51 protein-coding genes and 2 pseudogenes (1 of these 53 cut by a window edge) are annotated in these 49,293 nt (G+C 49.2%); 26 read left to right on the top strand and 27 right to left on the bottom strand.

The window, feature by feature from the left end; genetic code table 11:
• Positions 1-549: 549 nt before the first annotated feature.
• The 3 genes from AACS80_RS02510 to AACS80_RS02500 form a co-directional block, all read right to left on the bottom strand.
• On the bottom strand, positions 550-996 hold the full coding sequence (locus AACS80_RS02510) for a YcgN family cysteine cluster protein (protein WP_205712811.1): 447 nt from the start codon (positions 994-996) through the stop codon (positions 550-552).
• 90 nt (positions 997-1,086) lie between these two features.
• Entirely contained in the window at positions 1,087-1,746 is a 660-nt protein-coding gene (locus tag AACS80_RS02505; protein ID WP_135404263.1) for a fumarylacetoacetate hydrolase family protein, read from the bottom strand.
• A gap of 71 nt (positions 1,747-1,817) precedes the next feature.
• A complete protein-coding gene (locus AACS80_RS02500) occupies positions 1,818-2,111 on the bottom strand; it encodes a YcgL domain-containing protein (RefSeq protein WP_130205736.1) in 294 nt (97 codons plus the stop codon).
• A 125-nt stretch (positions 2,112-2,236) separates the two neighbouring features.
• Here AACS80_RS02500 and minC point away from each other — a divergent pair, with 125 nt between their 5' ends.
• From minC to AACS80_RS02475, 6 genes and pseudogenes are all read left to right on the top strand, one after another.
• Positions 2,237-2,932, top strand: a complete 696-nt coding sequence (minC, locus tag AACS80_RS02495) for a septum site-determining protein MinC (protein ID WP_130215951.1) — start codon at positions 2,237-2,239, stop codon at positions 2,930-2,932.
• 23 nt (positions 2,933-2,955) lie between these two features.
• Positions 2,956-3,768 carry a septum site-determining protein MinD gene (gene minD, locus AACS80_RS02490; protein ID WP_064528664.1) on the top strand — a complete coding sequence of 271 codons (813 nt, stop codon included), beginning with the start codon at positions 2,956-2,958 and terminating at the stop codon, positions 3,766-3,768.
• A 3-nt stretch (positions 3,769-3,771) separates the two neighbouring features.
• Positions 3,772-4,038, top strand: coding sequence for a cell division topological specificity factor MinE (gene minE / locus AACS80_RS02485; RefSeq protein ID WP_001185664.1), 267 nt, complete (start codon positions 3,772-3,774; stop codon positions 4,036-4,038).
• Between the two features lie 320 nt (positions 4,039-4,358).
• A pseudogene (locus AACS80_RS23910) lies at positions 4,359-4,430 on the top strand (hypothetical protein); the annotation flags it as partial.
• 61 nt (positions 4,431-4,491) lie between these two features.
• Positions 4,492-4,836, top strand: coding sequence for a YMGG-like glycine zipper-containing protein (locus tag AACS80_RS02480; protein WP_130205610.1), 345 nt, complete (start codon positions 4,492-4,494; stop codon positions 4,834-4,836).
• 3 nt (positions 4,837-4,839) lie between these two features.
• The gene (locus tag AACS80_RS02475) at positions 4,840-5,175 is read left to right on the top strand and encodes a YmgD family protein (RefSeq protein ID WP_074399524.1); all 336 of its coding nucleotides are present in this window, start codon (positions 4,840-4,842) and stop codon (positions 5,173-5,175) included.
• 57 nt (positions 5,176-5,232) lie between these two features.
• Here the strand turns inward: AACS80_RS02475 and AACS80_RS02470 are convergent.
• From AACS80_RS02470 to AACS80_RS02455, 4 genes and pseudogenes are all read right to left on the bottom strand, one after another.
• A pseudogene (locus AACS80_RS02470) lies at positions 5,233-5,433 on the bottom strand (autotransporter outer membrane beta-barrel domain-containing protein); the annotation flags it as partial.
• A 404-nt stretch (positions 5,434-5,837) separates the two neighbouring features.
• On the bottom strand, positions 5,838-6,056 hold the full coding sequence (gene ymgF, locus AACS80_RS02465) for a cell division-associated protein YmgF (protein WP_130205608.1): 219 nt from the start codon (positions 6,054-6,056) through the stop codon (positions 5,838-5,840).
• 130 nt (positions 6,057-6,186) lie between these two features.
• Positions 6,187-7,710, bottom strand: a complete 1,524-nt coding sequence (locus tag AACS80_RS02460) for a cyclic diguanylate phosphodiesterase (RefSeq protein WP_130205605.1) — start codon at positions 7,708-7,710, stop codon at positions 6,187-6,189.
• Between the two features lie 253 nt (positions 7,711-7,963).
• Entirely contained in the window at positions 7,964-8,365 is a 402-nt protein-coding gene (locus tag AACS80_RS02455) for a DUF302 domain-containing protein (protein ID WP_135409846.1), read from the bottom strand.
• Positions 8,366-8,819: 454 nt separating this feature from the next.
• Here AACS80_RS02455 and AACS80_RS02450 point away from each other — a divergent pair, with 454 nt between their 5' ends.
• The gene (locus tag AACS80_RS02450; protein WP_130205601.1) at positions 8,820-9,149 is read left to right on the top strand and encodes a YkgJ family cysteine cluster protein; all 330 of its coding nucleotides are present in this window, start codon (positions 8,820-8,822) and stop codon (positions 9,147-9,149) included.
• Between the two features lie 405 nt (positions 9,150-9,554).
• Here the strand turns inward: AACS80_RS02450 and AACS80_RS02445 are convergent, their stop codons facing one another.
• A complete protein-coding gene (locus AACS80_RS02445; protein WP_130259685.1) occupies positions 9,555-10,271 on the bottom strand; it encodes a YebC/PmpR family DNA-binding transcriptional regulator in 717 nt (238 codons plus the stop codon).
• 679 nt (positions 10,272-10,950) lie between these two features.
• Here AACS80_RS02445 and AACS80_RS02440 point away from each other — a divergent pair.
• Positions 10,951-11,292 carry a DHCW motif cupin fold protein gene (locus tag AACS80_RS02440; RefSeq protein WP_131162235.1) on the top strand — a complete coding sequence of 114 codons (342 nt, stop codon included), beginning with the start codon at positions 10,951-10,953 and terminating at the stop codon, positions 11,290-11,292.
• A 188-nt stretch (positions 11,293-11,480) separates the two neighbouring features.
• Here AACS80_RS02440 and icd read toward each other — a convergent pair whose 3' ends face one another.
• The gene (icd, locus tag AACS80_RS02435; RefSeq protein WP_000444487.1) at positions 11,481-12,731 is read right to left on the bottom strand and encodes an NADP-dependent isocitrate dehydrogenase; all 1,251 of its coding nucleotides are present in this window, start codon (positions 12,729-12,731) and stop codon (positions 11,481-11,483) included.
• A gap of 171 nt (positions 12,732-12,902) precedes the next feature.
• Between icd and rluE the strand changes: the two genes are divergently transcribed.
• The 8 genes from rluE to roxA all read left to right on the top strand — a co-directional run bounded on the left by rluE (position 12,903) and on the right by roxA (position 20,729).
• Positions 12,903-13,556: a 23S rRNA pseudouridine(2457) synthase RluE gene (rluE, locus tag AACS80_RS02430; RefSeq protein WP_135491161.1), complete on the top strand. Its 654-nt coding sequence runs from the start codon at positions 12,903-12,905 to the stop codon at positions 13,554-13,556.
• A gap of 9 nt (positions 13,557-13,565) precedes the next feature.
• Positions 13,566-14,027, top strand: coding sequence for a phosphatase NudJ (gene nudJ, locus AACS80_RS02425; protein ID WP_022296361.1), 462 nt, complete (start codon positions 13,566-13,568; stop codon positions 14,025-14,027).
• Between the two features lie 53 nt (positions 14,028-14,080).
• Positions 14,081-15,187 carry a tRNA 2-thiouridine(34) synthase MnmA gene (mnmA, locus tag AACS80_RS02420; RefSeq protein ID WP_001353282.1) on the top strand — a complete coding sequence of 369 codons (1,107 nt, stop codon included), beginning with the start codon at positions 14,081-14,083 and terminating at the stop codon, positions 15,185-15,187.
• Positions 15,188-15,222: 35 nt separating this feature from the next.
• Positions 15,223-15,864 carry a high frequency lysogenization protein HflD gene (hflD, locus tag AACS80_RS02415; protein ID WP_001297479.1) on the top strand — a complete coding sequence of 214 codons (642 nt, stop codon included), beginning with the start codon at positions 15,223-15,225 and terminating at the stop codon, positions 15,862-15,864.
• A gap of 3 nt (positions 15,865-15,867) precedes the next feature.
• A complete protein-coding gene (gene purB, locus AACS80_RS02410) occupies positions 15,868-17,238 on the top strand; it encodes an adenylosuccinate lyase (protein WP_131162237.1) in 1,371 nt (456 codons plus the stop codon).
• Positions 17,239-17,400: 162 nt separating this feature from the next.
• Complete coding sequence (phoP, locus tag AACS80_RS02405; RefSeq protein ID WP_130205589.1) at positions 17,401-18,072, top strand: two-component system response regulator PhoP; 672 nt, start codon at positions 17,401-17,403, stop codon at positions 18,070-18,072.
• The gene (gene phoQ / locus AACS80_RS02400; protein WP_130259682.1) at positions 18,072-19,532 is read left to right on the top strand and encodes a two-component system sensor histidine kinase PhoQ; all 1,461 of its coding nucleotides are present in this window, start codon (positions 18,072-18,074) and stop codon (positions 19,530-19,532) included. Before phoP ends, phoQ begins: the two co-directional genes overlap by 1 nt.
• Positions 19,533-19,607: 75 nt before the next feature.
• On the top strand, positions 19,608-20,729 hold the full coding sequence (gene roxA / locus AACS80_RS02395) for a [50S ribosomal protein L16]-arginine 3-hydroxylase (protein WP_130205585.1): 1,122 nt from the start codon (positions 19,608-19,610) through the stop codon (positions 20,727-20,729).
• 48 nt (positions 20,730-20,777) lie between these two features.
• Here roxA and pepT read toward each other — a convergent pair whose 3' ends face one another.
• Positions 20,778-22,004, bottom strand: a complete 1,227-nt coding sequence (pepT, locus tag AACS80_RS02390) for a peptidase T (RefSeq protein ID WP_130205583.1) — start codon at positions 22,002-22,004, stop codon at positions 20,778-20,780.
• 249 nt (positions 22,005-22,253) lie between these two features.
• On the opposite strand from pepT, the gene potA reads away from it, so the two are divergent.
• Genes potA through AACS80_RS02360 form a run of 6 tightly spaced genes read left to right on the top strand, consistent with a single transcriptional unit; the run spans position 22,254 to position 27,369 of the window.
• Positions 22,254-23,390 carry a spermidine/putrescine ABC transporter ATP-binding protein PotA gene (potA, locus tag AACS80_RS02385; RefSeq protein WP_130205581.1) on the top strand — a complete coding sequence of 379 codons (1,137 nt, stop codon included), beginning with the start codon at positions 22,254-22,256 and terminating at the stop codon, positions 23,388-23,390.
• The gene (gene potB / locus AACS80_RS02380) at positions 23,374-24,231 is read left to right on the top strand and encodes a spermidine/putrescine ABC transporter permease PotB (RefSeq protein ID WP_060773672.1); all 858 of its coding nucleotides are present in this window, start codon (positions 23,374-23,376) and stop codon (positions 24,229-24,231) included. Before potA ends, potB begins: the two co-directional genes overlap by 17 nt.
• Positions 24,228-25,022, top strand: coding sequence for a spermidine/putrescine ABC transporter permease PotC (gene potC / locus AACS80_RS02375; protein ID WP_000580316.1), 795 nt, complete (start codon positions 24,228-24,230; stop codon positions 25,020-25,022). The genes potB and potC overlap by 4 nt, the downstream gene beginning before the upstream one ends.
• Complete coding sequence (gene potD / locus AACS80_RS02370) at positions 25,019-26,065, top strand: spermidine/putrescine ABC transporter substrate-binding protein PotD (protein WP_130205579.1); 1,047 nt, start codon at positions 25,019-25,021, stop codon at positions 26,063-26,065. The genes potC and potD overlap by 4 nt, the downstream gene beginning before the upstream one ends.
• 57 nt (positions 26,066-26,122) lie before the next feature.
• Entirely contained in the window at positions 26,123-26,584 is a 462-nt protein-coding gene (locus AACS80_RS02365) for a DUF3592 domain-containing protein (protein WP_135409844.1), read from the top strand.
• Complete coding sequence (locus AACS80_RS02360; RefSeq protein WP_135409843.1) at positions 26,581-27,369, top strand: TPM domain-containing protein; 789 nt, start codon at positions 26,581-26,583, stop codon at positions 27,367-27,369. Before AACS80_RS02365 ends, AACS80_RS02360 begins: the two co-directional genes overlap by 4 nt.
• 138 nt (positions 27,370-27,507) lie before the next feature.
• Here the strand turns inward: AACS80_RS02360 and cobB are convergent, their stop codons facing one another.
• From cobB to lolC, 5 genes are read right to left on the bottom strand one after another with little or no spacing between them, the layout of a single operon-like run.
• Positions 27,508-28,329: a Sir2 family NAD+-dependent deacetylase gene (cobB, locus tag AACS80_RS02355; protein WP_096938882.1), complete on the bottom strand. Its 822-nt coding sequence runs from the start codon at positions 28,327-28,329 to the stop codon at positions 27,508-27,510.
• A gap of 15 nt (positions 28,330-28,344) precedes the next feature.
• A complete protein-coding gene (nagK, locus tag AACS80_RS02350) occupies positions 28,345-29,256 on the bottom strand; it encodes an N-acetylglucosamine kinase (RefSeq protein WP_135409842.1) in 912 nt (303 codons plus the stop codon).
• Between the two features lie 28 nt (positions 29,257-29,284).
• Complete coding sequence (lolE, locus tag AACS80_RS02345) at positions 29,285-30,529, bottom strand: lipoprotein-releasing ABC transporter permease subunit LolE (protein ID WP_042003467.1); 1,245 nt, start codon at positions 30,527-30,529, stop codon at positions 29,285-29,287.
• Complete coding sequence (gene lolD / locus AACS80_RS02340) at positions 30,529-31,230, bottom strand: lipoprotein-releasing ABC transporter ATP-binding protein LolD (RefSeq protein WP_001033695.1); 702 nt, start codon at positions 31,228-31,230, stop codon at positions 30,529-30,531. Before lolD ends, lolE begins: the two co-directional genes overlap by 1 nt.
• Complete coding sequence (gene lolC / locus AACS80_RS02335; RefSeq protein WP_000284714.1) at positions 31,223-32,422, bottom strand: lipoprotein-releasing ABC transporter permease subunit LolC; 1,200 nt, start codon at positions 32,420-32,422, stop codon at positions 31,223-31,225. Before lolC ends, lolD begins: the two co-directional genes overlap by 8 nt.
• Before the next feature lie 261 nt (positions 32,423-32,683).
• On the opposite strand from lolC, the gene AACS80_RS02330 reads away from it, so the two are divergent.
• From AACS80_RS02330 to ldtC, 3 genes are all read left to right on the top strand, one after another.
• Positions 32,684-33,754: an acyltransferase family protein gene (locus tag AACS80_RS02330; protein WP_138183645.1), complete on the top strand. Its 1,071-nt coding sequence runs from the start codon at positions 32,684-32,686 to the stop codon at positions 33,752-33,754.
• Positions 33,755-33,881: 127 nt separating this feature from the next.
• The gene (gene mfd, locus AACS80_RS02325; protein ID WP_135409841.1) at positions 33,882-37,328 is read left to right on the top strand and encodes a transcription-repair coupling factor; all 3,447 of its coding nucleotides are present in this window, start codon (positions 33,882-33,884) and stop codon (positions 37,326-37,328) included.
• Positions 37,329-37,472: 144 nt separating this feature from the next.
• On the top strand, positions 37,473-38,435 hold the full coding sequence (gene ldtC / locus AACS80_RS02320; RefSeq protein WP_165383267.1) for a L,D-transpeptidase LdtC: 963 nt from the start codon (positions 37,473-37,475) through the stop codon (positions 38,433-38,435).
• An 81-nt stretch (positions 38,436-38,516) separates the two neighbouring features.
• Here the strand turns inward: ldtC and bhsA are convergent, their stop codons facing one another.
• Complete coding sequence (bhsA, locus tag AACS80_RS02315; protein WP_000800147.1) at positions 38,517-38,774, bottom strand: multiple stress resistance protein BhsA; 258 nt, start codon at positions 38,772-38,774, stop codon at positions 38,517-38,519.
• Positions 38,775-39,014: 240 nt separating this feature from the next.
• On the opposite strand from bhsA, the gene comR reads away from it, so the two are divergent.
• Positions 39,015-39,647, top strand: coding sequence for a TetR family copper-responsive transcriptional repressor ComR (comR, locus tag AACS80_RS02310; protein ID WP_130205569.1), 633 nt, complete (start codon positions 39,015-39,017; stop codon positions 39,645-39,647).
• A 62-nt stretch (positions 39,648-39,709) separates the two neighbouring features.
• On the opposite strand, the gene AACS80_RS02305 is transcribed toward comR, so the two are convergent.
• From AACS80_RS02305 to holB, 11 genes are all read right to left on the bottom strand, one after another.
• Positions 39,710-40,249 carry a glycine zipper 2TM domain-containing protein gene (locus tag AACS80_RS02305; protein ID WP_064528599.1) on the bottom strand — a complete coding sequence of 180 codons (540 nt, stop codon included), beginning with the start codon at positions 40,247-40,249 and terminating at the stop codon, positions 39,710-39,712.
• 209 nt (positions 40,250-40,458) lie between these two features.
• Entirely contained in the window at positions 40,459-41,763 is a 1,305-nt protein-coding gene (gene ndh, locus AACS80_RS02300; RefSeq protein WP_064528597.1) for an NADH-quinone dehydrogenase, read from the bottom strand.
• A 397-nt stretch (positions 41,764-42,160) separates the two neighbouring features.
• Positions 42,161-42,703, bottom strand: a complete 543-nt coding sequence (ycfP, locus tag AACS80_RS02295) for an alpha/beta hydrolase YcfP (protein WP_075331716.1) — start codon at positions 42,701-42,703, stop codon at positions 42,161-42,163.
• Between the two features lie 22 nt (positions 42,704-42,725).
• Complete coding sequence (gene nagZ / locus AACS80_RS02290; protein ID WP_130205563.1) at positions 42,726-43,751, bottom strand: beta-N-acetylhexosaminidase; 1,026 nt, start codon at positions 43,749-43,751, stop codon at positions 42,726-42,728.
• Positions 43,752-43,761: 10 nt separating this feature from the next.
• A complete protein-coding gene (thiK, locus tag AACS80_RS02285; RefSeq protein ID WP_135409840.1) occupies positions 43,762-44,586 on the bottom strand; it encodes a thiamine kinase in 825 nt (274 codons plus the stop codon).
• A complete protein-coding gene (lpoB, locus tag AACS80_RS02280; RefSeq protein ID WP_130205559.1) occupies positions 44,567-45,208 on the bottom strand; it encodes a penicillin-binding protein activator LpoB in 642 nt (213 codons plus the stop codon). Before lpoB ends, thiK begins: the two co-directional genes overlap by 20 nt.
• 13 nt (positions 45,209-45,221) lie before the next feature.
• A complete protein-coding gene (locus AACS80_RS02275; RefSeq protein ID WP_130205557.1) occupies positions 45,222-45,599 on the bottom strand; it encodes a YcfL family protein in 378 nt (125 codons plus the stop codon).
• A gap of 2 nt (positions 45,600-45,601) precedes the next feature.
• Positions 45,602-45,961 carry a purine nucleoside phosphoramidase gene (hinT, locus tag AACS80_RS02270; RefSeq protein WP_054445830.1) on the bottom strand — a complete coding sequence of 120 codons (360 nt, stop codon included), beginning with the start codon at positions 45,959-45,961 and terminating at the stop codon, positions 45,602-45,604.
• Between the two features lie 499 nt (positions 45,962-46,460).
• A complete protein-coding gene (ptsG, locus tag AACS80_RS02265; protein WP_000475698.1) occupies positions 46,461-47,894 on the bottom strand; it encodes a PTS glucose transporter subunit IIBC in 1,434 nt (477 codons plus the stop codon).
• A 294-nt stretch (positions 47,895-48,188) separates the two neighbouring features.
• Positions 48,189-48,986, bottom strand: a complete 798-nt coding sequence (locus AACS80_RS02260) for a metal-dependent hydrolase (protein WP_130205555.1) — start codon at positions 48,984-48,986, stop codon at positions 48,189-48,191.
• Positions 48,987-48,996: 10 nt separating this feature from the next.
• A protein-coding gene (gene holB / locus AACS80_RS02255) for a DNA polymerase III subunit delta' (protein WP_130259677.1) crosses the window boundary here: on the bottom strand, positions 48,997-49,293 show its end. 708 nt of this gene lie beyond the right edge of the window; the window shows 297 of its 1,005 coding nt (coding positions 709-1,005); its start codon lies off the right edge, out of view — the gene reads right to left on this strand; the stop codon is at positions 48,997-48,999.

Here is a 49,293-nt window from a genome sequence, read left to right as displayed (position 1 = left end):
GTTTAGGGATAACAATAAAACTAACAACATAAAAGGACTTTATGAACTTTTTCGCATATTCTACAAGCATATTCACGAGTATTTTTATATCAACTACCTGTAGCTCGGATATATAACGACGTCGTTTGATGTCCGAATTTACCGTCTTTCATTTTATACCCACCAGAACACCTGAGTAGAATAAGCATGCATGTTCAGGCAGTCTAATAAATGTGTCCATTGGTTACGGCATTTAAATTATTGTCATACCGTAGATTATCTTTTTTCGCGTGCTGCAATTTACTTAGAAACAGCGATGACGCTCTCACTTTTTAGCTCGAAAATTTTTTGCAGGATTCAGGATTAATACGTCAGCCCACCAGTACAAAATATTTCATACTTCCAATATACCGCCAGCCCAAACTTCATCGTGGCACTCTGGCGACACGTCTGGGAAATCGGTTCATTTCGTCCCGGGTAGCAAATCGCTAATACACTGTGCGCCAGACCTTGTTATTGATGACCAGAAAACCGCAAGGACCATTTTCGCGGCGGTTTGACTGATGCGGATTATTGCGCCCAGTCAGGTTTATTTAAGATATGGTCCTGCCAGTCAATCACTTCCGACTCTTTCACCGCGATATGGCGCACTGAAATGCGTTCGCCATGCATGGCTGCTTTTGAACCGGTAAGTAGCGGATGCCACGCAGGTAAATCTTTACCCTCCGCCAACAAGCGATAAGCACAAGTCATCGGTAGCCATTCGAACGTAGGCAGATTTTCACGAGTTAATTTAATGCAGTCGGGTTCAAACTCGAAGCGGCGTTCGTAGTTCCGACATTGACAGGTTTTAATATTGAGCTGACGGCAGGCAACGTTAGTGAAGTAGATTTCGTCGGTGTCTTCATCCATCAGTTTATGCAGGCAGCACTGACCACAACCATCACACAACGACTCCCATTCTGCATCGCTCATTTCGTCCAGGGTTTTACTTTGCCAGAAAGGTATATCGCTCATCAGGTGTTCCACCATTACGTTAAAACGCACCTTATAACCAGTCTGGCACGGCGATGCAAGCTTTGCCGCCCCTTTCAGGCGGCAAAAGTATTACAAAACGCGAGTTGTCAAAGAATGACCGCCGAAAGTAACCGTCAATTCATCGCCACTGTGCAGCGGACCAACACCATCAGGCGTGCCTGTCAGCACAACGTCACCGGCCTTAAGGGTAAAAAACTTGCTCATATAAGCAATCAGTGGAACGATTTTGTGGATCATGTCCGCAGTCGTACCTTGTTGGCGTTGTTCGCCGTTTACACTTAGACCCAGCGACGTATTTTGTGGATCACCGCTGAACTCTGCTGCAGGAATAAACCCGGAAAGTGGACACGAGTTATCAAACCCTTTGGCCTTTTCCCACGGCTGTCCGGCTTTCTTCATTTTTCCCTGAACATCACGTAATGTCAGATCGAGCGCCACACCGTAACCTGCAATAGCTTTGCGCACATGCTCTTCCGTGGCCTGACGTAGCGTCGCGCCAATCAACACCGCCAGTTCAACTTCATGATGAACCGAGCCGAAATCAGAGGGGATAGCCAGGGGCTGGCGCAGATCACACAGTGCCGTTTCAGGTTTAATAAACAACACGGGCTCTTCGGGCACTTCACTCCCCATCTCTTTAATATGTTTGGCATAGTTACTGCCAACACAGACGACCTTACTCACCGGATAATCCAGCAGCGCACCTTGCCAGTTGTGATGTTGATACATAACGTTCCTCTCACTTCATCGTGGTTCTTAAAGTCCGCTCCAACGAATATGATGCCACCGCCGGATATCGGTTATTTGTCAGTACTGTCTGTATTTTTCGCCATCACAGAAAGATGTTGTTTAAGCAAATCCTCAGGTGGTGGTGGTAACTGGAGATAATAACCTTGCTCGGCTAATGCCTGTTTAACTTTCTCAATATCGGCATTTACCAGTTTTTTCCGCCCATCCAATGGCAGAATCATCGCGAGTTGAGGTTGGCCAAACCCTTTCATCAGCTCCTCTGGAACACGCGAAAAATCGTCTTTTTTTTCGACATATAAATAGGTCTGGTCACGTTTGCTACTTCGATAGATCACACAAAACATAATTTTACTCTGAATAAATGTGGGGGTGACTTGCCTCAATATAATCCAGACTATAACATGCCTGATAGTCTTCGTAATATCATCGCTCGCTGATGATGATAATTAGCTAATTGAGTAAGGCCAGGATGTCAAACACGCCAATCGAGCTTAAAGGTAGCAACTTCACCTTATCCGTGGTTCATCTGCATGAGGCAGAGCCTAAGATTATTCATCAAGCGCTGGAAGACAAAATCGCTCAGGCCCCGGCATTTTTAAAACATGCACCCGTCGTACTCAATGTCAGTGGCCTCGAAGAACGGGTCAACTGGTCAGCAATGCACAAAGCTATCTCAGCAACTGGCTTGCGGATAATTGGCGTCAGCGGTTGCAAAAATGCGAAACTGAAAGCTGAAATAGAAAAGATGGGGCTACCAATCCTGACTGAAGGAAAGGAAAAAGCGCCACGTTCAGCTCCCGTTCCCCAGGCTCCAGCGCAAAATACGATCCCGGACACAAAAACACGTTTAATAGACACTCCTGTACGTTCCGGTCAGCGCATTTATGCTCCACAATGTGATTTGATTGTTACAAGTAATGTAAGTGCAGGAGCAGAATTGATCGCGGATGGTAACATTCATGTCTATGGCATGATGCGCGGTCGTGCGCTGGCCGGGGCAAGTGGTGACCGGGAAGCGCAAATATTTTGTACTAACCTGATGGCCGAACTAGTATCTATTGCTGGTGAATACTGGCTGAGTGATAAAATCCCAGTAGAATTTTATGGCAAAGCGGCACGGCTGCAATTAGTCGAAAACGCTTTGACCGTTCAATCGTTAAATTGATCCCTTTTTAACAAGGAATTTTTATGGCACGCATTATTGTTGTTACTTCGGGGAAAGGGGGCGTTGGAAAGACCACCTCCAGCGCGGCCATCGCCACTGGTTTGGCCCAGAAGGGAAAGAAAACTGTCGTGATCGATTTTGATATCGGCTTGCGTAACCTCGACCTGATTATGGGTTGTGAGCGTCGGGTCGTGTACGATTTCGTCAACGTCATTCAGGGCGATGCAACGCTAAATCAGGCGCTAATTAAGGATAAGCGTACTGATAACCTCTACATTCTCCCGGCATCGCAAACTCGCGATAAAGATGCCCTCACCCGCGAAGGGGTGGCCAAAGTTCTTGATGACCTAAAAGCGATGGACTTTGAGTTTATCGTTTGTGACTCACCGGCGGGTATTGAAACCGGTGCATTAATGGCTCTTTATTTCGCTGATGAAGCCATTATTACCACGAACCCGGAAGTCTCATCAGTTCGTGACTCTGACCGTATTTTAGGTATTCTGGCGTCGAAATCACGTCGCGCAGAAAACGGCGAAGAACCCATTAAAGAGCACCTGTTGTTAACGCGCTATAACCCTGGTCGCGTGCACAGAGGAGACATGCTGAGTATGGAAGACGTGCTGGAAATCCTGCGCATCAAACTCGTCGGTGTGATCCCAGAGGATCAATCCGTATTGCGCGCCTCTAACCAGGGTGAACCGGTCATTCTCGACATCAATGCCGATGCGGGTAAAGCCTACGCAGATACCGTAGAACGCCTGTTGGGTGAAGAACGCCCTTTCCGCTTCATTGAAGAAGAGAAGAAAGGCTTCCTCAAACGCTTGTTCGGAGGATAAGTTATGGCATTACTCGATTTCTTTCTCTCACGGAAGAAAAACACGGCCAACATTGCAAAAGAACGACTGCAGATTATTGTTGCTGAACGTCGTCGCAGCGATGCAGAACCACACTATCTGCCGCAGTTGCGTAAAGATATTCTTGATGTCATTTGTAAATACGTACAAATTGATCCCGAGATGGTAACCGTACAACTCGAGCAAAAGGATGGCGATATTTCCATTCTTGAGCTTAACGTGACCTTACCAGAAGCAGAAGAGCTGAAATAAGCTGTATTAGCTCAAACCTGATCTGACAGTTACCGGTTGTTTATACTGGTATCTGTCAGATTGCATTTGGTCTAAATTTTGTTCTCCCCTTCTATTGTCAGCTCAAATCGCCGCTGATTCACACTATTGCCACCAGAGCGAAATTACTTACCCTGCCTTTTTTGAAAAATATTTTTTACATTTAAATCACACAACAATATTGATATTTCAGATCGCATAACCTTTACAATACCATGTTAACACTTGATGACATTTCTTGAAGAAAATATTTCAAATCAATGAGTTAATCCTTATTTAAGATTATTCCCATTCAAGCATAAAACACAATTACTATTATACCATTCGCGCTCATTTTGAATTATCTGAATAATAGCGAGCGTTCTTTAGTTAAGTGAATATTAATTAAAGACGAAATTATTGTGTGTGCAACTTACTTAATACCGGACATCTAAGTTGAAGAAAAAAATACTCGCCTTCGGGCTTATCTCAGCATTGTTCTGCTCCGCACCAGCAATGGCGGATATGAATCGCACCACGAAAGGTGCGCTGTTAGGTGCAGGCGTAGGTTTACTGACTGGCAATGGCGTTAATGGTGTGCTGAAAGGCGCTGCTGTGGGCGCTGGTGTTGGTGCAGTAACTGAAAAAGGTCGTGACGGTAAAAATGCCCGCAAAGGTGCGAAAGTGGGTGCTGCCGTTGGTGCAGTCACTGGCGTGTTGACCGGCAATGGTCTGGAAGGCGCGATTAAAGGTGCTGTAGTTGGCGGCACAGGTGGTGCCATTCTGGGTAAAATGAAATAAGGAATGATGATGAAAAAATTTGCATTACTGGCTGGTCTGTTTGTTTTCGCACCAATGAGCTGGGCGCAGGACTACAATATTAAGAACGGTTTGCCAGCAGAAACCTATATTACTTGTGCTGAAGCCAACGAAATGGCAAAAACTGACAGCGCACAGGTTGCAGAAATTGTGGCTGTAATGGGTAATGCCAGCGTTACGAGCCGTGATTTAAAAATCGAGCAATCTCCGGAACTCAGTGCCAAAGTGGTAGAAAAACTGAACCAGGTTTGTGCTAAAGATCCGCAAATGCTGTTAATTACCGCCATTGATGACACCATGCGTGCCATTGGCAAAAAATAATCATTAATGCAGTACCGCGCCGATTGATTCGGCGCGTTTTTTTAGCAGGCGAAGGAATCAGAACTTATATTTAAATCCCACCATAACTGCGGTGTCATTGTAGCCATTATCACCGAGTTGAACGCCAACATTTCCCCAGACGCTGGCCGCTGAATTCAGATTGCCATTTACGCCAAGTTTAATTTCCCCCAGATTACGCGCACGGTCTTGTTCAACTTTCACGCCGTTCATTGAAACAGCGAAATCTTTACTGTTATGACAAGAAAATTAAATATATAAACAGAGACAAAGCGTAAAAGATAAATAAGCCGACATTATCATTATCTTACTTATTTTTATGATATTGCTCACTTAACAGAGGAAAAACTGATTAACAAATAACTTATCAACTGCAAAATGATTAATAGTTACCAGTGAAATTAGTATGCATATATATAAAATCCATTATGATTACACCACTCTTGATAACTGTTTGTGCAATATTCCCGCCTGTGGTCTGTCTTCCGAAATCATCAAGCTGCAACTCAAACCAGGTGAAAGCAGAATCCTGATACGCGAGATATAGCCCAATAAATGGTGGCTTAATCGCCAGGTCATGTCAGGATAAGGCGTTCACTGCCAGCAACTCATTTAGCCGTTTTCTGACAGTGATAACAGAAGGATTAATGCTGATCCCTATGGCTAACGAGTTTTTCCCTTAACCGATTAACCACATTGATCGCCAACCAAACCAACGCATTTAGCAAATTTATAGTAACAAGCACTTCTCCCAGCCAGGTGCTGGGTTTGGCAAAAAGGATAACCAGGAAAGTGATTAGCATAAATGCAATGGAGAAAATGATATATAAAGTAAAATAATCCAGATTATTACTCTTGTTCATGCTACTGATGGTAATCCTGTCAAAAATTTCAGACAATTATAGCAAACAAAATAATGAACAATAGTAACAAGACGAAACGAGCTAATTAGCTGTCTATAATTACGTCACCTCACGCTCAGGCGATCATTTTTCACTCAACCACCACTTTCACCTTCGGTTTTGAGAGAATAATTTTGACCAGCTCAATATATGTCACCGGTTTATAGAAATAGTATCCCTGTTGGAACGTGATGTTGTTTTGGTTCAGGTAATCGAGCTGCTCCTTCGTCTCAACACCTTCAGCGACAATACTGATAGAAAGTTTGCGCGCCAGATCCAGCACGCAGTCCAGGATCCGGGTGGAATCTGGATCTGCGTTGACCCGCCCGACGAAGCTGTGATCAATCTTAATATAATCAATATGTAGATCATGGAGATAAGAAAGCCCCGAGTATCCAGTACCAAAATCATCCAGTGCGATGACAAAACCATTTTCATGCAAAATGTTTAGTCGCTGGACCAGACTTTCATCAACATGCAAAGGCTCACGCTCAGTGACTTCAAGCACGAGATTCAAATCACGGCGCGTGAAGCTGTCCTTGTATTTCAGGCATTCTTCAACAAATGTCGGCGAAATAATATGCGAGGCGCTGAAATTTATCCCAACGTGAAAACCTTCTGGCAGTTTACTTTCGATCGCATTCATTTGTTTGGCGACCTGGCTCATCAAACTTTGGGTGAGCGGAACTATCAACCCTGATTTTTCAGCAAGAGGAATGAAAGCCGCAGGAGAGATATATCCTCCCCGAGGGTGTTTCCAGCGGGCAAGGACTTCCACGCCGCGTAACGTCCCTTCCAGCCCATTTACCACTGGTTGATAAAAAGGCACAATTTCACCGTTATGTATTGCCCGCCGCAGGATCTCTTCCGGTGTTGCGCTTTTGTTGAAATATTTATCAAGCAGGAAGACAACGGCGCAGGAAATCAACAAAATGAATATCAAAATCCCCAGACCTTTATCGATAAGTCTGCTAAAGCTAAATAGAGGCGGCTGGTTATAAATAATACTGAAATGATATTTTGTGGAACTGACTCGCCCAGAAAAATGATTTTTACCATTGAGAGCTGTCACATCTCCCGACGGGCCAATAATGCTACCGCCAACGAGTAAAGTATATTTCGCCCCCTTCAACGGCACATTGAGCGCGCCACGAATATGTTGATCGCTAATAGTCACCAAAACTCGGGTATCTGCGAACTGATTCTGATAAAGCAAAATGGGCATTTTATTAACAGTATCGATTGCCGGAGCTAGCAGTAAATTGCTTTCAGGAATCACGGGTATACGTGATAGCAGTACGCGGTTCCCCGGCAGTGAAGTACACCAGACCGCATCTTGTTTGAGAATGATGATCGTACGCAGATGTGGCTTGAGCGCTGCTTCTGTACCTAGTTGATATTGTTCATCCAGATCACACCCTTTTCTGGCTATTTCCCGTACCGTTTGAATCGCCTGTGACGCTTCCTCAAGTATATAATTGATATTGTTTGCGGCATATCTCGCCCCTGCCAGGCTCTCCGCTTTTGCGGAATACCAGAGCTGGATGTTCAAAATAGAGACGCCGGTAATAAACAGGCAAACCGCAGCGAGGATAGGGATAAGTGTATTGCGCATCTGCGTGTCCCTGACAACAGGTTAATAGAGGGGGTTGACATTCATTCGCTCAATCTGGCGTCTACAGAGAGCATGGTCGAGAGAATCAGAAATATCCACGCATCAGATGAAATTTTGCCCAACATGCCGCAAGTCTTTCAATGACTGATGAAAAACTAATGTTCGCGCTGATCAATGGGTCTTTAAGCAGACAAGAGGCATGGGGTAATAATTCGGGAACAAAAATATAGGTTGAGCACGTTTCTGTTTAGCTTTAACCTTCGCCTTTATACATATGTGAATCAATAGGTTGAATGCATTTCTGTACCAGCAATTCCAGCTTTTTCAGCGTTTGTATCGCCGTTGAGTCAAGTCCATAACATTTCAATTCTTCTGCCGAATGAAATCTAACGTTGACCTGACCTCCGGGCAACTGGCGAAGGAGTACCCTGAAAGGTAAATCCAGAGCGAGGTCTGGATGTTCCAACATCAAAGGCGTTCCCTTTTCAGGATTACCAAATACCAGAACAGTCGTTGGCGGCATTACAAGACCTGCATTACGGGCAGCTTTCGCGTGGTCAAACTCGCCAAATAAAACCAGACCATTATTTGATACCGCCTTAAGAAGACGTGTTCTGGTATGCTCGAAGTCAAATGCACTATTGAATTGAATCATAACGTTTTTACCATTAACACAATAATCAATGTGAACGATGAGACCACCGTAATATAAATACAAAATATTATAACCTGAGCTTGTTCATATTTTTGAACATCATAGAAATAACATTTTCTGATGAGTCCCTTTAATCAACCAGAATTAAAACAATCACAATATCCACTATGCTTATAAAATCATCTTATAGTAACAAGATAATGTAGACTCTGATTCCATAAAGCACTCCCTTCCTAAACCCTGTAGTTACAAATTGTAAAGATTAATTTACTCTGTTTATATTTTGACTATCTGGTTATATCTCAGTGGATATGTAAAATTAATAACAGCTGGTGATCATTCAGTATTTGACTATAGAAAATTCACCAGCCGGTCACAGACACGCATCTTTACAGGGCGTGTCTGCATTTTTTGTTATGATGTATTGTGATGTATATAGTAGTACTGGTGAATTATGAGCAATCTGAATCCATGCCTGGCGTGTGGTGCCTGTTGTGCATTTTTCCGCGTCTCTTTTTACTGGGCCGAAGCAGATGATGCAGGCGGCACTATCCCGGCTCATCTTACTGAGCAAATATCCCCTTACCACCGATGTATGAGCGGTACTAACCAGAAGGATCCACGTTGTGTCGCCCTGGCAGGAACGCCTGGAAAAAACGCATGTTGCACCATATACAAGAATCGCTCATCGACATGTCGAGAATTCGCCATGTCTGGCGAGGATGGGAAGATTAATGAGGCATGTAATCGCGCCCGCGCAAAATATGGGCTGCCTCCAATTTAAAAAGCACTTTTCATTTTTAATGGGCGCTATAAAACTGCGTATCCATGATTATATTCTGATGTAACATGCCCATTGCCCGAGTATCAAGAATACCATGCCATATGTTCCTGGTACCGGGCAACGTTTTGGTGAAAACTGCCATTTTAAAAATTCAGTTCTTGATGATCATTCTTGATATTTTACGTAACAATCAACAGGCATTACATTCTGATATTTCGACTGTAAACCATTATGTTTTTCGCGCAATTCCCACCCATCGGATGATCCTTTGCCGTTAATCATGAGATAGTTAAAATCAGTAATTTCGATTAGTCTTATTTTTTAGATGAGAGTCTTTTTATATGCTTTTAAACATTCTTTAAGAATAAGAAATCTGCCATAAAGACAGATTTCTTTAATTTATAATTAGAGATTTGCAACGTTATGATATACTTTTTGAACATCGTCGTCATCTTCGAGGGCATCAATAAGTCCTTCAAAGATTTCTAAATCTTCTGGTGAAAGCTCAACTTCTGATTGAGCAATCATTTCTAATTCTGTTGTTGAGAACTCAGTAATTCCAGCTGCTTTTAGAGCTGCAATTCCTTTGTGAAGGTCTGTAGGCTCAGTATAAATAACGATGTTTCCTTCTTCTTCGGTCACATCACGGACATCCACTTCAGCTTCAAGCAAAATTTCAAAAATACGGTCAGGGTCAGTTCCTTCAAATACAATCACGCCAGTATTGTCAAACATATAGCTGACAGAACCAGCTGCTCCGATATTCCCGCCTTTTTTATTGAAAATTGTACGAACGTTAGCAATCGTACGGTTAACGTTTGAAGTCAACGTTTCAGCGATAATCATTGAACCACTGGGTCCAAAGCCTTCATAACGTCCTTGTACGAACGTTTCGTCTCCGCCACCTTTGGCTTTATCAATAGCTTTATCAATAACGTGTTTTGGAACTTGCGCCTGCTTCGCGCGTTCAATAACGAACTTTAAAGAAGTGTTTAATTCTGGGTCTGGTTCACCTTGTTTAGCCGCAGCATAGATTTCCACACCGAATTTTGCATATACTTTAGACGTTGCCCCGTCTTTAGCCGTTTTTTTAGCTACGATATTGGCCCATTTACGTCCCACTGGAATAATCTCCTCGAAATTTATTTACATCAATAACAGGTTGATAACCTGCGATTTTCGTCATATTATATCATAACATGAAAAATTTCGTCTATGAGAATTAGAAATAAGATAAACATATAGCGGCACTTTAATTTTCCATTATTTAAAAATGTTACCAGATTATTTTTCTGATTTAGTTTTAGATTTTTGTTCTTAATAATTGAAACGCTATAATAATACATAAGGCAAAAACAATGTGATAATCCCGACTAATCATCTGGAAACCGTTTTTAAAACAAATCCATTCTTAATCGACTGATATTTAATGATAAATTTCATTTAATTGTTCTTTTATCAATTGAAATCAGCCCTTTCCCAACCATTTGATATAATTGATATTATCCTTCATTTTAGGAAGTGTTTTTACTATCACTTATATCAAAATAACGTTTCTTTTCACCAACAATTAAGAGGAACTTTTAATGATTACGGTTGAGCTATGAGCGAAAAGCGGACGTTACCGACACCCGCCGATTTTCACTAATGTAGCACTCCAAATGAATATATACCTTAAATCAGGTTCAACTTCGTTACTACATATGAAAAATAATGTGTTGATATATAAATTATTTTTTCTTATGTTAATTCATTCCAACCTGTGCTCAAGCACTCTTTCTTAACAACGAAAGGCCATAAAATGAATATCGAAGCATTTGCTTTTGGCACCACCAACTGGGGTGAAGTCGAAAAAACAGAACATCCCGGGGAAACAGGCATGGCCTACTGGCGCACACAATTTTTTGGTCACAAGCCGAACCAAATCCGTGTGCGAATGGTTGAATATACCCCAGGTTACCTGGCGGATCATTGGTGCAGTAAAGGTCATATCCTTTTATGCATGGAGGGAGAACTCGAAACACTGCTCGCAGATGGCCGCAAATTCACTTTAACTGCGGGGATGAGTTATCAGGTTGGTGATAACGCAGAGCCACATCAGTCCAGAACGGAGACAGGAGCAAAACTCTTTATTGTGGACTAAAGGATTCGTCGTTGTTGCGATTGCGACATCCGATTCTGGCACAGAATTGGAACCTGGCAGTAGAACAACCATCTGACCATCCCCCAACTACCTGGGGGTTTTGATAACTTATTTTGATAACCGTTAGCATCCTGACAAAAATAACGGGAGCGTTACGCTCCCGTTAATGGATTTAATAAATTACCAAATTACATATTCTTGATGATCGCATCACCAAACTCTGAACATTTCAGCAACTTAGCGCCTTCCATCAGACGTTCAAAGTCATAGGTTACGGTCTTCGCGTTGATTGCGCCTTCCATACCTTTAACAATCAGGTCTGCGGCTTCAGTCCAGCCCATATGGCGTAACATCATCTCAGCGGAAAGGATGATAGAGCCTGGGTTAACTTTGTCCTGACCGGCATATTTCGGCGCAGTACCGTGGGTAGCTTCAAACAGGGCGCATTCGTCACCGATGTTTGCGCCAGGGGCGATACCGATACCACCAACCTGCGCTGCCAGGGCGTCAGAAATGTAGTCACCGTTCAGGTTCATACAGGCGATAACATCATATTCAGCCGGACGCAGCAGGATCTGTTGCAGGAATGCGTCAGCAATCACGTCTTTAATGACGATCTCTTTGCCGGTATTCGGGTTTTTAACTTTCAGCCACGGGCCACCGTCAATCAGTTCACCGCCAAACTCTTCACGCGCCAGCTGGTAGCCCCAGTCTTTAAACGCGCCTTCGGTGAACTTCATGATGTTGCCTTTGTGCACCAGGGTCACAGAGTCACGATCGTTAGCAATTGCGTATTCGATCGCTGCACGAACCAGACGTTTGGTGCCTTCTTCAGAACACGGCTTAATACCGATACCGCAATGTTCCGGGAAGCGAATTTTCTTCACGCCCATCTCTTCACGCAGGAATTTAATTACTTTCTCAGCGTCGGCAGAGTCTGCTTTCCATTCGATACCTGCATAAATGTCTTCCGAGTTTTCACGGAAGATAACCATATCGGTCAGTTCAGGGTGTTTAACCGGGCTTGGGGTGCCCTGATAGTAACGTACCGGACGCAGGCAGATGTAGAGATCCAGTTCCTGGCGCAGGGCAACGTTCAGAGAACGAATACCGCCACCAACCGGAGTGGTCAGCGGGCCTTTAATAGCAACGCGATATTCACGAATCAGATCAAGGGTTTCAGCAGGCAGCCAGACATCCTGACCATAAACCTGTGTGGATTTTTCACCGGTGTAAATTTCCATCCAGGAGATTTTACGCTCGCCTTTATAGGCTTTCTCGACTGCAGCGTCGACCACTTTCAGCATGGCTGGGGTTACATCTACACCGATTCCATCACCTTCAATGTAAGGGATAATCGGATTTTCAGGAACGTTGAGTTTGCCGTTTTGCAGGGTGATCTTCTTGCCTTGTGCCGGAACAACTACTTTACTTTCCATTCACCTCTCCTTCGAGCGCTACTGGTTTGCTCGTCTGCCACCACGTTGCATATGCGTTTGCGTCCTGCGATACGGATGCTTTAGAGCAATTTTTTGTTAATGATTTGTAATTGGCTTGTCAATACTACCCTATTGTTTGCCGTCATGAAAGATGCGCGTTATTAGGCTATAATGCGGCAATTCATAATCTCTGAAAATACCATGCAAAAAACTTCTTTTAGAAATCACCAGGTTAAGCGATTCAGCTCGCAACACACTAACAAACGCAAACCAGAAAACCAGCCCACGCGTGTGATCCTGTTTAATAAACCTTACGATGTCCTGCCACAGTTCACCGATGAAGCTGGGCGCAAAACATTAAAAGAATTCATCCCGGTTCAGGGTGTTTATGCGGCGGGTCGTCTCGACCGCGATAGCGAAGGGTTATTGGTGCTGACCAATAATGGTGCACTACAGGCTCGTTTAACTCAGCCGGGCAAACGCACCGGGAAAATCTATTATGTGCAGGTGGAAGGCATTCCCACACAAGACGCTCTTGAAGCCTTACGCAATGGCGTAACCTTAAATGATGGTCCTACCCTGCCCGCAGGCGTGGAGCTGGTTGAAGAACCAGAGTGGTTATGGCCACGTAATCCGCCAATTCGTGAACGTAAAAGTATTCCCACCAGCTGGCTGAAGATTACTTTATATGAAGGACGTAATCGCCAGGTGCGCCGCATGACCGCCCATGTCGGTTTCCCTACGCTGCGACTGATTCGTTATGCCATGGGCAATTACACACTGGATAATCTCGCTAACGGCGAATGGCGAGAAGCAACAGAATAAGGATGCACAATGTTTAAACCGCACGTTACCGTCGCCTGCGTGGTACATGCAGAGGGCAAATTTTTAGTTGTTGAAGAGACGATTAACGGTAAAGCGTTATGGAACCAACCGGCGGGACATCTGGAGGCGGATGAGACGCTAGTAGAAGCGGCTGCGCGTGAGCTGTGGGAAGAAACCGGCATCAGCGCGCGACCGCAACACTTCATCCGCATGCATCAGTGGATTGCGCCAGATAAAACGCCGTTTTTGCGTTTCCTGTTTGCCATTGAACTTGAGCAAATATGCCCGACCCAGCCTCATGACAGCGATATCGACTGCTGCCGTTGGGTCAGCGCCGAAGAAATTTTACAGGCGTCAAATCTACGTTCGCCACTGGTGGCGGAAAGTATTCGTTGTTATCAAAGCGGGCAACGCTATCCGCTGGAGATGATTGGCGATTTTAACTGGCCTTTTACAAAGGGTGTCATCTAAAAGGCTGCGTGATAGAATACGCCGCCTTGAAGTTCAATGTCGTGAGTAATCCAATGTCTGAAACCGCAAAAAAAGTGATCGTCGGCATGTCCGGCGGTGTCGATTCCTCCGTTTCTGCCTGGCTGTTGCAACAACAGGGATATCAGGTCGAAGGCCTGTTTATGAAGAACTGGGAAGAAGACGACGGTGAGGAATATTGCACAGCGGCAGCGGATCTGGCTGATGCCCAGGCGGTCTGTGATAAGCTCGGCATTGAACTGCACACCGTCAACTTTGCTGCCGAATACTGGGACAACGTCTTCGAACTGTTCCTTGCCGAATATAAAGCCGGTCGCACGCCGAATCCGGATATTCTGTGCAACAAAGAGATCAAATTTAAAGCCTTCCTCGAATTTGCCGCCGAAGATTTAGGTGCCGATTATATCGCTACCGGTCATTACGTTCGTCGTGCAGATGTCGATGGCAAGAGCCGCCTGCTGCGTGGTCTGGACAGCAATAAAGACCAGAGCTACTTCCTTTATACGCTCAGCCATGAGCAAATTGCGCAAAGCCTGTTCCCGGTCGGCGAACTGGAAAAACCGCAGGTGCGTAAGATTGCTGAAGATCTTGGTCTGGTCACCGCGAAGAAAAAAGACTCTACCGGCATTTGCTTCATTGGCGAACGTAAATTCCGCGAGTTCCTGGGCCGTTATCTCCCGGCGCAACCGGGCAAAATCATTACCGTCGATGGCGATGAAATTGGTGAGCACCAGGGGCTGATGTATCACACCCTCGGTCAGCGTAAAGGTCTGGGTATCGGTGGCACTAAAGAAGGCACCGAAGAACCGTGGTATGTGGTCGATAAAGACGTCGAAAACAACATTCTGATTGTTGCGCAGGGCCATGAACACCCGCGTCTGATGTCTGTCGGTCTGATTGCCCAGCAGCTACACTGGGTCGATCGCGAACCGTTCACCGGCACTATGCGTTGCACGGTAAAAACCCGCTATCGCCAGACCGACATTCCGTGCACCGTCAAGGCGCTGGACGACGATCGCATTGAAGTGATTTTCGATGAGCCAGTTGCCGCCGTGACGCCGGGCCAGTCTGCCGTCTTCTATAACGGTGAAGTGTGCCTCGGTGGCGGTATCATTGAGCAGCGTCTACCGCTGCCGGTCTGATTATTGTCTTTAATTACAACAAGGAAGCAGTGAACGTGGCAAAGAATTACTATGACATCACCCTCGCCCTGGCCGGTATTTGTCAGTCGGCACGCCTGGTGCAACAACTCGCTCACCAGGGGCATTGTGATGCCGATGCGCTACACGTCTCACTCAACAGTATTATTGATATGAACCCCAGCTCGACGCTGGCGGTTTTTGGCGGTAGCGAAGCCAACCTGCGCGTCGGGCTGGAAACCCTGCTCGGCGTGCTCAATGCCAGCAGTCGTCAGGGCTTAAACGCTGAGCTAACCCGCTACACGCTAAGCCTGATGGTGCTTGAGCGCAAACTTTCCTCAGCGAAAGGTGCGCTCGACACTCTGGGCAACCGGATCAACGGCCTGCAACGCCAACTCGAACACTTCGATTTACAGTCCGAAACGCTGATGAGCGCGATGGCCGCCATCTATGTTGATGTGATAAGCCCGCTTGGCCCGCGCATTCAGGTCACCGGCTCCCCTGCCGTACTGCAAAGCCCACAGGTGCAGGCGAAAGTTCGCGCAACCCTGCTGGCAGGCATTCGCGCCGCCGTGCTCTGGCACCAGGTTGGCGGCGGACGTCTGCAACTGATGTTTTCTCGTAATCGCCTGACCACTCAGGCAAAACAAATTCTTGCTCATTTAACCCCGGAGTTGTGATCTATGGAATTATCCTCACTGACCGCCGTTTCCCCTGTCGATGGACGCTACGGCGATAAAGTCAGCGCGCTGCGCGGGATTTTCAGCGAATACGGTTTGCTGAAATTCCGTGTACAAGTTGAAGTACGTTGGCTGCAAAAACTGGCCGCGCACGCAGCGATCAAGGAAGTTCCTGCTTTTGCTGCCGACGCAATCGGTTACCTTGATGCAATCGTCGCTAATTTCAGTGAAGAAGATGCATCGCGAATCAAAACCATCGAGCGTACCACTAACCACGACGTTAAAGCGGTTGAGTATTTCCTGAAAGAAAAAGTGGCGGAGATCCCGGAACTGCACGCGGTTTCTGAATTCATTCACTTTGCCTGTACTTCGGAAGATATCAATAACCTCTCCCACGCGTTGATGCTGAAAACTGCGCGTGATGAAGTGATCCTGCCATACTGGCGTCAACTGATTGACGGCATTAAAGATCTCGCCGTTCAGTATCGCGATATCCCGCTGCTGTCCCGTACCCACGGTCAGCCAGCCACGCCGTCAACCATCGGTAAAGAGATGGCTAACGTCGCCTACCGTATGGAGCGCCAGTACCGCCAGCTTAACCAGGTGGAGATCCTCGGCAAAATCAACGGCGCGGTCGGTAACTATAACGCCCACATCGCCGCTTACCCGGAAGTTGACTGGCATCAGTTCAGCGAAGAGTTCGTCACCTCGCTGGGTATTCAGTGGAACCCGTACACTACCCAAATCGAACCGCACGACTACATCGCCGAGCTGTTTGATTGCGTTGCGCGCTTTAACACCATTCTGATCGACTTCGACCGTGACGTCTGGGGTTATATCGCCCTTAACCACTTCAAACAAAAAACCATTGCTGGTGAGATTGGTTCTTCCACCATGCCGCATAAAGTTAACCCGATCGACTTCGAAAACTCCGAAGGCAATCTGGGGCTTTCCAACGCGGTATTGCAGCACCTGGCAAGCAAACTGCCGGTTTCCCGCTGGCAGCGTGACCTGACCGACTCCACCGTGCTGCGTAACCTCGGCGTGGGTATCGGTTATGCGCTGATTGCTTACCAGTCCACCCTGAAAGGTGTGAGCAAACTGGAAGTGAACCGTGATCATCTACTGGATGAACTGGATCACAACTGGGAAGTGTTGGCAGAACCGATCCAGACGGTAATGCGCCGTTACGGGATTGAGAAGCCATACGAGAAGCTGAAAGAGCTGACTCGCGGTAAACGCGTTGACGCCGAAGGCATGAAGCAATTTATCGATGGTCTGGCGTTGCCGGAAGAAGAAAAAGCACGCCTGAAAGCGATGACGCCGGCTAACTATATTGGCCGTGCCATCACTATGGTTGATGAGCTGAAATAAGCCTCGTATCAGTGCCGGATGGTGATGCCGTCCGGCCTGTTTATTAAGATAATCCGCTTTTCTATTTACACCTCCCTTCCCCACTGGTTTATTTAATGTTTACCCCCACAACCACATAATCGCGTTACACTATTTTTATAATTAAGACAGGGAGAAATAAAAATGCGCGTACTGGTTGTCGAAGACAATGCGTTGTTACGTCACCATCTTAAAGTTCAGATTCAGGACGCGGGTCATCAGGTCGATGACGCAGAAGATGCCAAAGAAGCCGATTATTATCTCAACGAACATTTACCGGATATTGCGATTGTCGATCTCGGTTTGCCTGACGAAGATGGTTTGTCGCTGATCCGTCGCTGGCGTAGTAATGATGTTTCACTGCCAATTCTGGTTTTAACCGCCCGTGAAAGCTGGCAGGACAAAGTTGAAGTATTAAGCGCCGGTGCTGATGATTACGTGACTAAACCCTTTCATATTGAAGAGGTGATGGCACGAATGCAGGCATTAATGCGGCGTAATAGCGGCCTGGCTTCACAGGTTATTTCGCTGCCGCCGTTTCAGGTTGATCTCTCCCGTCGCGAATTATCCATTAGTGACGAAGTCATCAAACTGACCGCATTTGAATACACCATTATGGAAACCTTGATCCGTAACAACGGCAAAGTGGTCAGTAAAGATTCATTGATGCTACAGCTCTACCCGGATGCCGAACTGCGGGAAAGTCATACCATTGATGTTCTGATGGGCAGACTGCGCAAAAAAATTCAGGCGCAATACCCGCACGAGGTGATTACCACCGTTCGCGGCCAGGGTTATCTTTTCGAATTGCGCTGATGAAAAAATTACTGCGTGTTTTTTTCCCGCTCTCGCTGCGGGTACGTTTTCTGTTGGCGACGGCCGCGGTAGTACTAGTGCTTTCACTTTCCTACGGTATGGTTGCCCTGATCGGTTATAGCGTTAGTTTCGATAAAACGACGTTTCGTCTGTTACGCGGCGAGAGCAATTTATTCTATACACTGGCGAAATGGGAAAACAATAAGCTACACGTTGAACTGCCGGAAAATATCGACAAGCAAAGTCCCACGATGTCTCTGATTTATGACGAGAACGGCAAACTATTGTGGGCGCAGCGTGACGTTCCCTGGCTGATGAAAATGATCCAGCCTGACTGGCTGAAATCCAATGGTTTTCACGAAATAGAGGCTGACGTGAACGATACCAGCCTGCTACTGAGTAACGATCTCTCTATTCAGCAGCAGTTGCAGGAAGTTCGGGAAGACGACGACGATGCAGAAATGACCCACTCGGTAGCCGTTAATGTCTATCCGGCAACGGCGCGAATGCCAAAACTCACCATTGTGGTGGTCGATACCATTCCCGTAGAGCTTAAAAGTTCCTATACGGTATGGAGCTGGTTTCTCTATGTACTCCTGGCCAACCTGTTGTTAGTGATCCCGTTACTGTGGATCGCCGCCTGGTGGAGCTTACGCCCTATTGAAGCCCTGGCGCGAGAAGTCCGCGAACTGGAAGAACACCACCGTGAACTGCTCAACCCTACAACAACGAGAGAACTGACCAGCCTGGTGGGTAACCTGAACCGACTTTTAAAAAGCGAGCGTGAGCGTTACGACAAATACCGCACTACGCTCACTGACCTGACTCACAGCCTGAAAACGCCTCTGGCGGTGCTACAAAGTACGCTACGTTCTTTGCGAAGTGAAAAGATGAACGTCAGTGAGGCGGAACCGGTGATGCTGGAACAAATTAGCCGTATCTCGCAACAAATTGGTTACTACCTACACCGAGCCAGTATGCGTGGAGGGACATTACTTAGCCGCGAACTACATCCAGTGGCCCCGTTGTTGGACAATCTCACATCGGCACTGAATAAAGTTTATCAGCGTAAAGGCGTCAATATTTCCCTCGATATCTCGCCAGAAATTAGCTTTGTCGGTGAGCAGAACGATTTTGTTGAGGTAATGGGCAATGTACTGGATAACGCCTGTAAGTATTGTCTCGAGTTTGTCGAAATCTCCGCAAGGCAAACTGACAAACATCTCTACATCGTGGTCGAAGATGATGGACCGGGGATCCCGCAAAGCAAGCGTGAGGTGATTTTCGACCGTGGTCAGCGTGTTGATACCTTACGCCCCGGGCAAGGCGTGGGGCTGGCGGTCGCTCGTGAAATTACTGAACAGTACGACGGAAGAATCATCGCCGGAGAGAGCATGCTCGGCGGTGCGCGAATGGAGGTGATTTTTGGTCGCCAGCATTCCTTGTCGAAAGATGAATAAATATGTCCTTTGTTCGCGCATTACAGTATGCATCCGTTATAATCGGTTGCAGATACCCGCCTATGGACGCTTAACATGGAATACCAACTCACCCTTAATTGGCCCGATTTTCTTGAACGCCACTGGCAGAAACGTCCCGTGGTGTTAAAACGCGGCTTTAATAATTTTATTGACCCTATTTCTCCCGACGAGCTGGCGGGCCTGGCGATGGAAAGTGAAGTCGACAGTCGGCTGGTCAGTCATCAGGATGGCAAATGGCAGGTCAGTCACGGGCCATTCGAAAGCTACGACCATCTGGGCGAAACCAACTGGTCATTGCTGGTCCAGGCGGTTGATCACTGGCATGAACCGGCCGCCGCGCTGATGCGTCCGTTCCGTGAATTACCGGACTGGCGCATTGACGATCTGATGATCTCGTTTTCCGTGCCTGGCGGCGGCGTCGGTCCGCATCTCGATCAGTACGATGTATTTATTATTCAGGGTACAGGTCGCCGTCGCTGGCGGGTAGGTGAAAAACTGCACATGAGGCAGCACTGCCCTCACCCGGATCTGTTACAGGTTGATCCGTTTGAAGCGATTATTGATGAAGAGCTGGAGCCAGGCGATATTCTTTATATTCCGCCAGGGTTCCCGCACGAAGGCTACGCGCTGGAAAATGCGATGAACTATTCCGTTGGTTTTCGTGCGCCGAATACGCGGGAACTGATCAGCGGATTTGCCGATTACGTGCTGCAACGTGAGCTGGGCGGTAATTACTACAGCGATCCGGATGTCCCTCCTCGCGATCATCCGGCAGACGTTCTGCCGCAGGAGATGGATAAACTGCGTGAGATGATGCTTGAGTTGATCAACCAGCCAGAACACTTTAAGCAGTGGTTTGGCGAGTTTATTTCGCAGTCGCGTCATGAACTGGATATCGCTCCGCCAGAGCCACCGTATCAACCGGATGAAATCTACGACGCGCTGAAACAAGGTGATGTACTGGTGCGTCTGGGTGGTCTGCGCGTCTTGCGCATTGGCGACGATGTTTATGCTAATGGTGAGAAAATTGATTCCCCGCACCGTCCGGCGCTGGAGGCACTCGCCAGCAATATTGCACTGACCGCCGAGAATTTTGGCGACGCACTGGAAGATCCGTCATTCCTCGCGATGCTCGCGGCGCTGGTCAATAGCGGGTATTGGTTCTTCGAAGGGTAAATTTGAATTGAAGCCGGATGCGGCATCATATGCCGCATCCAATTTCGCTTACTTCCGTTTCGCCGTTAACTCGGCAATACGCACAATCACTTGCACCGCTTTTTCCATTCCTTCCAGAGTGACAAACTCATGTTTACCATGATAGTTATAACCGCCGGTAAACAGATTTGGACACGGTAATCCCATAAACGACAACTGCGCACCGTCAGTACCACCACGGATCGGTTTCAGGTCTGGTTCAATATCGCAATCGCGCATCGCCTGCTGGGCAATATCAAGAATATGCGGATGCTCAACGACTTTCTCGCGCATGTTGTAGTAACTGTCTTCAATCACCAGTTCAATGTAGCAATCCGGGTGTAACCCTTTGCCCACTTTCTTGGCAATTTCCATCATTTTACGTTTACGCGCTTCAAACTGTTTACGGTCGAAATCACGGATGATGTAGTGCATATCGGCGCGCTCAACAGTGCCTTTCATGCTTGTCAGGTGATAGAAGCCTTCATAACCTTCCGTGGCTTCCGGGCTTTCATCTGCCGGTACTTCCGCATGAATGCGTGCCGCCAGCGACAGCGCATTCACCATCACACCTTTTGCCGTACCTGGGTGAACATTGTTGCCGACGATTTTGATATTCACCGAAGCAGCGTTGAAGTTTTCAAACTCCAGTTCACCTACGCCACCACCATCTACGGTGTAAGCCCAGCGGGCATCAAAGGCTTCAACATCAAAATGTTTCGCCCCTTTGCCCACTTCTTCATCTGGCGTAAAGGCAACACGAATATCGCCATGCGGAATATTTTTCTGCTGCAATACCGCCAGCGCGGTCATGATTTCTGCAATACCTGCTTTGTCGTCAGCACCCAACAATGTTTTACCGTCAGTGGTGATCAGCGTCTGTCCCAGCAGTTGATGCAGTACCGGGAACATGACCGGTGACAGGACTTCGTCGCCGACGCCCAACGCAATGTCGCCGCCACGATAGTTTTCAACAATCTGCGGATTCACATTTTTACCGCTGCAATCCGGTGAGGTATCCACATGAGAAATAAAGCCAATCGCCGGAATATCGCCAGGAACGTTAGCCGGTAGCGTCGCCATCAACGTTCCTTTCTCACTTAAGGTCACATTGATAAGACCCATTTCTTCCAGCTGATCTTTCAGCAGATGCAATAATTTCCACTGGCCTTCCGTGCTGGGAACTTGTCTCACCCCCGCTTTTGATTGGGTATCGAGAGACACGTAGTTCAAAAAACGCTCAAGTAGTTTATCCATGTAGTCACCCTCACTTTTCGTGACAACATTATTAAGAAGCAGGAAAAGACAAATATTGCGTCAGGTCACTTTTACCCCTGCAATCGGGAATATTTATCAACATTACCTTAATGAATATAAAGCTAAGCCAGTAATTCACAACAAGGATTGGCGATCCAAGTAGTTTGCCGTAGAATTACGGCCCTCTTTAAGAGTCACCAAGGTGGTTAACCACAAACCCCGCTTCGGTAAGCCATCCGTTGCGTTTACATGGGACAGAGTAAAAAATTGAATAAACAACCGAGTTCGCTTTCACCGCTGGTGCAATTGGCGGGAATTCGCAAATGCTTTGATGGTAAAGAGGTCATTCCCCAGCTGGATCTGACTATCAACAATGGCGAGTTCCTCACGCTGCTTGGCCCTTCTGGCTGCGGTAAAACAACCGTTCTTCGCCTGATTGCGGGTCTGGAAACTGTTGATTCTGGACGCATCATGCTGGATAACGAGGACATCACCCACGTTCCGGCGGAAAACCGCTATGTGAACACCGTTTTCCAAAGCTACGCGCTATTCCCCCACATGACCGTATTCGAAAATGTGGCCTTTGGTTTGCGTATGCAAAAAACCCCTGCTGCTGAAATTACGCCTCGCGTGATGGAAGCTTTGCGGATGGTGCAACTGGAAAGCTTCGCTCAACGCAAACCGCATCAACTCTCAGGCGGTCAACAGCAACGCGTCGCCATTGCCCGCGCGGTGGTTAACAAGCCTCGCCTGCTGCTGCTTGATGAGTCGCTCTCGGCGCTGGATTACAAACTGCGCAAGCAAATGCAGAACGAGCTGAAAGCGTTACAGCGTAAGCTTGGCATTACCTTCGTCTTTGTCACTCACGATCAGGAAGAAGCACTCACCATGTCAGACAGGATTGTGGTGATGCGCGAGGGTCGTATTGAGCAAGATGGTACGCCGCGCGAAATTTACGAAGAGCCGAAGAATTTATTTGTTGCCGGATTCATTGGCGAAATCAATATGTTCAACGCCACTGTCATCGAACGTCTCGACGAGCAGCGCGTGCGGGCTAACGTTGAAGGTCGCGAGTGTAATATCTACGTTAACTTCGCCGTTGAACCGGGGCAAAAACTGCATGTTCTGCTGCGCCCGGAAGACTTACGTGTTGAAGAGATTAACGACGACAACCATGCTGAAGGTCTGATTGGTTACGTTCGTGAGCGTAACTACAAAGGCATGACGCTGGAGTCGGTTGTTGAACTGGAAAATGGCAAGATGGTGATGGTCAGCGAATTCTTCAATGAAGACGATCCTGACTTTGACCACTCCCTCGACCAAAAAATGGCCATTAATTGGGTAGAAAGCTGGGAGGTCGTACTGGCTGATGAAGAACACAAGTAAGTTCCAGAATGTAGTGATTGTCACTATTGTCGGTTGGCTTGTGTTGTTTGTCTTTCTGCCCAACCTGATGATCATTGGCACCAGCTTTTTGACCCGCGACGACGCCAGTTTCGTCAAAATGGTCTTTACGCTGGAAAACTACGCACGTCTGCTCGATCCGCTCTATTTTGAAGTGCTATTGCACTCGCTGAATATGGCGCTGATCGCCACCCTCGCCTGCCTGGTTCTGGGCTATCCGTTTGCCTGGTTTCTGGCGAAGCTGCCGCACAAGGTGCGTCCGCTGCTACTTTTTCTGCTGATTGTTCCCTTCTGGACCAACTCATTGATTCGCATCTACGGGCTGAAAATTTTCCTCAGCACCAAAGGCTATCTCAACGAGTTTTTGCTCTGGCTGGGCGTTATCGACACACCAATTCGTATCATGTTCACGCCCAGTGCGGTGATTATCGGTCTGGTTTACATTCTGCTGCCGTTTATGGTGATGCCGCTGTACTCCAGTATCGAAAAACTGGATAAGCCGTTGCTGGAGGCGGCGCGCGATCTCGGTGCCAGCAAGTTGCAGACTTTTATCCGCATCATTATTCCACTGACGATGCCGGGGATTATTGCCGGATGTCTGCTGGTGATGCTGCCAGCGATGGGCCTGTTCTATGTGTCCGACCTGATGGGCGGTGCGAAAAACCTGCTGATCGGTAACGTCATCAAGGTCCAGTTCCTTAATATTCGTGACTGGCCGTTTGGTGCAGCCACCAGCATTACGCTGACTATCGTAATGGGCCTGATGTTGCTGGTTTACTGGCGCGCTTCTCGTTTGCTGAATAAGAAGGTGGAACTCGAATGATCGGTCGACTGCTTCGCGGCGGTTTTATGACCGCTATCTACGCGTACCTGTATATCCCAATCATTATTTTGATTGTGAACTCCTTCAACAGCTCACGCTTTGGCATCAACTGGCAGGGTTTTACCACCAAATGGTATAGCCTGCTGATGAACAACGACAGCCTGTTACAGGCAGCGCAGCATTCACTGACAATGGCGGTGTTTTCGGCGACGTTTGCCACGCTTATCGGTTCACTGACGGCCGTTGCGCTGTACCGCTATCGCTTTCGCGGTAAGCCGTTCGTTAGCGGAATGCTGTTTGTGGTGATGATGTCGCCAGATATCGTGATGGCGATTTCTCTGCTGGTGCTGTTTATGCTGCTGGGTATTCAGCTTGGCTTCTGGTCGCTGCTGTTCTCGCATATCACCTTCTGCCTGCCGTTTGTGGTGGTGACGGTGTATTCGCGCCTGAAAGGTTTTGACGTGCGAATGCTGGAAGCGGCGAAAGATCTCGGTGCCAGTGAATTTACCATTCTGCGAAAAATCATCCTGCCACTGGCAATGCCAGCGGTGGCGGCGGGCTGGGTGTTAAGCTTTACCCTGTCGATGGACGATGTGGTGGTTTCTTCGTTCGTCACCGGACCAAGCTATGAAATTCTGCCGTTAAAAATTTATTCGATGGTCAAAGTCGGCGTATCGCCGGAAGTTAACGCGCTGGCAACCATATTACTGGTGCTGTCGCTGGTGATGGTTATTGCCAGCCAGCTTATTGCTCGTGATAAAACGAAAGGTAACACAGGGGACGTTAAATGAAAAAATGGTCACGCCACCTGCTCGCGGCGGGTGCTCTGGCACTGGGCATGAGCGCCGCTCACGCTGATGACAACAACACACTGTATTTCTACAACTGGACCGAGTACGTGCCGCCTGGACTGCTCGAACAGTTCACCAAAGAAACCGGTATTAAGGTTATCTATTCGACTTACGAGTCGAACGAAACCATGTACGCCAAGCTGAAAACGTACAAAGACGGTGCCTATGACCTGGTGGTTCCTTCAACCTATTACGTTGATAAAATGCGTAAAGAAGGGATGATCCAGAAGATCGACAAGTCGAAGTTAACAAACTTTGGCAACCTCGATCCAGAAATGCTCAACAAGCCGTTTGATCCGAATAACGACTACTCCATTCCGTATATCTGGGGTGCGACGGCGATTGGCGTTAACGGTGATGCGGTGGATCCGAAATCTGTCACCAGCTGGGCCGATCTGTGGAAGCCTGAGTACAAAGGCAGCCTGCTGCTGACCGACGATGCCCGTGAAGTGTTCCAGATGGCGCTGCGTAAGCTGGGCTACTCCGGTAACACCACCGATCCGAAAGAGATTGAAGCTGCGTATAACGAGCTGAAAAAACTGATGCCAAACGTCGCGGCGTTTAACTCCGATAACCCGGCAAACCCGTACATGGAAGGCGAAGTTAACCTCGGCATGATCTGGAACGGCTCTGCTTTCGTTGCTCGCCAGGCGGGTACGCCAATTGACGTGGTGTGGCCGAAAGAAGGCGGCATTTTCTGGATGGACAGCCTGGCGATTCCGGCAAATGCCAAAAACAAAGAAGGCGCGCTGAAACTGATCAACTTCCTGCTGCGCCCGGATGTGGCAAAACAGGTTGCCGAAACTATCGGTTATCCAACACCAAACCTCGCCGCGCGCAAACTGTTAAGCCCGGAAATAGCAAACGACAAGACGCTCTACCCGGATGCTGAAACCATTAAAAATGGCGAATGGCAGAGTGACGTTGGCCCAGCCAGTAGCATTTATGAAGAGTATTATCAGAAGCTGAAAGCAGGACGTTAATTCAGCAAGCGGGCGGTGGTATTACCGCCCGTTTTTTATTTAGCAAGGATGTGGCTAATGAGTCAGGACAGTAAAGTTTTATCCCGCGCTTTTCTCGGTATCGGTCTGATATTGCTCGTTATTTCTGCAATTATCTTTTATTACCATTTTACTTTTACCAAAAGCGCGGTTCATACAGAAGGAATCATTGTTGATGCCGTTTGGTACAACAATCACTCAAACGACGTTGGTGATAATGGTTCCTGGTATCCAGTGGTTGCCTTTCGCCCTACGCCAGATTACACGCTAATTTTCAATTCGAGTATTGGTAGTGATTTTTATGAAGATAGCGAAGGTGACAGAGTCAATATCTATTATCCGCCAGGGCATCCAGAACAAGCCGAAATAAACAATCCCTGGGTTAATTTTTTTAAATGGGGCTTTGTTGGCATAGCAGGCATTATTTTCGGTAGTGTCGGTCTGATAATCACTCTCCCCTCCACCAAAAAATCTCGCAGGAAACGGAAGTCCCGCCCATGAAAAAATTCATTATACTGCTCAGTTTACTGATACTCCTGCCTCTGACAGCAGCCAGTAAGCCATTGATTCCAATAATGAAGACACTTTTTACGGATGTTACCGGTACTGTACCAGATGCTGAAGAGATCGCGCGTAAAGCCGAGATTTTTCGTCAACAAACCGGGATTGCGCCATTTATTGTGGTTTTACCCGACATTAATAATGAAGCCAGTCTCAGGCAAAATGGCAAAGCGATGCTGGCGCATGCGTCATCTTCATTGACTGATGTAAAAGGAAGTGTTCTGTTACTCTTTACCACCCGGGAGCCACGGTTAATTGTGATAACCAACGGCCAGGTTGGAAGCGGTCTGGACGATAAACATCTCGGCCTCCTGGTAGAAAATCACACGCTGGCTTATTTACATGCGGACCTCTGGTATCAGGGAATCAATAATGCATTGGCTGTTTTACAAGCACAGATATTAAAACAACCGACGCCGCCATTGACATATTATCCGCATCCCGAACAAAAGCATGAGAATGATCCTCCCGGCAGCACCTCGACATTAGGTTTTATCTCCTGGGCTGTGGCGTTTGTCTTGTTTTCCAGGATCTTTTACTACACGACTCGTTTTATTTATGCATTAAAGTTTGCAGTGGCGATGACTATTGCCAATATGGGTTATCAGGCTTTATGTTTGTATATCGATGACAGCTTTGCGATTACCAGAATATCGCCGCTCTGGGCGGGACTGATTGGAGTCTGTACGTTTATTGCCGCGTTGTTATTGACGAGTAAACGGTAAAAGAAGCAGTAAAGTGCGCGTGTATTGTGCCGAATGCGGTGAGAACGCCTTATCCGGCCTACAAACCCCACAAATTCAATTAATTGTGGTCCGCTCGTAGGCCTGATAAGCGTAGCGCATCAGGCAATTACTCCTGATTTATAATCCCTTCAGCAACTTCTCAACAAACTCTGGTACCACCTGGCTTGCCGGGCCGTAATATTTCTCGGCAAATTCATTACCGACCTGACTCGGTTCGAGATTGAGTTCAACCGTATGCGCGCCATGCAGCTTCGCTTCGTGAACAAACCCAGCCGCCGGATAAACATGCCCGGATGTGCCAATAGCAATGAAAATGTCGGCCATCGACAACGCCATATAAATTTCATCCATGCCGAGTGGCATTTCGCCAAACCACACTACGTGTGGGCGCAGCGGAGCCGGGAACTGGCAGCAATGACATTTGTCTTCTGGCGTGACGTCTCCGGTCCAGTCGAGAACCTGACCGCTTTGCGAACAACGTACTTTCAGCAATTCCCCATGCATATGAATCACATTGGTATTACCTGCGCGTTCATGCAGATTATCGATATTCTGCGTCACCAGTAAAAAGCGATCGCCGAGGGCGTCTTGCAGTTTAGCCAGAGCAAGATGCGCAGCGTTAGGCTGAATTTCTGGCTGCTGTAGTTGACGGCGACGGGCGTTATAAAACGCTTGCACCAGTTCAGGATCGCGATCAAAACCTTCCGGTGTAGCCACATCTTCAACCCGATGTTCTTCCCACAGGCCATCTGCTGCGCGAAAGGTACGAATACCTGATTCCGCAGAAATTCCTGCCCCTGTCAGTACGAGTACTCTTGGTTTTTCCATTGCTTCCGGCACCACTTTATCTCTGAAAAAAATACGCTGACGCAAACGCTCGTGCAGGCGGCGTTTATTTTTACGAAAACGACTTAACCGATGACCCCGACGCGACAACATAGCAACCTCTGTTGATTAATCGGTTAGATGTAGGAAGGCCGCACCACGCATTCCTCCTGCATCCCCGTGACGCGCGCGTTCAATGCGCGGAACACGAGCTACAGGTAAGAGATGACGAGGCAGCCTGTCCGCCAGTTGCGTTGTGATTGCCGGGAAATTCGATAAGCCACCGCCAATGACCAGCAAATCAGGGTCAACAATGGTCAGGATATTTCCCAGACAAACCGCTAATAAATCCAGATAACGCTCAACGTGCGCCCTTGCCTGCTCATCGCCTTGCTCATAAAGCGCAATAATTTCGGGAGCCTGCAACGGTTGATGATAATAGTGTTGCCAGAGCCACGCAAAGCCCCGACCTGATAGATAATTTTCGATACAACCAATTTGACCACAGCCACAGCGACGTAATGGGAAATCCAGCCCCATCATGGTTAATGCATCGACGGGAAGGCGCATATGCCCAAATTCACCCGTAATATAGCTTTTACCCGTTACCGGTTTACCGTTGAATACCAGTCCACCGCCAACGCCAGTCCCCAGGATCAGTCCCATCACCAGTGGATATTGGGTAAATTCATCGTCCCAGGCTTCAGAAAGGGCAAAGCAGTTGGCGTCGTTATTAAGGCGCACATCGCGTTCAAGGCGGGCGCTCAGATCGGCACGCAGCGGTTTACCACTGGCGGCGGGGACATTGGCGGCATACAGCGTGCCATCTTCTGTTTCCGGCATTCCCGGAATACCGATACCTACAGAACCTTTACAGCCAAAACGCTGATCGGCTTCAGCCACCAGTTCGCACACTGCATCTAAAAATGCGTTATAGCTGTCACGCGGTGTCGGCACCCGCTTTTCCCACTGCAACTGCCGACCGCTATCAAACACGCCTAGCGCAATTTTCGTTCCACCAATATCAAACCCGTAATACATTGCCGCTCCTTGTTTTAATGTACTGCCTTTACTGGCCGCTAAGGACTCGCGCAGGGTCAATATTACTGGCGCGTCGCGCCGGATACCAACTTGCCAAAAGACTCAGCAACAATGCTGTGACCAGTACGTAGAAGACGTCCAGCCAGTGCAATTCCGATGGCAGGAAGTCAATAAAATAGATATCGCTGGAGAGGAACTGATGACCAATCAGCTTTTCAATCCACTCAATAATCGGGGTAAGTTGCAGTGAAACCACTACGCCGATAATCACACCACAGAGGCTGCCGAACAGCCCTGCCAGCAATCCATACCAGACAAAGATGGCGCGAATTAAACCGTCTTTCGCCCCCAGCGTTCTTAATACTGCGATATCGCCACTCTTATCTTTCACCGCCATCACTAACGTGGAGACGATGTTGAAACAGGCCACGCCAATCACCAGTACCATCGCCAGATACATAATGGCGCGGATCATCTGGATATCGCGATACATATAGCCGTAAGTACCAATCCAGCTTTTAATATAAACATAGCTGTTGGTTACTTCACCCGCGTCACGTACCAGTTTGTTAGCGTTAAAAACATCCGTCATTTTAAGGGCAATGCCTGACACACTGGAACCCATATCAAGATATTGTTGGGCATCCGCCAGCGGGATCATGGCAAAACTGTGATCGAGTTGGCCACTCAACTGCAAAATACCCGCAACGTGCAAACGCACACGTTTCGGCTGCATCAGCTTATGCTCGGGATTCGAGTTTGGGATCATAATCGACACCCAATCGCCCTGCTTCACTTTCAGCGCATCCGCCACGCCTTTGCCGATGATAATTTGCTGTTCGCCCGCTTTAAAATTGTTCCAGGCATCGCCCTGGACAAATGATGGCAGCGCGCTCAGACGCTGTTCCTGTTGCGGATCAACGCCTTTAACCTGCAGAGCGCGCAGATTCGCGCCACTCTCCACCAGCCCGGTGAAATTGATATACGGCGCAGCGGCGGCAATACCCGGCACTTTCTGCACTTTATCCAGTGCTTCCTGCCAGTTAGTCCACGGCTGATCTACCGCCTCAATTTCACCGTGCGGTACCACAGCAAGAATGCGGTTGTTCAGTTCGCGTTCAAAGCCATTCATCGCGCTTAAGCCGACGATCAATACCGCCACGCCAAGTGCAATGCCAATGGTAGAAATGACGGAGATCAGCGACACCATGCCGCCGCGCCGCCGTCCGCGACTAAAACGCAGGCCAATTAATAACGATAAAGGCATCGCCATTACTCCGCCCCCATCAGGCTTAGTTCCGCCGTCAGACGACCATCACGCATCTCCAGTTGGCGGCTCATACGTTTCGCCAGTTGCAGGTCGTGAGTGACCACCAGGAAGGCGGTGCCCTGCAAGCGATTCAACTCCCCAAGCAGCTGGAAGATGCTGTCTGCGTTACGCGCGTCAAGGTTACCGGTAGGTTCATCCGCCAGCACCAGGCGCGGGTTATTGACCAGCGCACGGGCAATCGCCACACGCTGGCGCTCACCGCCGGAAAGCTCTGACGGGCGGTGATTCGCACGATGCTCCAGCCCCACCGCTTTTAACATTTCCAACGCTCGACTGTTGATTTCAGCGGGCTTTTTCTTGCCAATCAGCAGTGGCATAGCCACGTTTTCCAGGGCGGTAAAATCCGGCAGCAAGTGGTGAAACTGATAAATAAAGCCAAGCTTCTGGTTGCGCAGTTCCGCTTTCGCTGCCGAAGACAGTTTGCTCATTGGCTGACCATTAAAAATCACATCGCCGGAGGTTGGCGTATCCAGCCCGCCTAACAGGTGCAGCAAGGTACTTTTACCAGAACCAGAGCTACCGACGATCGCCATCATTTCACCTTCGCCCACGCTGAAACTGACATTGTGCAGCACATCGGTTTGCACACTGCCTTCCTGATAGCGTTTGCACAGGTTGTCGCATTGCAACAGGATCTTATTCATAACGTAAAGCCTCAGCGGGTTGAGTGGCGGCAGCGCGCCAGGAAGGGTAAAGCGTAGACAACAGCGCGATAGCCATCGCCACCAGAGCAATAACAATGACCTGTAAAGGTTCGATAGCCACCGGCAGCGCTGCGCCATCAAGCAGGACGCCAATTATCGGCATCAGATTATTCAACTGGCTGGCAAGCAGTGCGCCAAGCGCTGCTCCGAGGATTGCACCGATAATCCCGGCGCTGGCCCCTTGCACCATAAAGACCATCATGATTTGTCGCGGAGTTAAGCCTTGCGTTTGCAGGATCGCTACTTCGCCCTGCTTCTCCATCACCATTAGCCCCAGCGAGGTAATAATGTTAAACGCCGCAACGGCGACAATCAGGCTCAGCAGCAAGCCCATCATATTTTTTTCCATGCGTACGGCCTGGAACAGCTCGCCTTTACGGTCACGCCAGTCCTGCCATTTGCTGCCTTCAGGCAGTTTTTGCTGACTTAATGAGTCGACTTTCAGCGGCTCATCCAGCCACAAACGCCAGCCGGTAATATTGCCTGCCGGATAACGCATCAGACGCGAGGCATCCTCAATATTCACCAGCATTTCATAGCCATCGACTTCACTGTTGGCGGCGAAAGTGCCAATCACATTGAACAGGCGCTGACTTGGAATACGCCCCATTGGCGTGAACTGGCTGGCAGATGGCACCATCACGCGGATTTGATCACCGCGATTAACGCCCAACTGTGAGGCCAGCTGTTCACCGAGGATGACATTATATTTCCCCGGCTCGAGGTCAGTTTGTTTCACATTGACCAGATACGGCGTTAGTGGATCTTTTTGCGCCGGGTCGATACCCAGCATCACCCCGACCGCCACGCTGCGCGCGCTTTGCAGTACCACATCACCGGTAGTGATAGGTGCGACGCGATTAACGCCGTCCAGTTTGACTGCCGTTTCCGGGAGTTGCTGCGGGTTAAGAGAGCCATGCTCAGAAGAGAGAATTGCCTGTGGCATCAGGCCAAGGATGTTGTTTTGCAGCTCGCGCTCAAAGCCGTTCATCACTGACAATACTGTGACCAGCGCCATCACCCCGAGGGTAATGCCGATGGTAGAAAGCCAGGAGACGAAACGACCGAAGCGATCCGCTGCACGCCCACGCATGTAACGCAGGCCAATAAATAGAGCGACAGGTTGGTACATGAAATCCGTCTGGTTGCTGTTAGCAAAGACACGAGTATATAAGCGAAAGCGGGATGGGTAAACGTCTGAACTGTAAGTGATCGTCAGGGCTAATATGAAAAGTACCAGCAAATCAATCGGCTAAAGGGCCTCATTTTCTCATCGGCCTTGTGGCCTGATCTTTATCTGAAAAATAACCAAATACAGACAGATACGCATTACACCACGCGACTCGCCCCGCAGGATCAACAGCATGTTAAATAAAAAGAGCGTGTTGTCCTGATGAAACAAAAAGAGCTATGGATTAACCAGATCAAAGGGTTATGTATTTGTCTGGTGGTAATTTATCACTCGGTCATTACCTTTTATCCGCATCTGACCACTTTCCAGCATCCGTTATCGGAAGTCCTGAGCAAATGCTGGATCTATTTCAATCTTTACCTTGCCCCCTTTCGTATGCCGGTTTTTTTCTTTATTTCCGGCTATTTGATTCGCCGCTATATCGACAGCGTACCCTGGGGAAATTGTCTCGATAAACGCATCTGGAACATCTTCTGGGTGTTGGCGCTTTGGGGCGTGGTGCAGTGGCTGGCGTTAAGTGCACTGAACCCGTGGCTGGCGCCTGAGCGCGATTTAAGCAATGCTTCCAATGCCGCTTATGCCGATTCCACCGGTGAGTTCCTGCACGGGATGATCACCGCCAGCACCAGCTTGTGGTATCTGTATGCTTTAATTGTCTATTTCGTGATATGTAAAATTTTTAACCGCCTGGCACTGCCGTTATTCGTTCTGTTTGTGCTGATGAGTGTGGCGGTTAATTTCGTTCCCACGCCATGGTGGGGAATGAACAGTGTGATCCGCAATTTGCCTTATTACAGCCTTGGTGCATGGTTTGGCGCAGCATTAATGACCTGTGTTAAAGAGGTGCCGTTGCGCCGCCATCTGCTGATGGCTTCTTTGCTGGCTGTTCTGGCGGTTGCAGCCTGGTTGTTTAATATCTCGCTGCTGTTGTCGCTGGTATCGATTGTAGTGATCATGAAACTGTTTTATCAGTACGAGCAGCGTTTCGGTATGCGTTCCTCCAGCCTGCTGAATGTGATTGGTTCTAACACCATTGCCATCTACACCACCCATCGCATTCTGGTAGAGATATTCAGCTTAAGTCTGATTCCGCAAATGAATGCAGCCCGCTGGTCGCCGCAACTCGAACTGACGCTCCTGCTGGTTTATCCTTTTGTCAGTTTGTTGATTTGTACTGTTGCTGGATTACTGGTGCGAAAATTTTCACAACGCGCATTCAGCGACCTGTTGTTCTCCCCGCCTTCTCTGCCTGCCACCAGTTACTCTCGTTAAGCCATCGCCCCAGCCGGGGCGATTCAATTTGCTAAACCATCTCGATTACGGATAATGAACAGCATTGCTTATCAGAGATAGGCCCCCATATGTTGGGGCATATCCTAACGAGACTCTGACAACCGTTATGCCTGAACAATATCGTTATACGCTGCCCGTCAAAGCGGGTGAGCAGCGTCTGCTGGGCGAGTTAACTGGCGCTGCCTGCGCGACGCTGGTGGCGGAAATTGCCGAACGTCACGCCGGTCCGGTGGTACTCATTGCACCAGATATGCAAAATGCTCTGCGTTTGCATGATGAAATCAGCCAGTTCACCGATCAGATGGTGATGAATCTGGCGGACTGGGAAACACTCCCTTACGACAGTTTTTCACCTCATCAGGACATTATCTCCTCGCGCCTTTCCACCCTTTACCAGCTACCGACGATGCAGCGTGGCGTACTGATTGTTCCGGTGAATACGCTTATGCAGCGCGTTTGCCCGCACAGTTTTCTCCACGGTCATGCGCTGGTGATGAAAAAAGGTCAGCGCCTGTCACGAGATGCATTACGAACCCAATTGGACAGCGCAGGTTATCGCCATGTTGATCAGGTGATGGAGCACGGCGAATACGCCACGCGCGGCGCGTTGCTGGATCTCTTCCCGATGGGCAGCGAACTGCCTTATCGTCTTGATTTCTTTGATGATGAAATCGACAGCCTGCGTGTATTTGACGTCGATAGCCAGCGCACGCTGGAAGAAGTTGAAGCCATCAACCTGCTGCCCGCACACGAATTCCCGACCGATAAAGCGGCGATTGAACTGTTCCGCAGCCAGTGGCGCGATACCTTCGAAGTGAAGCGCGATCCAGAACATATTTACCAGCAAGTGAGTAAAGGCACATTACCTGCCGGGATCGAGTACTGGCAGCCGCTATTCTTCAGCGAACCCCTGCCGCCACTGTTCAGTTATTTCCCTGCCAATACATTGCTGGTGAATACTGGCGATCTGGAAAACAGTGCCGAACGTTTCCAGGCTGACACGCTGGCGCGTTTTGAAAGCCGTGGCGTCGATCCCATGCGACCGCTGTTGCCGCCACAATCGCTCTGGCTGCGGGTGGACGAGCTCTTCTCAGAGCTGAAAAACTGGCCCCGCGTGCAGCTAAAAACTGAACATTTACCGACAAAAGCAGCGAATGCCAATTTAGGCTTCGAGAAGCTGCCAGACCTGGCCGTTCAGGCGCAACAAAAAGCGCCGCTGGATGCGCTGCGTAAGTTCCTCGAGTCTTTCGACGGTCCGGTGGTGTTCTCGGTAGAAAGTGAAGGTCGCCGTGAAGCGCTGGGTGAACTGCTCGCGCGAATTAAAATTGCTCCGCAACGCATTATGCGTCTTGATGAAGCCAGCGACCGTGGGCGTTATTTGATGATTGGCGCTGCCGAACATGGTTTTGTCGATACGGTGCGTAATCTGGCGCTGATCTGCGAAAGCGATCTGCTCGGTGAACGAGTTGCCCGCCGTCGTCAAGATTCACGGCGAGCCATCAACCCCGATACACTGATCCGTAACCTCGCTGAGCTGCACATTGGTCAGCCGGTGGTCCATCTGGAGCACGGCGTCGGGCGCTATGCCGGAATGACCACGCTGGAAGCTGGCGGCATTACTGGCGAGTATTTGATGCTCACCTACGCCAACGACGCCAAACTGTATGTTCCGGTGTCGTCACTGCATCTGATTAGCCGTTACGCAGGTGGCGCGGAAGAAAACGCCCCGCTGCATAAACTTGGCGGCGATGCATGGTCACGCGCGCGGCAGAAAGCGGCGGAAAAAGTGCGTGATGTGGCGGCGGAATTGCTGGATATCTACGCGCAACGCGCCGCCAAAGAGGGCTTCGCGTTTAAGCACGATCGTGAGCAATATCAATTGTTCTGCGACAGCTTCCCGTTTGAAACCACGCCGGATCAGGCGCAAGCCATTAATGCTGTGCTTAGCGACATGTGTCAGCCGCTGGCAATGGATCGTCTGGTGTGCGGCGATGTTGGCTTTGGTAAAACAGAAGTCGCGATGCGCGCCGCTTTCCTGGCGGTAGAGAATCACAAGCAGGTGGCGGTGTTGGTGCCAACCACCCTTCTCGCGCAACAGCATTACGACAACTTCCGCGACCGTTTCGCCAACTGGCCGGTACGCATCGAAATGATCTCCCGTTTCCGCAGCGCCAAAGAGCAGACGCAAATCCTTGCGGAAGTGGCGGAAGGGAAAATCGATATTCTGATCGGTACGCACAAACTGCTGCAAAATGACGTCAAGTTTAAAGATTTAGGCTTGCTGATTGTCGATGAAGAACACCGCTTCGGGGTGCGTCATAAAGAGCGCATTAAAGCGATGCGGGCGAACGTGGATATTCTGACGCTTACCGCTACGCCAATCCCACGTACGCTGAATATGGCGATGAGCGGAATGCGTGACCTGTCGATTATCGCCACGCCACCCGCCCGTCGTCTGGCTGTTAAAACGTTTGTCCGCGAGTATGACAGTCTGGTGGTTCGGGAGGCGATTCTGCGTGAAATTTTGCGCGGGGGGCAGGTTTATTATCTCTACAATGATGTGGAAAACATCCAGAAAGCCGCCGAACGGCTGGCGGAACTGGTGCCTGAAGCGCGGATTGCCATCGGTCACGGGCAGATGCGTGAGCGTGAACTGGAACGGGTGATGAATGATTTCCATCATCAACGTTTCAACGTGCTGGTTTGTACCACCATCATCGAAACCGGAATCGACATCCCGACTGCCAACACCATTATCATTGAACGCGCGGATCACTTCGGTCTGGCGCAGCTGCACCAGTTGCGCGGTCGCGTCGGACGTTCGCATCATCAGGCATATGCATGGCTGCTGACGCCGCATCCGAAAGCGATGACTACCGATGCGCAAAAACGTCTTGAAGCGATTGCCTCGCTGGAAGATCTCGGGGCAGGCTTTGCGCTGGCAACGCACGATCTGGAGATCCGCGGCGCGGGTGAATTGCTTGGCGAAGAACAGAGCGGCTCGATGGAAACCATCGGTTTCTCGCTGTATATGGAGTTGCTGGAAAACGCCGTCGGTGCACTGAAAGCCGGACGCGAGCCGTCGCTGGAAGATCTCACCAGCCAGCAAACAGAAGTCGAGCTGCGGATGCCGTCGCTATTGCCAGATGATTTCATCCCTGACGTGAATACGCGTTTATCGTTCTACAAACGTATTGCCAGCGCCAAAACGGAAAACGAACTGGAAGAGATCAAAGTCGAGCTTATCGATCGCTTCGGCCTGCTGCCGGATCCGGCGCGTACCCTGCTGGATATTGCCCGTCTGCGCCAGCAAGCGCAGAAACTGGGGATCAGGAAGCTGGAAGGTAATGAGAAAGGCGGCGTGATCGAATTTGCCGAGAAGAATCACGTGAATCCAGCCTGGCTGATTGGTTTGCTGCAAAAACAGCCGCAGCATTATCGCCTTGATGGCCCGACGCGCCTGAAGTTTATTCAGGATTTGAGCGAGCGGAAAACGCGTATCGAGTGGGTTCGCCAGTTTATGCGTGAACTGGAAGAGAACGCGATCGCTTAATGGTGAGATCGGGGGCGTTTCTGCGCCCCCATCTGTAACATTTACAAATTCTTTGCACTTCCCTGCACTATCCGACACTGTCACCATCCATAATTCAGGCTTATCTTTTTATTACAATAACCTTATATTTATTATGGATTTTTGGTGATGATCAAAACGCGTTTTTCTCGCTGGCTAACGTTTTTTACGTTCGCCGCAGCCGTGGCGCTGACGCTACCGGCAAAAGCCAATACCTGGCCGCTGCCGCCAGCGGGCAGTCGTCTGGTTGGCGAAAATAAATTTCATGTGGTGGAAAATGACGGTGGTTCGCTGGAAGCCATCGCAAAAAAATATAACGTCGGCTTTCTCGCTCTGTTACAGGCTAACCCCGGCGTTGATCCTTACGTGCCACGCGCGGGTAGCGTGTTAACGATTCCGTTGCAAACTCTACTACCAGACGCGCCGCGCGAAGGCATTGTGATCAACATTGCGGAGCTGCGTCTCTATTACTACCCGCCGGGTAAAAATTCGGTAACCGTGTATCCAATAGGTATTGGTCAGTTAGGTGGTGACACGCTGACACCGACAATGGTGACCACCGTTTCAGACAAACGTGCAAACCCAACCTGGACGCCTACAGCGAATATTCGCGCCCGTTATAAAGCACAGGGAATTGAGTTGCCTGCGGTAGTTCCGGCTGGGCCGGATAACCCAATGGGCCATCATGCGATTCGTCTGGCGGCCTATGGCGGCGTTTATTTGCTTCACGGTACGAACGCCGATTTCGGTATTGGCATGCGGGTAAGTTCTGGCTGTATTCGTCTGCGTGATGACGATATCAAAACACTCTTTAGCCAGGTTACCCCAGGCACCAAAGTGAATATCATCAACACGCCGATAAAAGTCTCTGCCGAACCAAACGGTGCGCGTCTGGTTGAAGTGCATCAGCCGCTGTCAGAGAAGATTGATGACGATCCGCAGCTATTGCCGATTACGCTGAATAGCGCAATGCAATCATTTAAAGATGCAGCACAAACTGATGCTGAAGTGATGCAGCATGTGATGGATGTCCGTTCCGGAATGCCGGTAGATGTGCGCCGCCATCAACTGAGCCCACAATCGCTGTAACTCCCGGATAAAAAAATCCCCGCGGCACAGCATGTCGCGGGGAAAAAAGCAGCAATAGCGGGCATTAATGAGGGTTAATGCTTATTTATAAATGACTGCCGTTCCGTGGAGGGTATTCGGACCGGTTACTGAAGTAATACGGAAAGATTTTGCGCCCATCTCATCCGCTTTTTGTGCCAGCTGTTCTTCCAGCGATCCCAGATTTGTCCCCGCGTTAGCACTAATTGTACCCACTTTTTGTTGGCCTTCTGGTGTTGCCTGAACTTCGACAGCAGCAAAGCTGGCAAATGACATGGAACTTAAAATCGCCGCAGCGATGAGGGTTTTTACGTTTTTCATAATAGTGGCCTTATGCAGGTGAATGGCGTCGCAAGAAATTACTTAACGATCGATAACTAAATGATAGATGTGATCTGGATCACATACAAGAAGTTTTTTATAACAATCGTTAATTAAATTAAAAAACTTTAAATTTCAGTTAAATGGAGAGTTTTTATTTTTCTATTTTCTGGACTGGTGAAGGGAGGTGATTATTTTTATAATAACCATTCATTCACAGCCACCAGGTACAATGGCATCATGGCAACAGACTCAACACATTGTGTAAAAAAAAGCCGTGGCCGCCCAAAAGTGTTCGACAGGGACGCCGCGCTTGATAAGGCCATGAAATTGTTCTGGCAGCACGGTTATGAAGCGACTTCCCTTGCGGACCTCGTTGAAGCGACCGGAGCCAAAGCGCCAACGCTCTACGCGGAATTTACCAACAAAGAGGGGTTATTCCGCGCCGTACTCGACCGTTATATCGATCGCTTTGCCGCTAAGCATGAAGCGCAGTTGTTTTGTGAAGAAAAAAGCGTGGAGTCTGCACTGGCGGACTATTTCGCTGCCGTCGCCAGCTGCTTTACCAGCAAAGACACCCCCGCGGGTTGCTTTATGATTAACAACTGCACCACGCTTTCAGCGGATTCGGGCGATATTGCTCATACGGTGAAATCACGTCACGCAATGCAAGAACGCACCTTGCAGCAGTTTTTAAGTCAACGCCAGGCACGCGGGGAAATTCCCGCCCACTGTGACGTAACGCATCTTGCGGAATTTCTTAATTGTATTATTCAGGGGATGTCGATAAGCGCCCGTGAAGGCGCATCGCTGGAAAAACTGATGCTGATTGCCCGGACAACGCTGCGTTTATGGCCTGAACTGGTGAAGTAAGACGCAAAAAAAAGCCCCTCAGCCTGAGCGAATGAGGGGCTAAATTGCAGAGTTCAGCCTTGTTATACTTTGTTATTCAGAACCAGTTGCCCATTGTTATCTAATGGGATTTGCGTACCCGGATCGCTGTTCATCCGAATTTTGCCTTGCTGATCGCCAATCTTATAGGTCACATCATAACCGAGCATTTTTTCTGACTTGTCATACACCGTTTTACAACGCTGCTGCGTGGTAGTGTAAGTATCGCTTTCCTGGAGAGAGCCCTGGATCTGGTTACCGGCATATCCACCGCCCAGCGCCCCCACAACAGTGGCGACATCTTTACCACGACCACCACCAAACTGATGCCCTATCACCCCGCCAGCGACGGCCCCGAGGACCGAACCAGCAATGCGGTTTTCATCCTGTACCGGTCGGCGATGGGTCACCGTGACATTGCGGCACTCCTGGCGCGGTGTTTTAACCGTTTCCTTGATTGGGGTTGCAGAAACAACCTGAGCGTATTGCGGGCCACGTTCAAACACGTTCAGACTGGCCACTGCCGCTACGCCAAGCGCAGCCGCTACACCAATCCCGATACCCGCCAACATTGATTTATTCACGGGAACACCTCCTTCTTTGCAGTTATGACAATCATGCAAGCGAAGGGGAAAAGCAGCTATCAGACAGAAGATGAAAAGCGTGGGAATAGCAGGAAAAGCTGAAGGATTCAGAGAAGTCTGAAAGGATGCCTGATACGACGCGGCTACCGATCGCACTGTTCCTCAAGGGCGGATGAGGCGTTTACGCCACATCCGCCAGTGTACGCCGATTAATGCAACTTCAAACGCGGACGGATAACGCGGTTGATACTGCCCACCAGCATCATTAATCCGGTTTTAAAGTAGCCATGCAGCGCAATCTGATGCATTCGGTATAGCGAGATGTACACAAAGCGCGCAATTCGTCCTTCAATCATCATTGAACCGCGCGTCAGGTTACCCATCAGGCTACCGACGGTGGAGAAGTTGGACAGTGATACCAACGAACCGTGATCCTTATACTGATAATTTTTCAGCGGTTTACCGTTCATCTGCGCCAGAATGTTGTTCATTGCGCAGGTCGCCATCTGATGTGCGGCCTGAGCGCGCGGCGGTACAAAGCCCCCTTCCGGACGCGGGCATGACGCACAGTCACCAATAGCGTAAATGTCTGGATCGCGCGTGGTTTGCAGCGTCGGTTCCACCACCAGTTGGTTGATACGGTTGGTTTCAAGACCACCAATATCTTTCAGGAAATCTGGTGCTTTTATCCCGGCAGCCCACACCATCAGATCGGCCTGAATATATTCACCATCTTTAGTGTGCAAACCGCCTTCATCGGCACTGGTAACCATAGTTTGCGTCAGCACGCGAACGCCCAGTTTCGTTAACTCATTGTGAGCCGCAGCAGAGATACGCGGCGGTAACGCTGGCAAAATTCGCTCTCCCGCTTCCACCAGAGTAACGTTCAGGGCTTCGTTGGTCAGCCCTTTGTAACCGTAACTGTGCAGTTGTTTCACGGCATTGTGCAATTCGGCAGAGAGCTCTACGCCGGTCGCGCCGCCGCCAACAATCGCAATATTCACTTTGCCATTGGCGCCCAGGTTAGCAGAAAACTTCAGGAACAGATTCAGCATCTCCTGATGGAAACGACGTGCCTGATGCGGGTTATCAAGGAAAATGCAGTTCTCTTTTACGCCCGGCGTGTTGAAATCGTTAGAGGTGCTACCCAGCGCCATCACCAGCGTGTCGTAAGCAATTTTCCGCTCTGGAACTAACAATTCACCTTTTTCGTCGCGCAGTTCAGCAATGGTGATTGTTTTCGCTTCACGATCGATATCAACCACAGATCCCAGCTGAAACTGGAAACCATGATTACGCGCATGGGCCAGATAGCTCAGCGCATCAACGCCTTCATCGAGCGATCCGGTCGCCACTTCGTGCAGCAACGGTTTCCACAGGTGGCTGTGGTTACGATCGACCAACGTAATTTTGGCTTTTTTCTTGCGCCCCAGCTTATCTCCAAGCTGTGTTGCCATTTCCAGCCCACCAGCACCGCCGCCGACAATCACAATTTTTTTCAATGGCGTAGTCAACGTGACCCCCTTAAATTTATTAACCAATTGTTAACTAATGGTTATTAATATAGCTCTTAATTAACAACAGGTTACAGCAATGAAAATGTTCTTCGCTATTGAGAATAACATGAATGGTGCATTGGTCATACCAAAATTGATGTTAATCAAGTTTTGTTGCTGAAAAGATAGGCGACTTTACCTGTTGAGATCAAAAAACAGAGTTTATTGTTTATTATTTGAGCTAATTCAGGAGAGTGAGGCGTATATGGAGGGCGTTAGGTAGGCCTGATAAGATGCGAACGGCGTCGCATCAGGCACATTGCCAGTGTCGGATGCGGCGTGAACGCCTTATCCGACCTACAGAATCCGGGGCCGCATCAGGTACCGGCAAGGTTACCTGATGCGACGATGCCAATTAACCGAGGGTTTTGAATGCTTTAATGCGCTGCAAATGCGGAGAGATATTTTTGAATTTGTGTGTCTGCTCTTCGTCCCAGACAATCTCGTAATAATGATGCAACTCTTCAGATGTCCGCTGACTGTTAAGCGCTTCATCGTGACGCGACAAAATCACCAGGCAACGATCGCGATTCTTCTCACGGAAGTTGGTCACACACTTGGTGGCAATATCGGCATACTCTTCCGGGCGATCAATCTTCCCTTCCATGTTCTCATAAGGGAACAAATTGGGGTTGAAGATCACCTGGCGAATATCACAGAGAAAACCAATCCGCTCTGCCCAATAACCGCCCAGACCAACACCACAAATGAGCGGGCGCTCGTCGACGTTCAGTTGCAGCATTTTGTCCACTTCTTTGAGCAAATGCTGCATATCGTGTTTCGGATGCCGCGTACTGTAGCTTATTAGCCGTACATCCGGGTCAATAAACTGCAATTGTAAGACTTTCTCGTGGTTACCCGGACTGTTAGAGTCAAAACCGTGCAAATAGATAATCATCGCTTCCTCACATAAGCCAGGGTTAATGACCTGCCTTCTCTTCCTGCCAGCGTTCATGTAACTGATTCAGACGGGCGCTGATCTCTTTCCAGCGAGCCGAGTCCATCAGTTCCTGTCGCGAAAATGAACCTTTATGATACAAACGTGTAACACGTTCTGCCTTGATCGGTGACAGATTATCTAACACGCTGACGGCCCCTTTACGATTATTGCAGACCAGGATCATATCGCAACCTGCATCCAGTGATGCCTGTCCACGCTCGGCATAACTGCCCATAATCGCGGCACCTTCCATCGATAAATCGTCAGAGAAAATCACGCCGTCAAACCCCAGCTCCTGACGTAAAACAGTTTTCAGCCAGTGGGGAGAACCGCTCGCCGGACGCGGATCAACATCGCTGTAGATCACATGCGCGGGCATAATGGCATCGAGTTTATTTTCGCAAATTAACGTACTGAAAACCGACATATCTTTGGCACGAATTTCCGCTTGCGGGCGTGGGTCGCACGGCGTCTCTTTGTGTGAATCTGCAGTTACGGCACCGTGACCAGGAAAATGTTTACCGGTGGTTTTCATTCCGGCTTCATGCATCCCATCAATAAACCGACTGGCGATTGCCAGGGCTTTTTCTGGGTCGGCATGATAAGAACGTTCACCAATCGCCGCGCTGATATGTCCTACGTCCAGCACTGGCGCAAAGCTGATATCAATATCCATAGCGATCATTTCGCTGGCCATCAGCCAACCTGCCTCTTGCGCCAGTTTGCCCCCCTCTTCCATTCCTAACAGCGCAGCGAATGATTGCGCTGCCGGTAAGCGGGTAAAACCGTCACGAAAACGCTGCACACGTCCACCTTCCTGATCCACCGCCACCACCAGGTGATTGCGTGAAGCTGCGCGGATCTGGCGTACCAGTTCACGCAACTGTGCTGGATCATGATAGTTACGTGTAAAGAGAATCAGCCCTCCCACCAGCGGATGCGCAAGTATTTCGCGCTCTTCCGCGTCCAGTTCATAACCTTCAACATCCAACATTACTGGACCCACACTGCTCTCCTTATTGTTTTATTGATAGCTGCCGCCAGGTGTCATTGGCCAGCCTGATAAATTGTTGATCGCCGGTTTGTTGCCAGCGGTACTCAAACCACCCTGCTTTCAGCATCAGTAACCAGGGAAACCAGCGCCTGACCTGATGCCACAAATGCGCCGGATTAATATTCGCCCGCACGGCATAGTCATTAACTAATTGCCGGTGCTGCTCACTATTTTCCACCCACACCGCCGCCAGTTCCAGAGCGATATCGCCATCACCGGCATACTCCCAGTCGATGAGTTTTAGCCCTGACGAGGTATAGACTAAGTTCCCTGCATGAACATCCATATGCAACGGACTTAATCGTAACGGTTGTGGTTCGCGCGCTTTACGCAGACGTTTTAACAGTCGCAACCATCCCGCTGTTCGCCGCGCCGGATCGCTTCGCTGCCAGTACCGTTCCAGTAACGGCAGCAGGGTTATTCGCCAGCCAAAACGCGGTTGTTGATGCAGATAATACAGCAAGCCTGCCAGTTCGTCGGTATCCGGCAATTGCGTTTTTACCTCGCCGGGCAAATAGTCGACCGCCATCCAGCCACGGAGATAGAGACGTGGCTTCGGTGCAAGGTATGCCGGTAATCTTGATAACGCCCGGTACTGGCGCAGAAACACGGACTGCGGCGCATCAGGATCGTGAGTCTGACGCACAACAAAACGCTGATCCTGATGTTCAATGAGAAAACTCCCGCCGCTAAGTCCACTGTTAAACGTCGCGACGGGGTGATACTGCGGGAAATAGCGCGACAATAACTCGTCGCGCGTGATGGGATTATTGTTGCTGAACGGCACCTTTACCTGACCAGATAATTTCGCCCGTCTGCACCAGCATCAACTGCATTTGCAGGGTCGGAGCGTTAACGTTGCCAGAGGCGCTGGAGTACAGCACGTAATGAGCCCCCACGTTGCGAGCAATACCAATGGCTTTACTACGAGTGCCTAAGCTATCCTGCGGCGACAAACCTAACTGCTGCTTGGCCATCGAAAGCTGCTGGGCGGAAACGAGGGTAAATTTACCGTTATTAGCCAGTGCATTGCGCAGCGTTTCTGTCGCTTCCCCGGTATTCAAAGAACCATTGGTGCGGTTATTGACGCTATCAACCAGCAAGACGCTGCCTGCGGTCACGCCATCGGCCCCAAGCATCTTGCCGACCATCGGCTGCATTGCGCCATTCCAGTCATAATGACGAATATGCGGCGCAGGCGGTGCGGTTTGGTCTTCGTGCTCAATTGGCCCTGGCTGCTCCGGGATCGTCGGCACTGATGGCACTGTGGGTACTGGCTGTTGCGGCTCAGCCGGTTGCTCCGGCGCAGGTTTTACCTCTTCTACCGGTGCGGGTTCACGTGGCCCCACACACCCGGCGAGAAACATCGCCAGCGCGGTGATTAAGGCGTAGCGACTCATTTTTGTCATCAAGATTCACCCCTTACAAATAAAGATAAAGTCTGACTTTGTGCGCCCCAAGAAAATTGGCGCTGCCGTACAGAGTCACCGCTGAACGAGCGGGAATGGTGACGCTGCGCGGCGTTTCCAGAGGGTGCATCTCAAGCCCCCTGGCGTCATACCAGTAAAAACGATAATGAACGGTAACGGGTTCTTGCCTTTCGTTATAAAGCGTCGAGGATGCTGAAGGCTGAATATCAGACGTTGAAAGAACGGGCTTTTCTGCGCTAATGCCCGCTGCCAGCAAAGATGACTCCATCACCAGTGACTGTTCATCATTCACCGGAATTTCCGGATGTGAACGACAACCGACCAGCAATAGCAACGCCAAAGACGCCAGTCCAAAGCATCCTTTTCTCATCGTTACAGGCCTTTATGCGCCAGCATTGGTCCCAACGGACGGCCACCCAGCAGGTGCATATGAATGTGATAGACCTCTTGTCCGCCATGACGGTTGGTATTCATGATCAAACGATAGCCGTCTTCGGCAATGCCTTCTTGCTCGGCGATTTTTGCCGCTACGGTGATCATACGCCCCAACGCCTGCTCATGCTCGGCAGACACGTCGTTCACGGTAGGGATAAGGATATTTGGAATGATCAGAATATGCGTTGGCGCTTGCGGCGAAATATCGCGAAACGCCGTTACCAGCTCATCCTGGTAGACGATATCGGAGGGGATCTCACGACGAATAATTTTGCTGAAAATAGTTTCTTCTGCCACGACATTTTCCTTTTTCAAATTGCCATGCGTTGCGCCATGCTACGCCGCGCTACACTGCGAGTATAGAGTATGGTCGAGTTAAACCTGCTCTTTCAACCTTAAGCCACGATTTATTAAGCAAAAAATCGTTTTACTGCCGTATACATCGCCATTATTCCCATTTTTGCCTATGAATGGGCCGAAAACACCTTTTCTCTTTGGTTTAGATAATAACAGGGATATCGGCTACCAGGCCCTTCCTGCTACCACCAGCATTGCTTTGACAGTTTCCTTCCACTGCCGGGCAAAATTGCTATGCGCAGGTGGAGCTGTTCGTCTGTTATCAGATAACCCCAAACGTCTCATTGCTGGAAATAATCTGCTCGACAAAACCTACGATATCAACGTGAAAGGAACTATCGCCCCGGGCGCAACACGCAATTTAATGATGACCGGTCTGATTAGCGGCTGTAAAAAAGGCAGCCATTCGGCTGCCTTAGTCTCCCCAACGTCTTACGGATTAGTTGTTGCGGATGTACTCATCCATTTCGGTTTTCAGGTTATCGGATTTCGTACCGAAAATCGCCTGAACACCGGAACCAGCAACCACTACGCCCGCTGCGCCCAGTTTCTTCAGGCCAGCCTGATCCACTTTGGACACATCAGCGACGCTAACACGCAGACGGGTAATACATGCATCAAGGTTAGTGATGTTTTCTTTACCACCAAATGCAGCAACCAGAGCCGGTGCCATTTCGCTGGTGCCGGTAGCTTTCGCATCTTCAGTTGCGTCTTCACGGCCCGGGGTTTTCAGATCCAGAGCTTTAATCAGCACGCGGAAGATGGTGTAGTAAACAATCGCATAACCGATACCGACAATCGGGAACAGCCACAGCTTGCTGCTGTTACCAGACAGGACGATGAAGTCGATCAGACCGTGCGAGAACGATGTACCATCGCGCATACCCAGCAGGATACAGATCGGGAATGCCAGACCTGCCAGAATCGCGTGGATGATGTACAGGATCGGCGCTACGAACATGAAGGAGAACTCGATTGGCTCGGTAATACCGGTCAGGAACGAGGTCAACGCCGCGGAGATCATGATACCGCCCACTTTAGCGCGGTTTTCTGGTTTAGCAGAGTGCCAGATAGCAATCGCGGCAGCCGGCAGACCGTACATTTTGAACAGGAAGCCGCCAGACAGTTTACCCGCAGTCGGGTCACCCGCCATATAACGCGGAATGTCACCGTGGAATACCTGACCTGCGGCGTTGGTGTATTCACCAATCTGCATCTGGAAAGGTACGTTCCAGATGTGGTGCAGACCAAACGGTACCAGGCAGCGTTCGATGAAGCCGTAGATACCAAACGCAACTACCGGGTTCTGGTAAGCAGCCCACTGGGAGAAGGTCTGAATGGCGGAACCAATTGGCGGCCAAATAAAGGACAGCACAACGCCAGTAAAGATGGCAGCCAGGCCAGAAATGATCGGCACAAAGCGTTTACCGGCAAAGAAGCCAAGATACTCAGGCAGCTTAATACGGTAGAAACGGTTAAACATGTACGCTGCGATCGCACCGGAGATGATCCCCCCGAGTACGCCCGTATCCGCCAGGTGTTTAGCGGCAATTTCTTCAGCAGGTAAATGCAGTACCAGCGGCGCAACCACGGCCATGGTTTTTACCATGATGCCGTAGGCAACAACTGCGGCCAGCGCGGATACGCCATCGTTATTGGTAAAGCCGAGGGCGACACCAATTGCAAAAATCAGTGGCATGTTTGCAAAGACGGAACCGCCCGCTTCTGCCATAACATGCGATACAACGGCGGGCAGCCAGCTGAAGTTCGCGGAACCGACGCCCAGCAGAATACCTGCGATAGGCAGTACGGATACCGGCAGCATCAGCGATTTACCGACCTTTTGCAGGTTAGCAAATGCATTCTTAAACATAATTGAGAGTGCTCCTGAGTATGGGTGCTTTTAACGTTCTCACGCGTGGCAAGGGGGGGAGAACCTTGCCGTGTACAGGGCGTCTAAGCGCCCTTTATTTATTACACAGAGTAAAATAATTCATTATCGATTTGTTTGACGGCTATCACGTTTCAACTTCGGACCTTTAGCGAAGTTGCACATATTGACAAAATAAATGCCATAATGCATCAAACATGGTTATTCACCGCCCAATTTGCGGCGGTGAACTTTACTCGTTTTAGTAATTAATTACGAGCCTTAAAATAAATTCATTTAACGGATGGATTGAAGGCGGGAAGCGTCGATGTGAAACAGGCGGGCGAAGTTATCGGTGGTTACCTGCGCCAGCTCTTCAACGGCAACACCTTTCAACACAGCCATGTATTCAGCAACATCACGAACCATTGCAGGTTGATTCTCTTTTCCTCGATGCGGCACAGGTGCCAGATAAGGCGCGTCAGTTTCGACCAGTAACCGGTCGAGCGGCACATAACGCGCGGCATCACGTAGTTGTTCTGCATTACGGAAGGTCACAATGCCGGAGAAGGAGATGTAAAATCCAAGATCCAGTAATTTGCCTGCCGTTTCTCTGTCCTCTGTAAAACAGTGTAGTACGCCACCGCAATCCGTCACCTTTTCTTCGCGCAGAATTGCCAGCGTATCGGCGCGGGCGTCACGCGTATGGACGATAACCGGCTTGTTCAGTTCACGACCAATCTGGATATGGTGGATGAAAGACTCTTGCTGACGCACTTTAGTTTCCGGCGTGTAATAATAATCCAGCCCGGTTTCCCCGAGAGCAACAACGCCCTCTTCCGCCGCCAGGCGGCGCAAATCTTCCACATCATAGGGATCGTTCTGGTTGAGCGGATGCACGCCGCAAGAAAATACGACGTTGTCACGTTCACCTACCAGATCCCGCATATGCAGATAACCCGGTAATGTCGTGGCGACCGCCAGACAAAATTTCACATCGCGCGCAGCGGCTTTCGCCAGAACGTCATCCACGTCCTTATGCAAAGATTCATAATCCAGACCATCGAGATGGCAGTGTGAGTCGACTAAAAACATGATGTCTCTCTTAAAGATGAGGAACCGGTAGCACAACGCCCGGTTGCAGGTAATGCTCAATACGCAGTAAAAGATCGGTGATGAGAAGCTCGCGGTTTACGCCAGTGACAGAAATTAACTGCTCACGAGTGTGACAAACATCCCCCAGTATAGCCTGCAGGCGCGCGGGAGAAAGCTGGTTTGCCAGCGCAGCAACAACGCCCGGCACATCAACATTGGTAACCTGCGAAGCGCCATACTTGCGCTTGAGCGCGTCCATCATCAGGGTTGCCAGCCAGTGCAGACGCGCCGGAGCTTGTTCATGATT

The sequence above is a fragment of the Escherichia sp. E4385 genome (assembly GCF_963883145.1).
Classification (GTDB): domain Bacteria; phylum Pseudomonadota; class Gammaproteobacteria; order Enterobacterales; family Enterobacteriaceae; genus Escherichia.
The sequence above is the reverse complement of the archived record's forward strand: the minus strand, read 5'-3'. Positions and strand labels throughout refer to the sequence as shown.

Excerpts from the sequence above, each read along its gene's own strand:
- nudJ (WP_022296361.1), top strand. The coding sequence starts at position 13,566 with ATGTTTAAACCGCACGTTACCGTCGCCTGCGTGGTACATGCAGAGGGC.
- AACS80_RS02440 (WP_131162235.1), top strand. The coding sequence starts at position 10,951 with ATGAATATCGAAGCATTTGCTTTTGGCACCACCAACTGGGGTGAAGTC.
- cobB (WP_096938882.1), bottom strand. The coding sequence starts at position 28,329 with ATGTTGTCGCGTCGGGGTCATCGGTTAAGTCGTTTTCGTAAAAATAAA.
- minE (WP_001185664.1), top strand. The coding sequence starts at position 3,772 with ATGGCATTACTCGATTTCTTTCTCTCACGGAAGAAAAACACGGCCAAC.
- ycfP (WP_075331716.1), bottom strand. The coding sequence starts at position 42,703 with ATGATTATCTATTTGCACGGTTTTGACTCTAACAGTCCGGGTAACCAC.
- potA (WP_130205581.1), top strand. The coding sequence starts at position 22,254 with ATGGGACAGAGTAAAAAATTGAATAAACAACCGAGTTCGCTTTCACCG.
- icd (WP_000444487.1), bottom strand. The coding sequence starts at position 12,731 with ATGGAAAGTAAAGTAGTTGTTCCGGCACAAGGCAAGAAGATCACCCTG.
- AACS80_RS02365 (WP_135409844.1), top strand. The coding sequence starts at position 26,123 with ATGAGTCAGGACAGTAAAGTTTTATCCCGCGCTTTTCTCGGTATCGGT.
- mfd (WP_135409841.1), top strand. The coding sequence starts at position 33,882 with ATGCCTGAACAATATCGTTATACGCTGCCCGTCAAAGCGGGTGAGCAG.
- minC (WP_130215951.1), top strand. The coding sequence starts at position 2,237 with ATGTCAAACACGCCAATCGAGCTTAAAGGTAGCAACTTCACCTTATCC.
- AACS80_RS02505 (WP_135404263.1), bottom strand. The coding sequence starts at position 1,746 with ATGTATCAACATCACAACTGGCAAGGTGCGCTGCTGGATTATCCGGTG.
- AACS80_RS02510 (WP_205712811.1), bottom strand. The coding sequence starts at position 996 with ATGAGCGATATACCTTTCTGGCAAAGTAAAACCCTGGACGAAATGAGC.
- mnmA (WP_001353282.1), top strand. The coding sequence starts at position 14,081 with ATGTCTGAAACCGCAAAAAAAGTGATCGTCGGCATGTCCGGCGGTGTC.
- lolE (WP_042003467.1), bottom strand. The coding sequence starts at position 30,529 with ATGGCGATGCCTTTATCGTTATTAATTGGCCTGCGTTTTAGTCGCGGA.
- AACS80_RS02500 (WP_130205736.1), bottom strand. The coding sequence starts at position 2,111 with ATGTTTTGTGTGATCTATCGAAGTAGCAAACGTGACCAGACCTATTTA.
- potD (WP_130205579.1), top strand. The coding sequence starts at position 25,019 with ATGAAAAAATGGTCACGCCACCTGCTCGCGGCGGGTGCTCTGGCACTG.
- minD (WP_064528664.1), top strand. The coding sequence starts at position 2,956 with ATGGCACGCATTATTGTTGTTACTTCGGGGAAAGGGGGCGTTGGAAAG.
- AACS80_RS02475 (WP_074399524.1), top strand. The coding sequence starts at position 4,840 with ATGATGATGAAAAAATTTGCATTACTGGCTGGTCTGTTTGTTTTCGCA.
- ymgF (WP_130205608.1), bottom strand. The coding sequence starts at position 6,056 with ATGAACAAGAGTAATAATCTGGATTATTTTACTTTATATATCATTTTC.
- AACS80_RS02460 (WP_130205605.1), bottom strand. The coding sequence starts at position 7,710 with ATGCGCAATACACTTATCCCTATCCTCGCTGCGGTTTGCCTGTTTATT.
- ptsG (WP_000475698.1), bottom strand. The coding sequence starts at position 47,894 with ATGTTTAAGAATGCATTTGCTAACCTGCAAAAGGTCGGTAAATCGCTG.
- lolC (WP_000284714.1), bottom strand. The coding sequence starts at position 32,422 with ATGTACCAACCTGTCGCTCTATTTATTGGCCTGCGTTACATGCGTGGG.
- AACS80_RS02450 (WP_130205601.1), top strand. The coding sequence starts at position 8,820 with ATGAGCAATCTGAATCCATGCCTGGCGTGTGGTGCCTGTTGTGCATTT.
- AACS80_RS02275 (WP_130205557.1), bottom strand. The coding sequence starts at position 45,599 with ATGAGAAAAGGATGCTTTGGACTGGCGTCTTTGGCGTTGCTATTGCTG.
- AACS80_RS02330 (WP_138183645.1), top strand. The coding sequence starts at position 32,684 with ATGAAACAAAAAGAGCTATGGATTAACCAGATCAAAGGGTTATGTATT.
- lpoB (WP_130205559.1), bottom strand. The coding sequence starts at position 45,208 with ATGACAAAAATGAGTCGCTACGCCTTAATCACCGCGCTGGCGATGTTT.
- rluE (WP_135491161.1), top strand. The coding sequence starts at position 12,903 with ATGCGGCAATTCATAATCTCTGAAAATACCATGCAAAAAACTTCTTTT.
- AACS80_RS02260 (WP_130205555.1), bottom strand. The coding sequence starts at position 48,986 with ATGTTTTTAGTCGACTCACACTGCCATCTCGATGGTCTGGATTATGAA.
- pepT (WP_130205583.1), bottom strand. The coding sequence starts at position 22,004 with ATGGATAAACTACTTGAGCGTTTTTTGAACTACGTGTCTCTCGATACC.
- purB (WP_131162237.1), top strand. The coding sequence starts at position 15,868 with ATGGAATTATCCTCACTGACCGCCGTTTCCCCTGTCGATGGACGCTAC.
- phoQ (WP_130259682.1), top strand. The coding sequence starts at position 18,072 with ATGAAAAAATTACTGCGTGTTTTTTTCCCGCTCTCGCTGCGGGTACGT.
- potB (WP_060773672.1), top strand. The coding sequence starts at position 23,374 with ATGAAGAACACAAGTAAGTTCCAGAATGTAGTGATTGTCACTATTGTC.
- roxA (WP_130205585.1), top strand. The coding sequence starts at position 19,608 with ATGGAATACCAACTCACCCTTAATTGGCCCGATTTTCTTGAACGCCAC.
- AACS80_RS02455 (WP_135409846.1), bottom strand. The coding sequence starts at position 8,365 with ATGATTCAATTCAATAGTGCATTTGACTTCGAGCATACCAGAACACGT.
- nagK (WP_135409842.1), bottom strand. The coding sequence starts at position 29,256 with ATGTATTACGGGTTTGATATTGGTGGAACGAAAATTGCGCTAGGCGTG.
- phoP (WP_130205589.1), top strand. The coding sequence starts at position 17,401 with ATGCGCGTACTGGTTGTCGAAGACAATGCGTTGTTACGTCACCATCTT.
- AACS80_RS02360 (WP_135409843.1), top strand. The coding sequence starts at position 26,581 with ATGAAAAAATTCATTATACTGCTCAGTTTACTGATACTCCTGCCTCTG.
- comR (WP_130205569.1), top strand. The coding sequence starts at position 39,015 with ATGGCAACAGACTCAACACATTGTGTAAAAAAAAGCCGTGGCCGCCCA.
- lolD (WP_001033695.1), bottom strand. The coding sequence starts at position 31,230 with ATGAATAAGATCCTGTTGCAATGCGACAACCTGTGCAAACGCTATCAG.
- bhsA (WP_000800147.1), bottom strand. The coding sequence starts at position 38,774 with ATGAAAAACGTAAAAACCCTCATCGCTGCGGCGATTTTAAGTTCCATG.
- potC (WP_000580316.1), top strand. The coding sequence starts at position 24,228 with ATGATCGGTCGACTGCTTCGCGGCGGTTTTATGACCGCTATCTACGCG.